We start from the raw sequence: 49,202 nt of genomic DNA on the forward strand, positions 1-49,202 counted from the left end.
CAACCTGAACAGTCAGGAAGCTTATAGCACTTGATCTAGGCTAAACATAAACCGCTGAGTTTGACTCACAGATTTCTTTTTGTTTTTAGAAGCGGTAGTAGGCAGTAGGTGGTGGGGAAGAAGGGAGGGGGAGAGGGAAAGGGAAAATTCCCCTTTCCCCTTAACTTTTCCCATTACCCATTCCCATTCCCATTAGCTTTCACAAGGTCAACTTCTGACCATTTTGCTTCATGAGCTTCTGGTAGTGCATCTTCCTCTTCGGTAGTCCAGCCAAGAGTTGCAGCTTTGATCGCTTCAATAGAAAACTTTGGCGTGCGATCGGCATACAATAGACCGTTAGCTTCCTGGTAGGTATCCGTTAGCTGGGTGTAGCAAAAGCCGCTGAACATTTCTACCTTGTTGACTGCATTTAGCAAGGCGGTATAGTTCTTTTGCAACTCGGAGACATTGGAAAATTGCGCGTATCCCCAGATTTTGTCAGCATTGGGGGTTTCCCTTGCGGCATAGGCTATACCGCCAAACTCGGTGAGCATTACTGGCTGTCCGCTATGAGAATAGCCATCCAGCGTCAGGACGCGACCTCCCGGACGGCGGCGATCGAAGAGTTCCGTTATGTTAACCTGTGGCCCGTAGCGCTTTGCTAAGCTCTTGGCCTTGTTGCGATCGTGAACTCCGTAATCGTGGATACCGATGATATCAGTTGCCGTACTCTCCCAGCCGTCGTTGCCAATCACCGGACGAGTCGGGTCTAGGGTTTTGGTCAAGTGGTAGAGTGCTTGGACGTAGTTACGGTGAGCCGCCGTCGCCGTCAAGTCGGGAACTCCCCACGATTCGTTGAAGGGCACCCACACCACGATGCACGGGTGGCTGGAATCTCGCTCGATTACCTCAGTCCATTCTTTGGTGATGCGTTCTACGGCTTTGGGGGTGAAACGATAGGCGCTGGGCATTTCTTCCCAGACCATCAGACCGAGTACATCCGCCCAGTACAAGAAGCGAGGATCTTCTATTTTTTGGTGCTTGCGGACACCGTTGAAGCCCATTGCTTTGACTAGCTCGACATCCTGCCGCAGCGCTTCATCTGAGGGTGCGGTAGTCAGCGTGTCCGGCCAGTAGCCTTGGTCTAGAACTAGGCGCAGATAGTAGGGATGCCCGTTGAGCATGAAGCGATCGCGCTGTATACTTACCGTCCGCATTGCTGTATAAGACTTTACTTCATCAAGTAGAGTGTCATTATGCCACAGTTGCACCTTTACATCTATTAAAGTTGGTTTTTCGGGACTCCACAACAACTCGTTACGGTAGTCGTCGATACCAGGGTCAGAAAGTGCGATGCGTCGGTGGATCTCGCCGTTGATCACTTCGTAGGTATCGTTCACCAGCAGTTGGCAGCCAACTGTCAGTTTGACTTTTATTTGGATACCATCGTCCAGTGCGCCCGCAACAAAAGCTTCAAAGCCAATTTCCCAGCGATCGAAATGCGGCGTCCAGCGGATACGATCGATATAAGTGCTGGGAACAACCTCAGCCCAAACCGTCTGCCAGATGCCGCTGGTACGCGGATACCAAATACTGTGCGGTTCCAGCTGCCAATCTTGCTTTCCACGCGGCTTAGCTAAATCGTGCGGGTCGTCCTGCGCCCAGACTGTTACTCTCTGAAGCCCATTTTCATTCAATACAGGTGTAATATCGATGCTGAAAGGGGTGTATCCGCCTTCATGTTCCGCCATGAATTGACCGTTGACCCACACGCGCGCGTGATAGTCTACAGCCCCGAAGTGGAGCAGCACCCGACCGTCACCCTTATCTACCTCAAATTCGCGCTCGTACCAGCAGTTCGGGTGAAAACCCGTGTCGCCTATACCGCTTTTGGCAGATTCCGGAGCAAACGGAACTTCAATAGTATGAGTCCATTTAGTAATATCGCTAGGTCTAGTAAATCTTCCTCGATCGTCAAAAGTGAAGCTCCAAGGGCCGTTGAGGCAAATCCAGTTAGCCCGCTGTAACTGCGGACGCGGATAAGCTGTTTCAGGCTGGGAAACAACAGCGCCGTTGTTGCGATCGGTGGGATTTTTCACATAACAATCTTCAAGCCACTTACCAAAAGTGTTCATAACACATCTACCATAGGTTATATCTCTAGCTTACCCACTGATCCCCGACCTGTAACTATTTTTTTTAAATTAGTTGAAAAAAATTTTTAAGCCTTACAGAATGGTAATTCTTACTGATGAGTACGCTAGTAAGCCGGTTTTTTTCCGCTCGCAGTTTCGTTGCGATCGAATATATAGCGGGAAAGCGATGGGATCGGATACAGCGCTTTTTCTCCCACTCTAGCAATCCCCCACTCCCCCACTCGTTAAAATGCTGTACCTCACTCAAAGACAAAACCCGCTGTAGTTTTCCCAGCCGGGAGATACCGTAGCAATACCAATGCAGTCTCAGGTAACTGAGGAAAATCTGTAGATTGTTAAACTACTGATTTTCTAACCATTTTTTGGTCAATTGCTGAACCAGCCTTCTAAAGGGTGAGAGCATGGCCGTTCTCGATATGTTGCTCCAAAGTACTACGTGCTATTAGGTTAGAGTACATTGTGAGAGCCTGAGCCACAACCTGATCCATATTGTAATACTTGTACGTCGCCAAGCGTCCTACGAAATGCACATGAGGAGTTGCCTCAGCCAACGCCTTGTATTTCTTGTAGATTTCGGCATTTTCTGGGCGCGGTACAGGGTAGTAAGGGTCTCCCTCAGCACGCGGCAACTCGTAGACAATGCTAGTTTTCCCGTGTGACTGTCCCGTCAGATACTTGAACTCCGTAACGCGGGTATATAGATGTTCGTTGGGATAGTTCACCACTGGCGCTGGTTGATATATCGGTGTATTGTGCGTTTCGTGTTTAAATTCCAGCGATCGATAAGGTAACTTCCCGAAGCGATAATCGAAGAAGGCATCAACAGGCCCTGTATAGACCATTTCCCGATACGGAATCACATCCTGAATCTCCCGGTAATCGGTGTTGAGCATCACCTTAATGTTCGGATGAGACAAAATCTTCTCGAACATTCGGGTATAGCCGTGTAGCGGCATCGCTTGATACGAGTCCGTGAAATATCGATCGTCCCGGTTCGTCCGGGTTGGCACGCGGGCTATTACAGACTTGTCCAGTTCAGACGGGTCCATACCCCATTGCTTGCGGGTGTAGTTGCGGAAAAACTTCTCGTAGAGTTCCCGACCCACTTTGCTGACAACTACATCTTCTGAGGTGCGGATATATTCTTTTGGTTCAGCTACCGACTCGAAAAACTTGGTCAACTCGAATGAGTTAAGATTCAGTCCGTAAAGCTTATTGACAGTATCGAGGTTAATTGGAATTGGCAGCAGCTGACCATCCACGCTGGCAAGTACGCGATGCTCGTATTGTCGCCACTCAGTGAATTTCGAGAGATACTCAAATACTTCGCGGGAGTTGGTGTGAAAGATGTGCGGCCCGTATTTATGCACGAGAATACCGGCATCATCATAACAATCGTAGGCATTCCCGCCAATATGATTGCGAGTATCAACAATGAGAATTTTTTTGCCAAGTTGAGTGGCAAGTCTTTCTGCAAGGACGCTTCCAGAGAATCCCGCTCCGACAATTAGGTAATCGAACATAGTTAGTTATTAGTTGTTAGTTGATGGTTAATAGCTTTTTGTCATTAGTCACCAGTCATTAGTCATTTGTTAATTGTCAAAAGTTATTTGTTGAATATTTTGCAACCAATGACCAATGACTAATGACTAATGACTACTAACGATTGACGGCTGACTGCATCAGTTCCGTCATGCTTGCCCAAGTCCGATCCCAAGAGTTTTGTGCTAGGAAGGCATCAACGCTCAAGAGCCATTCCGATCGATCGCGATTTTCATCCATCGCCGCCTCAACTGCTGCAACAAAGTCTGCAACTGTATCTGCAATTCGCACCAAACCGTTCTCTCCGTAGGGACGAACAACATCTCGGATTGAGGTAGACACAACTGGCTTACCTGCGGCGAGGTATTCTGGAGTTTTGGTAGGGCTAATAAAGCGTGTTGAGGAGTTGCGTGCAAACGGCAGCATCGCCACATCCCACCCGGCAAGATATGCAGGCAGCTCTTTATATGATTTGCCCCCAAGATAATGAATATTTTGGGGGCGAGGCAGGATTGCTGGGTCTATTTTGACTACAGGGCCGATGATAACTAGATGCCAGTCGGGTCTCGCTGCGGCAATGCCTCCAAGCAGTTCGATATCCATCCGTTCGTCTATCACGCCAAAGAATCCCAAGCGGGGATGGGGAATATCTGTTTGGTCTGCTGGATCGGCTGTGAAGTTTCTCGCCTGTGCAAAGTGCGCCTTTTCGATGCTACTGGGAAATGCGTAGATGTTCGGGTGGCGATCGCGTTTTGCTTCGTAAAGGCTTTGTCCGCCTGTAAACACTATGTCGGCACGCTTGAGGAGTTCAGCTTCGGATTCCCTCATCGCAGGCGGCGCTCCGTTGAATGCTGACAGCTCGTCCATGCAATCGTAGACGATCGCTAGCGGCTTTAAGTGGTGCGTGAATGCCATAGCCATCGGTGTGTAGTACCAGAATATGTACTGGCTAATTTGGCGTTCTGCAAATAAGCTAGACAGCAGTATTTGTAGATCTGCATTTACTTCTTCTTGACTCAATCCTTCTTTCAAGTGCGGCACCACAACCCAAACCCCACTCTCGCGCCTGCCGATCTCCAGTCCCCCTGAAGAGTCGCTGCTAAAAATTGGCTCTTCGATAAAGAATACACGCCGCTCTTTTGCACAGCGGCTCAGAAGATGTTGGGGTCTTTGGTACACAAAATCCCAACGCAAATGTGACAAACAGACTAAATCGGGCGGCTCGGTTGGGGAAGGTGCGACGGGCTTAAAATGCTTGTAGGACGAGTCAATCGAAGATTTCAAAGTAGGTATTGATGGCGATTCAGCTTGCATAATATATAGCTGAACTTCGTCCTGCTGCGCTAACGCTTCACGCTTCTCCCCTGACACAACATTGCTAATATCGTTTTTTATTTGAGCTTTGTGTGGGGACATAGTTAGCCTCAGATATCGGTTAAGTAGATTTTTTGAGATGTTTTAGCAAATGGATATGAGAACTTCGCTTGGAGGTTTCCAAGCACAAGTTATACAAGGATGAGCATCGTGAAAATATCGCTCCAGTGGCCTTTGCTAGCGTAGAATCGCTGTTTTACTTACAGCTTTCATAAATCGCGAGGCAGTTGTTTATTCTTGAATTTGCTACTGATAATAATGCTATAAGCTTTTATTTAACTGGTCTTCTCCCTCAAGGATGAAAATATTACTACTGCCGCTAAAAATATTTACTCAGTTTCTACCTAAACTGCCCTGAAGGAAAAGCTGCTTCTACCTAAAGTATAAACTTTACGTTCAATAAAATTGTTATTTATAATACAAAAAACTTTTATATTTAGTGCTAAGTAATTTCCCAGTGTTTCTCTGTCTCTTGAATGGTATAGATTACTTCTTTAGGCGTAGGAGCCTTGACAATGGAGACTACAGTGCTGCAAAAATCGAGATGGAATTTGGGGACTCCCAGCAAAATGAAGATGGACGTAAGAAGCATGAACTTGCTGCAACTGCCATCCTTCTTGTGTTGGTACACTTTGGGAATTATACCCTCGTACTTCAAACAAAGGTGTTGCCGGTGCTTTAGATAAACTAGAGCGGTGAAACTCATGACCCCAAACTGTTGCCCCAGCTGGTAGGAGGGGAGTATCTTGCAGTGCAGTTGCCTGTCGATAACCTAATGTTAGACGCTCACCCATTACAGCTGTTGTAGGCAATACTCCTACCATCGGCCAAGATTGCCCATTAAAATCAACTATTTGTTCGCACAAATACATTAAACCGCCACACTCTGCATAAGTGGGCATTCCAGATCGAATCGCCGACCGAACGGCATTGAGTGCTGACCAATTTGACGATAATTCTTGTGCAAATATTTCTGGGAAACCACCCCCAAAATATAGTCCTTGGACTCCCGCAGGTATTCCAGGATCGGTGAGTGGACTCCAAGACACCAGTTGGGCACCTAACTCTTCTAGGAGATCTAGGTTATCTGCGTAGTAGAAACTGAAAGCGCGATCGCGTGCGATCGCGATTTTGGATTTTGGATTTTGGATTTTGCGCGAAGTGGGCGTCTTGGCGGTTCCCGTCACGATGCCCACCTTCGCAAGAGAGGATTTTGGATTTTGGATTTGTAATTTTTCTTTACATCTCAGTAGGGGCAACAGCTGTTCCCAATCAAAACAGGTGTCTCCTAAATGTGCAAGTCGATCTATTATAATATCTAACTGGGGAAGTTCTGCTGTGGGCACTAAACCGAGATGTCGGTCACCAATTGTAATATCATCCTGACGCCGCAATACTCCCACAATGGGTAAATTTAAAGGTTCGAGGGCATCTTTGAGCAGTTCCAGATGGCGATCGCTCCCTACCCGATTTAACACTACCCCAGCTAATTTTATCCTGGGATCGAAAGAACGATAGCCATGCGCGATTGCCGCCACCGATCCCGATAACCGACTGCAATCAATTACAAGTGCTACGGGCAAATTTAGCAGATCTGCAATGTGAGCCGTACTCGCTTCATGGATCGTCCTCGGCTTAGATTCTTCTCCGTACCCCTTCACCCCATCAAATAAACCCATCACCCCTTCCACCAAGGCATATTCGACGCCTTGGGTATGACGGGCAAAACATTGCTGCGGGTAAGACTGATTTGTCAAAACCGGATCTAAATTGCGACAAGGTAACCCGGTAACATACTGATGAAACATCGGGTCGATGTAATCAGGGCCAACCTTAAAAGATTGAACATTGAGATTCCGACGCTTCAAAGACGCTAGCAGGGCGAGTGTGACTGTTGTCTTGCCCACCCCGCTGCGTTCGCCTGCAATAATTAAAGCCATTTTTTAGGGGCTAGGGGCTAGGGGCTAGGGAAGAAAGAATTTTAGATTAAAGAATTGAAAATTGAAAGAGAAAATTTTAGATTTCAGATTTCTTTCTTGAAATCTAAAATCTAAAATCTAAAATTTCCTAGCCTCCTGCCAATTTGAGAATAGCAGCCGTGACAGCCATACTTTCCTCGTAAAGACGATCGCGCCCCCAGCGTTGCAACTGCTGACCGAGCAAGTTTTCCGCCTTTTGGTCAAACAGCGGCGTTACTTGTTGAATGCGACAGGATTGGGCTCCGCCGCCCGCTTCCATCCGCATACAACCGCCCGTTTCGGAACACAGAACAGTACAGCAGTCAGCGTTCATGTTCGTAGAGGTCAAACGCAGGGCAATGAGGTCACCCGGTATGTCGCCTGAATCAGCCGTGGGAATTGCGGCCAGTTCTGCTTCTATTTGTCGCCCATCGGCAGCCATGAACTGAATGCGCTTGATGTCGTAGTCGCCGCCTTCTTGTTGATGAGAGACGGGTTGCCATTGTAGCCGACTTGCTAGCCAACCCAGATACATGAGTGGCTGAGTGGGATTGCCTTTTTCGTAGTCTAGAGTGACGCGATCGATCTCCTTAATCGAAGCACGACGTTCGGGGGGGTCAAACGCCTCTGCGCTCAACTCTTGCCATGCAGCTAGACGACGCCAGTTGAGGTCGGAAATGGGAATGCCAGACTCTAGCAAGCTTTGCACTTGCAGCAACTCTGCCGCTGGATCGTTGAAGTGACTGGAGTCAATAATAATTGAATTGCAAGACTCTGACAGTCGCTTGAACAGGCTGTTTTCCAGGTCGGGTGTTGCCTTCCACCAGAGGAATTTGGGCAGATCGCCGATCAGTAGTGCAGGAAGCATTCCCGCAATACGTTCTATTGCTGCTTCTGTACCTCTGAGGGTGATGTATTCGCAGCAGATCAGGCTATTGCCAGTTTGCTTTTGCACGGGACAGTAGGCGGATACCTGAGCTGTTACGCCTTCATCTTCTCCTGCCATTGGGCAAAGGGCGAGGATGCGGCAAGGGTTGGCTGCGGCTATAGCATCTGCTACACCAGCACCGCCAGCATCTTGAGCATACTGGGGAATCACTGGACTGTTTATATCTAGTGTGACGGCCTGCCCCCGTTTTTTAGCAACTTCTTCTCGCAATCGAGCTACTGTTTCCGGGTTCGACTTCCCAGTCACCGGCAGTTTGAAGGTTTTCTGAGCAGCTTCCAGAGCCCAGGAGGTGCGCGGCCCATCAATTCCATCGATCGGGCCGGTGTAAAATCCCAAAACTGCTAAAAGTTGTTGAGTTTCTTCTGGTTCGTAAACCACCAAGCTAAATGTCGCGGCTCTAGTTGCAGCAGGATAAGCACCGTCACCGTCACTGCTGTAACTTTGCCAAATTTGACTGAGTTCTGACTCAATCTCGTCGATGGAGATATCCTTTGGCGGCTGCAAGGAAACGATCGGAGCGGATTTTGTAGCCATAATCTTATTTGGGATGAAAAGATTTTAGATAATCGAATTGAAGACTTAGAACGATTTTAGATAGGCGGATTTTGGATTATCGATCGACTCGTCAAGCTGTCAAAAATTTTCAGACCCAGGAGTTAACCCCAATCCAAAATCCAAAATCTAAAATCTAAAATTCTTAAAGTCTGCGCCACCGACGACCATCACGGTTAATCAGGTGTTCGGCTTGGGCTGGTTCCCAAGTTCCCGCTTCATACTGAGGAATCTTAGCTGGATCGGTGGGTGCTTCCCAGACTGTGAGCGCTGGTGTCACCACCCGCCAAGCTTCTTCCACTTCATCGGCACGAGTAAAGAGAGTTTGGTCGCCGATCATGCAGTCAAGCAACAAGCGATCGTATGCGTCGCCACTCGTCTGTCCAAAAGCCGCACCATATCGGAAGTCCATCTCCACGGTACGACTTCGCACTTCCAGTCCCGGCATTTTTACTTCAAAACGCAAAGCTATTCCCTCATTCGGTTGAATCCGCATAATCAGCACGTTGGCATTAACTTGTTGCGCTGCTGATTGAAACAACAAATAAGGCACTTCGCGAAACTGGATGGCAATCTCGGATACTTTTTTCGGTAGCCGCTTGCCGGTTCTCAGGTAAAACGGCACTCCTTGCCAGCGCCAGTTATCAATCAAAAATTTCATCGCCACATACGTTGGTGTAGTGGAATTCGGATTCACCCCGGGCTCTTGTCGATATCCCGCCACAGGTTGACCCTTCATCCAACCACTAGCATACTGGGCTCGGATGGCTGAGTATTCCAGGTTACGCACATCTGCCAGGTGGGTAGCTTGAATTACTTTAACTTTTTCACCGCGAACGCTATCGGCATCTAGGGAGTTGGGCGGCTCCATTGCTGTGAGACAAAATAGTTGCATTAGGTGGTTCTGCACCATGTCGCGCAACGCGCCGGAGGTTTCGTAGTAGCCGGCGCGGTCTTCTACTCCGACTGTTTCTGCTACGGTGATCTGGACGTGATCGACGAACTGGCGATTCCATAATGGTTCAAAAATCGCGTTGGCAAAGCGAAACACGAGTAAGTTTTGAACGGTTTCTTTGCCCAGATAGTGGTCGATGCGGTAAACCTGCTCTTCTTTACAGGTTTGACGCACTACTCGGTTGAGACTGCGGGCTGAACTCAAGTCGCGACCAAAGGGCTTTTCAATCACCAGTCGGGTTTTAATGGGATCTTCGAGCATCTGTGCTGTCCCTAACTGGCGAATTGCTTCTGGAAAGAAGTTAGGAGAAACGGCTAGGTAGAAAACCCGATTTCCCCGCGTGCCCCGTTGACCATCCAGTTCGCTGAGAAATTGTTTCAGTTTCTGATAGCTTTCCGGGTTGTCGATATCGCCGGGGCAATAGAACAAGCCTTGGGCAAAGTCTTGCCAAACTTCCTCAGAACCAATGCCATCCGAGAACTGCTCAATTCCTTCCCGCATTTGTTCGCGAAAGTAATCGTGGCTCCAATTCCTACGGGCAACACCTACGATCGTGATTTCTGGGGGCAGTCGGCGATCGCGTTTGAGATGATAAATCGCTGGCACCAGTTTGCGTTGGGTGAGGTCGCCGGATGCCCCAAAGATGACGATGATCAGGGGTTCTGGTGTGCGTTCTTGTTGTAAGCCTACGCGGAGGGGATTTTCTAGGAGTGTTACCATCTTCTATTTTTTTCCTTCTATAGCTTCGAGTCTTGCTAGTACCGCTTCATATTTTGCTGTCATTTCGGAAAGTTGCTGAGTCAGAGAGTTGACTTGGGTGGTTAGGGCGTTAATTTGGCTTTCATAAATTCAGCTTTGATCTCCGCCCTAATTTGACCCCTGAGTTCCTCTGTTATTTCAAATCGGAGTTCTTCTCTTATTTGAGCCCTAAGTTCCTCTCTTATTTGAGCCGCGATCTCTTCTCTGAGTTCAGATCTTACTTCTTCCCTAATTTTTTCCCTTTCGTAAGCCAGACGGACTTCCCAATCGATGTCTCGTTGCCTGAGTTCGGCTTTAAGCTGCCTGTTTTCCTCACGCAACTGCTCTATTTCGGCAGCAACCGCAGCAGTACGGCGTTCCCTGTCCAGATCTCTTTGTCTGATTTGCTCCTTGAGGCGCTGATTTTCCAGGCGCAACTGCCCCAATTCTTCTGAAGTATCCCCAGCAGTTCGCCTTGTTGTTCGGGAAGACACTCGCTCGTCAACCAAGCGCTGAACAGCTGCACCAGTGGGGATGCCGTTGGGTGCTGAGGCTACTGCTTCTTGCCAGAGTTCCAGTTGTAGTTCTGGTGAGAGTCCTGTTAATGGACGGACTTGACGTTCACTTTTAGGAATTTGTGTACCATTGGTACACAAATTTTGGAGAACGTGAGCGGCATCAATAAATTGATAGGCTCTTCGTCTCGCTATGCCCCACTTCTCCTTGCAATAATCCTCAAAGGTTTTGTGGGTTTCCCGATATAGTTTCTTTTCCCGAATCTCATCAAGAGCTTTACCAACCTCATAAAACGTCTGAAGTCCTTGTTCGACGATCGCTTCTAGTTCTTCAAGCCGACGCTGTTCGGTGGGGTCGAGTTGGGCGTTGGCACAGTCGCTTTGTAAGATATCGTTTGCAGTTGGCATAACGGTAAATTCCCCCGATCGCAATTATTCTCATTTAGGCGGTCGCTGGCTGTTCTCACGATCGCTTTGATTAAAGCAATTCCCTCTACTGGGAGCCAAAGTTGGGGGAATGGAAGAGTAAAAAGTAAAGGAATCAAATTTAATTCTTGCCCTTTCCCTCTTCACCCTTCTCCCTTCCCCCTTGGGCTTCAACCTAAACAGGCGCTAGGTGTTTGACCTTAGTTTCCAGCGAGTCCATCAGGGATTGGAACGGCTTTACGAACTTATCAATCCCTTCCACCAGCAGTTCATCCATGACTTGATTGATATCGATGTCAATGTCTGGATCTTTGAGACTTTCGATCAGGTGGTAGGCTTCTTCCACCCCAGTCTCAATGCGACTGGCAACATCGCAGTGGTCGGCGCAGGCTTCAATGGTGTTGGGTGGCAGGGTATTTACGGTGTCCGGGCCAACTAGCTCATCGACGTACATGACATCGCTGTAGTGAGGGTCTTTGGTGCTAGTGGAAGCCCAAAGGAGCCGCTGAACTTTGGCACCTTTCTCTGCTAATGCTTTCCAGCGATCGGTCTGAATAATTTCTTTGTACTTCTGGTAAGCGATTTTGGCGTTGGCGATCGCTACTTTGCCTTTAACTGCTTTGAGTGCTGCTTCCTTTTCGATCCGGTCAACACCTGAAGAGAGCTTGTCGTCAATGCGCTTATCAATATTAATGTCGATCCGACTGAGGAAGAAACTCGCTACTGAGGCAATGTTGCTGATGTCCTTACCTTCCGATGCCCGTTTTTCCAAGCCCCGAATGTAAGCCCATGCCGTATTTACATAGCTTTCCACGGAGAACAGCAGAGTGACGTTGACATTGATCCCGTCCGCGATTACTTCCTCAACCGCAGGCAAACCCGCCGCAGTACCGGGAATCTTGATCATCACATTTTCGCGACCAAGTTCTTGGTAATAGCGGCGGGCTTCTGCGATCGTAGCTTCCGTATCGTCAGCGATCGTGGGCGGCACTTCAATGCTGATGTAACCATCCAGTGCATTCGACTCTTCATAGACAGGGCGGAAGATATCGCAAGCATGGCGGATATCGTCAAAAACCAGAGATTCGTAAATTTTGTAAGTTGGTAGTCCGGCGCTGATGCCTTTTTCGATATCGGCGTCGTAGATTTTGTTTCCGGCGATCGCTTTCTCAAAAATGGCTGGATTGGAAGTGATCCCACGAATTCCGCGATCGTCAATCATTCGTTTGAGTTCGCCGGACTCGATCAAATCGCGAGTCAAATTATCCATCCAGATACTTTGGCCGTATTCTTTGATTTCCAATATATGATTGGTTGTCATTGTGTTCCTTTTTTTACTCGTAACTACTTGTGGTCAGAAGAGGTTAGGGGCTAGGGGCTAGGGGCTAGGGGCTAGGGGAAGAGGGGAAGAGGGAGAATTTTCTTTCTTTTGACTTTTGACTTTTGACTTTTGACTTTTGACTTTTCTAGCCTCTAGCCCCTTCTTTAATGCGTTCCGTGATGAAAGATTCCAGCAGGGCTACATCGTCTTTACTGCCAATAAACAGGGGTGTGCGGGCATGGATTTTATCCGGCACGGCATCCAAAATTTCCTGAGTTCCCGTACTGGCACGACCACCCGCTTGCTCTACTAAAAAGGCTAAAGGAGCCGCTTCATAGAGGAGGCGTAACTTCCCTTGAGGTTGTTTGAGCGTACCGGGATATAAAAACACCCCTCCCTGAAACAGAATGCGGTGGAAATCACCTACCAGCGCCCCGCCATAGCGGGCAGTATAACCTTCATGGCGATGAACGTAGCGGATGTAATCGCGAATCGATTCCTCCCACTGCCAAAAGTTACCTTCATTGACGCTATAAATTGGGCCATGTTGTGGAATTTGGATGTTTTCGGAAGAGAGGATAAATTCACCCAAGCTGGGATCGAGGGTGAAGGAGTGAACACCCTTGCCGATCGAATAAACCAGCATAGTGCTTGGGCCATAAAGTATATAGCCTGCTGCTATTTGCTTGCGACCGTTTTGCAGCAAGTCTTGTGCAGACCCATCCTCATCAACCCCTTCTTGCTGGCGAATCGAGAAGATGGAGCCTACATTCAGATTGCTATCAATGTTAGACGATCCGTCGATCGGATCGTAGAGCAGAGTATAACGTCCGATCGGGCAGTTTTCTGGAATGTAGTAGGGTTTTTCCATTTCCTCGGACGCCAAGCGACAAACAAGGCCGCTCTGCTTGAATACCGAGATAAAAACATCATTGGCGTACATATCCATCTTTTTGACGGACTCTCCCTGCACGTTGACTTCCCCTGTGAATCCCAGCACGTTTGCCATTATCCCTGCTCTGCTGAGATGTCGAGAAATCAGTTTCCCTGCGAGTGCAATGCGATTCATCAGGGAGCTGAGGTCTTGTGCGTCTACCGAAAAGCTATGGAGTTGCTGCAAGACGTGACGGGATAAAGTTGTACAATCCCGATCTAGGCCGCGTTCCTGAGCTAAAGGCCGATTCTCATCTGCCATTGTGTTTGTCCTTCTCGAATGGCGCTTTTGTTTTGGAGGGAAGTTTTCTGGGCACTGACCCTACAGTTTCAACACCTAGCAGCCCTCCATTTCTATCTTAAGAAGGCTTTTTCTTCAGAGCCCTCTAACTTTAGATGAACTACAGAAATGGTTTTGGGTTGGGGGGAAGGGTCAGAGGGGCTAGGGGCTAGGGGCTAGGGAAGAGGGGAAGAGGGGAAGAGGGAAGGAGTGGGGGAGCAAGAGTTTGTTTCATCTAGAACGGGTTGCGTTGGTGTAGACTGCATAAGGCATTCGCCGCCCGTGAACCGCTCTAAAGTCCCACAAATATCATCCAAGTCTATAAAAACAAGTTGCTGGGCTTTTCGCAGTCTTGTTTTATACAAATTTGCGATCGGGAAGCAAAAACAAAGGGTCTGCCTTAAATTTAAGGCAGACCCTTTTTTCAACCTAAATCACATTCAATCGATCGAAATAGACTGCGGGCCAGTGCTTTTGCCATTGTTGTCTTGACTAGCAGGGGAAGTGGAGGTAGTAACGCCTGTCTGTTCGTCGAGCCAGCTTTTGATGGGATCTTCAGTCAGGTTGAGTCGAAATATACCAGAGAAAAACCCGCCCAGAAAGGAGACTGGGTGCTGGGTCAGTTCGTTGAAGATGGGGGTCAGTTCATCGAGGAACATTGGGAGTCTCCTTACAGTGCTACTTTGAGCGATCGATTCCACTGGGATTCTAGCGTGCGATCGCATCTGAATACGTGCCTATACAGGTTTTTGTTCCGGCATCATACATTTATCCGAATCGCAACCGGCTGGCCCTGCTTCTGTTAAATAGCCAGAATCGTAACGCATCAAGGCGGCAAGGAAATCATCGGTCTTGCGGCGGATTTCCACTTCTTTTAAGAGTCGATCGTACTCCTGTTTTGCGATCGGCTCAAATGGCAAGCGAGGGAAGTTTTGAAGCGAGTCGAATCGAGCTAGAAGTGCAGCAGAAATGTAGCCTTCATCATCTCGGATCGCTTCATAAATCCGAGTACCTAAAGCTTCTACTTCGTTTTCCCGCAATTCAATCGTGGCGCTTGTGTTGTGCCGCACATAGAATTTTTGAACCTGCATATAAAAGTCGGTTTGTGCCAAGGCTGAAAATTTGCCGATCTCAATTTCATCAGATCCCGGCAAGTCAGCCCAATCTACAGAAACGGGTATTTCGACAAGCCATTCCGAACATCGGGGATCGAAGGGGTCATTTAGCAAATTCCCATTTTCATCTTTGTCTGATTGAGATGGAATGACGTTATAACCGTAGTCAATGCAGGCTAAAGCTACCGGATCGTTTTTGCGGAATGTAATACGACGGATAAAACGTTGGGCTTTTGGTGGGTGCCATCCGGGAGACGCACCTGTGAGTAATGATTTTGTCCCCGATGGTTGAACTGTGGTGCAGCGATTGGGGCGTTTTAAGTTGTGGCGATCGCAATAATCCCATACTACCCGATGCACAGTTTCTCGCCAGCGGTTTAGATACTCCTCCTCACGCCGTTTAAATAGCACTCCTTGAGCAGTTTCCGGGCGTCCTTCTGCCCACCAGCGCAACCAATCAACACCAAAAGCATTGACAAAGAAGTCGAATAAACCTGTGAAGGATACGCCTACAATTGGGTCTAATTCGCGGCTATATTGATAGCGTGGTTCACCAAATTTGTGATTGAGTAAAACCGCTACAGATAAAGCCCCTGCGGTGAAAGCCTCCTCTTGTTCTTGGTAATTTTTAGGATCTATTTGGTTGAGATGTATCTCTGAAAGATTGCAATTGCCGGTTAATGTATTGCCAAAAACTCCCTTATTGTACTCTGATTCATTGAAGCAGTAAGTATTATGTAACCCCGGTAACTCCTCAACACTTTTGACGACTTGCCATTTACCTTCGTACTTAGCATCAGTTCCTTTGCTGACATCCAAACGTTGACAAGGAATCTCCTCGCATTCAGTAATTTGTAAGTAGTACAAATCCTGACTTCTGATACCATATTTAGTTATCGATCCCTGATGAGCTAAAAGATTCAGTGATGAGCGGATACCGCATTTTGTCAATAGCAACTGTACTCTGTAGGCTCGTTGGTAATCAGAGATATAAATCCCGATCCCGTTGCTTGATGTATTTGAGCCATCTGTATCAGCTAAACCTGCAATAAAATGCAGAATTGCTTGACGATTCCAACTAGCAATGACATTTAGCGCTTCTGGATTAGTCTTTAAGGCTTTGAGAAATAGTCCAGAAAACCCTAATTCAGTTACATCTGTAAAAGCAGGCGAATAGTCATAGTTTCGTTCATGTGACTTATTTCCTGATAAGGATAAAGCTGTCTTTTTGCCGTAAAGCCTGACTTTAGCATTATCCTTTTGGTCAGTAGTCTCATCTCCTACAGCTACTCCCAAGGTGTAAGCGTAACCAGGATCGATACTTAAACCATCCTGATACTGAATCTTAAAAGGTTCTGTGTGAATTGCATATCGGCTGGTATCCATCAAATCTTTTGTTTGAACTTCTTTGTACACTTTAGCAAAGCGATCTTTCACAAAAAATCGATGATACTCTGTTGCATCTAGGTAAGAACCATCACTAAACTGAACTCGATATAGTTTCCGGTTACTACCTGTTTTGAATGGTGTTACTTGGCTCCATTTTTGACCATTCCATATTTCAATTTCAGAGCCGACAACATCCTTTATTTCGTGCATTCCATCTTTAGTGATGAGTAGAGTTTCGCCACTCACACAGTGAAAGTTAGAACCGATGATTTCCAGTTTTGTTACCCTAGAAGCTTTTTATCCTCTAGCTCTACAGATTCCTATTTCTCTGTAGCTCGGCGTACATTTTCACCTGCAAATATGATTAATATTTTTTACAGATGCCTCGCACTCTTGCCAGGATTATATTCTTCAAAATAGAAGGTTCACCTGGTACGCTCTACGGTGCCAAAAGCTTTTTAATTCTTCTGATTACCACGGGATTAGCATTTCAGCATCCCCCGTATTTGCGGGGTTTTTAACGTGAGGCAAAATTACTTACCACACGGATTAAGTCCGACACGAGCTAAACGATGCTCTAGCTCATCGGGAGCAATATTAGGATAGTTTTCGTGCAACCATTGTTGAGCTTTACCTTCGCTGTAAGCTTTCAAAAAATTAGTTTTTAGCTCAGGGGTGTGTAGCAGATCGCAGTTAGATCTAGCAACTGATTCACCAGCCCATTGTATGGCACCCTCGCCAGAATAATATTGTTTGCGAACGGCTTCTATGCACTCTTCAAGAGTTGGTTTGTGGTGAAATACACGAGTATGGTTTGCCATTCTCAGGGAATCTCGTTCTGGATCGATGCGCCAGTTGCCATTGGCATCCTGCTGCCATAGATTAGATTTAGCATTAGCGAATAGTTCATCATCGCTAAAGCCTTGCCTCATGCCAGCTGACCTTCTAATATTTCCGGCCACTATCGTGACAGCAGCTTCATCAATTAATAGACAGCATTCGACTGAATTTAATTGTCTTCCTACAGCTTTATTCAGAATAGATGCAGCACGATCGTAAAGTTCTGCCAATTTAACAGGATTGGCAACTCCGCCAAAGCCTTTAAGAGGTTCTCCGGCTGCACGAACATCGCTTAAATCTATTGATACTTGAACTTCTCCTGAGAATTGTTCGTCGGTAGATAATTCTAGGAGAGTTTGATAAGATTTGACCCAGCCTTGACGACTGTCACCAACGTAGATGGTGACACGGTTTTCCTCTATTTTGACTTCTGTCTCTTCTCGACGCCGATCGGCTGGAGTAAAACCAATTTTATCTTGGACGCTGACATGGAGGCGATTGCGAATGGGGGGAAGTTGATTTATATACTTGGGTTCGAGGACTGCGCCTGTTCCACAGCCCATCATGGCTAAATCCATGAGCAAGCCAAAGGCTCTCCAGTCGTAGATGTTGGTGCTGCTGCAATTGTATGCACCGGAAAAGTTTTCTGGTTTCTCTACCCACTCGCTACCGCCTACCCACAGCCAGCGCCCGGAGGAGAGGGCTTTTAGCTGCTTCTGCATTCGGTGGATGAGGGCGGCTTCTGCGGGGGTGAGTTGGCCCAGTTTGGTCAAGCCTTTGACGGTGCGATCGCATACTTCTTCCCAAGTTTCTCGCCCTGTGTCGGTACGGCGGCTGTATGTTCTGAAAAACACGGGATTGGCTGCTGGGGCTGTTTCTGGAAACTGAGTACTCTGGTTGATTGACTCAAGTTCTCGAACCATATAGGTGAATTTGGGTTGAAAGTTGGATAGATTAATTACTATAAGCGATCGCACATCTAGGGTCAAAGGTTGAAATTTTCTGAATTATGCACTATGTATAGAGAAAAGTTTTGAGTTTTGGGTTTTAAGTTTTGAGTTAAAAAATTGATCTCTAGTCACCTGTTGGACTGATGACTAATTGCCGAGGCTGTCAATTCTCTGGTGCGTCAGAAGGATGTTCGGCGTTTGGGAGTGACTCTAGAAGTAGCAGGGCGTCCAGCTACGTCGGGATTCTGCACTGCGATCGCCTGCTGAATAATTCGGTCTGCGGCTGGTAAGACAGGTATATTTTACACGGCCTGAGACACCAACTGGGCTAGCACCACTTTGATAATCAAGGCTAGTCACAATATGCTCTGCTTGAATACCTGAGTCCCTAATCTAAAATTGGATGGATTTTTTTTACAACAGATGAACACAGATAAGAGCAGATTTATCTGTGTTCATCTGTTGTATGATTTCTGATTTAGATTCCCGCACCATCTAGGAATTCTTGAATTGCCTTATCTCTGATCCGACAACTGGGAAGATGACGATCGACTGAATCTGAATTTAGCAAGGCCCGCTCGCAACTATCGATCGCGGCGGCTATGCTAACTGGTATGCGAGATGGGATGGAAGAAACTTGATCTTGGAGGTCTTGCAGTTGTTGTTCCAGGGATTGTAAGCGATCGACCAAAGTGCGAATTACTTCAGCTTCAGAGTCCGGCAGACTGCCGTGTTCCAGAGGATTAACCCGCACTCCAGAGCGATAGATAATTCTACCGGGAATGCCGACGACGGTGCAATTAGAAGGAACATCGCGCAGCACTACCGATCCAGCACCAATGCGAACATTGTTGCCAATTTGGATATTGCCTAGCACTTTGGCACCGGCTCCCACTACCACATTTTCCCCTAACGTTGGGTGGCGCTTGCCGCTTTCTTTGCCCGTACCGCCAAGGGTGACGCCTTGATAGATCAAAGCATAGTCGCCCACGATCGCAGTTTCTCCAATTACGACACCCATCCCGTGGTCAATAAAAACCCCTTGGCCGATCGCTGCACCTGGGTGTATTTCAATACCCGTCAAAAAACGAGCTAGGTGGGATATGAAGCGGGGTATAAAGGGAATACCCAATACGTTTAGCCAGTGAGCAAAGCGATGAAACATCAGCGCTTGCAAACCGGGGTAGCAAAATAAGACTTCTAGCCAGTTGCGAGCAGCGGGGTCGCGCTCGAAGATGATGCGAAAATCAGCTAGCAGGGCGTTTAGCACGAGTGGTCACCAAATTTGGCAAAGCAGGCCAATTTCGATCTTAACGCCCTGAATGCCTTTTTTGTCTCGAACAACACTACAATCCGTTTTGGCTATTGCCGCACGGAGAGGGTGTAGTCGGTTCTGACTCCTTCGTTTTTGGCACCAACCCAGATGCTGTAGTTACCAGCTTTCCAGTCTGTGTCTTCCAGGGTTGCACTGCCGCAGCGAATGGTGCCGTTTGGGCCTTTGATTACCAAAGTGGTTGCGGTATCGCGGCTATCTACTCGTAGATTTAGTTTGGCAAAGTCTTGCTGCAAAGTCATGATGTGATCGGGAGTCTGATTGCCGCTATATCCCAAACAGAAGTTATTATGGCGATCGCGATTGGCTAGAGAAGGTAGCGAGAAAGATCCTCCTGTAGAACCTGTGGCGATCGCAGTTCCTGGCTCAAAGCCCGGTGCCAGACTAATTGTACCGAAATTCGCGGTTTGCGCGAAAACAGATGTAGCACTCAGAATAGCTATCCAAGCCAGGAATTTACTGTGTTTGAACTGCCGCATACCATTAAAGAACATTGCAACAGCCCTCCTCAAATTTTAGGTGTTGGCATCTTCTATTCCAAGGTATCTAAAAGAGTCTCCGGGCTTTCTTGGTGTCATGACAGTTTTTCAGGCGCACACCCAGCGGAATTTTAGATTTTGGATGAGAAGTAAATCAGAAAGTTTTGAGTGGAAGAGTTTTGAGTTGAAAAACTTCTCACTCCTCCACTCTTCCCTAGCCCCTACCCTAAGAGTGCAACGCGGCAAAAATAACCTACCAGGAAAGAAGTAGTTAAATGCCTAACACTCAAAGGATTTTTGACTTTTCAATGAGTGACTTTTGACTTCCGCGTAGCGGCGATTCTGGCAATTTATACTGCCCTACTATTCGCTTAGCATATTCTGGCACATGGGATTCTAATTTTTCTGGGTGATGCCGTTTCACATATAAATAGTTGCGAGTGAAATGAGAATCAATGGAAAAACGGGCATATTCCAATCCTTTTGGGCCGATTTTTTCAATAACAACGCCCATTAATTTAGCTGCCCACATAGGAAGAGTTACTCCTTTATCGTAGGCGGGAATACTTTGCTGGACAGCGTTGCGTCTATCTCCTTGAGACATTACGGGTTGAGTTTCTAACTGGTCTTTCACTAAGTCCAGCATTTCTTGTCCGGTATTATTTCTAACTAGAATCCACTGCCAGCCAAACGGTGCGCCCATGTAGCCGACGACTAAATCTGCCAAGCTATTGACGTAATCAAAACAACTCATGCAGGAAGGGGCAAATACATCTTTTAGTTCTTTGGTATTAAGTCCAAAAAATGGGACTTTTTCAAGCGAACCATCTTCGTGTTTGAAATGAACTTGAAAATCTTGCATGAATTCGTAGTAAACTACTGTTTCAGGCGATCGACTGGTAGTGTCTAAGAATTTTTGCAATCCGGCGCGTGTGACGTTATCGACACAGGGAGTACCCAAAACATAGAGCTTTTCTAAACCTAGTTTTTTTTCTACTGCGCGTAATGCTTGAATCTGACAACCGACGCCAATTACTAATAGTCTTTTCATGCCAGATTCTTCGATTTGTTCTAGCACGGAAAGATTAGGCGAAAGGGTTGGTTTATTCACCCTTGCGGCGAGAATTTCTTCTGGAGTACGGGCAATGATTGGCATTGGTTGAAAGCGGTCTTCTTTGGTATTCTGGACGCAGACGACACCTTCGACGATACCGCGATTGAGCATTTCAATGGCAATGCTGCTGACAATCCCCGTCCACTGTGCGCCTGGGATTGGCTGGGTTTTGCGTGCCGCCATCATAGTTTGGTTGACGCCAAAATACCAATCATCGGGGTTATCGAGATTGCGACTGCGCCCGTGGATTTCTTCTTCCAGTTCGGCTATCTGCTGATTGATAAACGCGCAGGCTTCCTTGACATAATGGACATAATATGTATCGCAAAGTCCACATTCGCTGCATAGTTCTTTGGCGGGGCGGCGGCTTCCCGGTTTGAGGGCTTTGGCTTTTTTGTGCTTGGGGGAGTCAACTGAGATAGTCATAAATTGCTTTTGTTATCCACAGATAGCTTTTACTACGATACCGTTAGAGGTTATAGCGCAGAAACTGGGTTTCCTTGGTCATTGGTGATTAGTCATTGCCCTAGTCCCTAGCCCCTAACCCCTCTTTCCATTGTTGGTAATCGTCTCTCCTTGCTCAATTTATACCTTGACACGATCCAATTCGATGCTTTTCTCATCAAAGAAACACTAGATCTATCTAGTATTCCTAACACTTTACTTGAAAATATTTTTGAGTATCATCCTTGGTTAATTATCCAGCACTTTAGATGGACACGCATCAAATATTTTTTCTGTTTTTATTAGTAACGATGGCAAAACTATCGCCTGTGGCAGCAACAATAAAGTCACTCTTTGGAATTTAGCCACAGGCGAAATATTACAAACGCTTTCTGGGCGTTATCCTGTTGCCTTTAGTCCTGATGGACAAACTCTAGTAACTGGTGGAAAGGACGGTACAATTCGCGTTTTGCATCTATCTTTTGGTATAAATGAATCAATACCTGATACTCTGCTGTCTGGGGAATGGTGGCAAGTTCTAGGTGTGGATCGAAACGCTCATACTGATGAGGTTAAGCGTGCTTACCGACGCTTGTCAATGCAATATCATCCCGATATTAATCGCTGTGGCAGCGCTAAAGCAAATATGCAGGCAATAAAGAAGTTTTGGCCTAAATAAGCAGGATATGTTAATGGCAAAGACGATCGCCTCTTTCTCTACATTAGATGCTGTTCAAATTATTAAATATCCATCCTTTGACAGATGGCAAAAGCATAATTGCAATAAATAAACTACCCTAAGCTCTGACCCGCAGGCTACGGCAATGCGATCGCAGATTATATCCTTCAGATCGAGACATGAGACTCGATCTGAAGGATATAATTAGCATTTTAAGAACGATTTCCGTACAGTGTTTATTTGATCGCAGCATGAGTTAGAGGTGTGGAATGAGAATTGTGGAGCAAACAAAAACCAGGCTGATACTCCAACGAGATCCCGATACAGGTGCTGCACTGATAATTGGATGCGTATGTGTAGGGATAGGATCTTTTTTACTATGCTTTGGAATAGTTGCAGCAGTTTATGGACGTGGTGTTGTTTTATCAGTTGTTCTCTTAAGTCCTATTCTTGGGTTTCTCTCGATCGCATTTGGATTTTTAGCGGCAGCGGAGAAGATTGGTTCCGTGAATTGTTATTTTAATAAACCTCTAGATCGCCTGCTCTTAAAAGTACAAGGTTTGGAAAGTAACGTCATCGAATGTTCGGTTCGTGAAATTGCAATGGTTATAGTGATCAAACACAAAAGAAAGTTATACTTACCCGGCAAAGCTAAGTCCTCCAAATCTTACAGCATTAGCCTTTTGATGGTGTCTGGTGAAAACATAACCCTGACTGTCGATAAATTGCTGGATGCGAATACCAGCTCTCGTTTGGCTAAATGCGTTGCCGAATTTCTCCAAATTCCTCTTAGTAAGTTATGATTGTGCTTCGCGTCTTTCGGAATGGTGATCATTAGTTGCCAGCATGAATCTGCCAAACCCCCGTCAAATAGCATTTCTAGCTCTCCGTGACGTTCGCCGAGGGGCATTTGCGGATGTGGGACTCGATCGCAACACGCGATCGTCTAACCTCAACGATGCCGATCGACGATTGGTGACAGAATTACTATATGGTAGTGTGAGAAGGCAAAGAACACTCGACGCTATCATCGACCAATTAGGAAAAAAGAAAGCTTCTCAACAACCACCCGATTTACGCACAATTTTACATTTAGGTTTATATCAACTTCGTTATCTCAACCATATTCCCGATTCAGCTGCTGTTAATACCACTGTTCAACTAGCTAAAGAAAACGGATTTTCAGCACTCAGCGGTGTGGTTAATGGTTTATTGCGACAATATATCCGTTTGACTGTGGGGCAGGCGTCTCGCCTGCCATTATTAGAGTGGGGCGGGCAGGATGCCCACCCCACAAGACAAGATTTTCACAAAGTTGAAACATCTCCCCTACAGTTACCGGAAAATCCAGTTGAAAAATTGGGTATTTTGCACAGTTATCCAGACTGGATTGTGCAATTGTGGTTGGAACAACTGGGAGAAGCAGAAACAGAACAGCTATGTGAATGGATGAACCAACCACCGACAATTGACTTGCGGATAAATCCTCTGCGAACATCGATCGAAGAAGTTGAAACTGGGTTAAAATCGGCTGGTATTCTAGTTAACCGTGTTCCTCATTTGCCGCAAGCATTAAGATTGATTGGCAATACTGGTGCAATTCAAAATCTGCCCGGTTTCAACGAGGGTTGGTGGATTGTACAAGACAGTAGCGCCCAAATGGTAGCACATCTACTCGACCCCCAACCGGGCGAAGTGATAATTGATGCTTGTGCGGCACCAGGGGGAAAGACAACGCATATTGCAGAATTGATGAAAGATGATGGAAAAGTGTGGGGATGCGATCGCACTTCCTCCCGCCTCAAAAAACTCCAGCAAAACGCCCAACGACTCAACCTCAAATCCATCCAAATCTGCACTGGCGATAGCCGCAACCTCCCTAAATTTACCAACACAGCTGACAGAGTTTTACTCGATGTGCCATGCTCAGGATTAGGTACTCTGCACCGCCACGCTGATGCCCGTTGGCGACAAACGCCAGAGACGGTGCTAGAACTTTCCACTCTTCAAAGTGAATTGCTAGCACATAGTGCAACTTTTGTCAAGTACGGTGGCATCCTCGTTTATTCAACCTGCACCCTGCATCCACAGGAGAATGAAAATGTCATTCAAACATTTTTGGACTCTCACCCAAATTGGCAAATTGACCCGCCAAATCCCAGTTCACCGGCAGCAGCCTTTACAATGCCTGATGGGTGGATAAAAGTATGGCCGCACCGACATATAATGGACGGGTTTTTTATGGTGAGGCTAAGGAAAGTGCAGGATGCTAAGTCAGATTGATAATCTGTTTAACCAAATCAGGGAAAAGCCAATGGTAGCTAACTCCAACGTCAAAAATCTGATCAAAATTCTCATCGGAGCTGCCTGGATTGATGGCAAAATTCAGCCAGAGGAACGGGAATATCTGCACCGGGTGGCTAAGGAAAAGGGAGTTGCAGACGATCCAGAAATTAAACCTTTGCTGTATGAATTTCGGTCTGTGGAACCGAACGAGTGCTATCGGTGGATGGAAGAGTATTTAGGCTCGCACCCCACCTCTGAAGAATGCCAAAACCTCATGGAAGCCATCAGCGCCTTAATTTACAGTGATGGGGATGTCGCCAACGAAGAAGCCAAACTTCTGACAAGGTTACAGCAACTCGACCCAGCCAACGATTCAGCCCAGCCAGTTCAGAGTCGCGTACTAGGAGGTCTTCAAAAACTTTACCGCCGCTGGGTGGAGAATTCCAAATAGGTAATGGGTAATTTCAGATTTTAGATTGCAGATTTAAATAAAATCTAAAATCTAAAATCTAAAATCTCCCCATTAGCCTTGGGGGGTGCCCACACCGGGTGTTTCATCCTTTTTAACTTCAGGCACAATACTGGGACGGGCTTTGTCTTCCCAACCGACAGGGCGCTTGGAGTTGTACCAGGCAATTGAACCAATGCTCACGGCAGCAATAAAACCAACAACGTAGACGACGGTAACGGAAACGGGAAAATTAGTGGTATTGGCAGCGTTGGCAGCAGCTTCCATCAATATGCTCATCATTATTTGGCAACTCCTGAATAAATGACTATTTACATGGTACATGGTAGAAAAAATCAGTAAAATTATTCATCCCCCCCAGGTTTGAAACCAATCTCAGTCGCAGGGGGAGGATTTTGGATTTTAGATTTTGAATTTTAGATTTTAAATCCAAAATCTAAAATCTAAAATCTAAAATTCCCCTAGCCCCTAGCCTTTGAGTGCAGCGAGGCAGAAATAGCCCACCAGGAAAGAAGTAGTTAAAAGCCTGACACTCAAAGGATTTTTGACTTTTGAATGAGTGACTTCCGCGTAGCGGCCTTAGTTACTGGTGACTGTTGAGTTCGATGCTAGGGGGAGCTGAAGCTGGTAAGGGACTGGCAAGAGCGGGGGCCCGTCGTTGGGCCGATCGCGAGGTTGTCGAGGAGGCACGCCTTGTCTGGCGTCGCGCCGACCGAGGCTGTGCGGGGGTTGAAGAAGCGGTCGAGGAACGCCGCTGACGGCGGGGCTGCTCTGCGGGAGCGCTATTTTGCTGGATTGTGCGACGGCGAGGCGCGTCTGATTGAGCCCTATACTGCTGTACCTTACGACGACGGGGCTGCTCTGCGGGAGCGCTGTATTGCTGTGTGCGACGACGGGGCTGCTCTGCGGGAGCGCTGTATTGCGTTGTGCGACGACGGGGCTGCTCTGCGGGAGCGCTGTATTGCGCTGTGCGACGACGGGGCTGCTCTGCGGGAGCGCTGTATTGCGCTGTGCGACGACGGGGCTGCTCTGCGGGAGCGCTGTATTGCGCTGTGCGACGACGGTTAGAAGCCCGATACTGTGTTGAAGGCGCAGAATTGGTATCGGGTGGATAGCGCCGCCTTAACCGCCTGACTGGCTGTACGGGTGCAGAATTGGTATCTGGCGTATAGCGCCGCCGGGGTCTTTCCGATCGAATTCGGCGCGGTGATGGGGTATCGTTGGCAGAGCTTGTTGTTTGTGCAGTTTGGTAAGAGCGACGTCTGCGGGGTTGTGGTTGAGGAGTATCTGAGTCTTGTTGGCTGCGGACGCGACGGGTAACTGGTTTGTCATCGCTATCTTGGCTGCGTAAGCGACTTGTTCTTTTAGCAGGTCGATCGTCATTATTTGCTGTTCTAGCAATTTTAGCGGAATAAATTCGTCCCGGCTTGATAGGCTGAACTGCGATCGCAGCTTTACGACCTTCCAGTTTCTGCGGTCGCTGGGCAAATTGCTCAACAGGCATACCCTCTAACGCTTTGACCATAAATTTGTTCCAGGTGAGGGCTGCTGTGCCGCTGCTGCCCGAAGTAGGGGTATTATCGTCATTACCGAGCCAAACTCCGGTTACCGTTTGGGGAATGTAGCCAATGAACCAGAGGTCGCGAGCTTGGTCAGAGGTGCCTGTCTTACCCGCAACCTGTCGCCCGTTTAAGTACGCCGCACGACCAGTACCGCCGTTGACCACTTCCCGCAGCATCCACGTCATGATGGAGGCTGTATCTGAGTCTATGGCTTGCTGGGGCTTAAAGTTAGCTTGGTAGAGAACGTTACCTCTCTGGTCGAGAACCCGGCGAATACCGTGGGATTCTGCATAAAGACCCCCGGTAGCCAGGGTACCGTAGGCGTTGGTCAGTTCTAGGAGATTAAGTTCGGAAGCTCCTAAAGCTAGAGAATAGGTGGGTTTGAGTTCTGATTTGATGCCCATTTTGTGAGCAACGTCGATGACGGGTTGAAATCCGACATCAAGTAAAACTTTGACGGCGACTACGTTGATAGACTTAGCTAGTGCATCTCTCATGGAGATCCAACCTGCGTTGTCGCCACCGTAGTTTTTGGGTGTATAGTCGTCAACTGTTAGGGGGGCGTCCAGGTAGCCTCGATAGGGGGAGAAGCCAGCTGCTACAGCAGTCGCATACACAAACCCCTTAAACGTAGATCCTGGCTGACGCTGGGCTTGGGTGACGCGATTGAATTGAGTTTTCTCAAAATCTGTTCCCCCCACCATCGCTTTGACTTCGCCGTTGCGGGGGTCGATGGATACTAAAGCTGCTTGCCCAAACCGCTGACCGGGGCCATAGGTTTTCAGTATATCTTGGACTGTTTGTTCTGCTGTCTTCTGCCACTTCTGCTCAAGGGTTGTCTCAACGGTTAAACCTCCGGCTTTTATGGCATCTGGGGAGACGTACTTGGCTAATTCCTGCTGGATGTAGGAGGTAAAGTATTCTGCTTCGGTAGAAAGCCGTTTGGGAGGGGCTGGTTTGAGCGACAATGGCGCTGAAGAGGCTGTCTGGGCTTGCTCTTTGGTAATAAAACCAGCTTCTTGCATTCGCTGCAATACGATATTGCGACGCTGCTCGGCTGTTTGAGGATTGATTAGGGGCGAGTAGACGCTGGGAGCTGGGGTCACTCCGACGATGGTGGCAATTTCAGGCAGTGTCAGTTCTTGGAGAGGTTTGCTGTAGTATACCCAGGCGGCATCTGCGACTCCATAAGCACCTTCGCCAAGATAGACCAAATTCATATATCGATCGAGAATTTGGTCTTTGGTCATCTTCTGCTCGATTTTCTGAGCCAGAAAGACTTCTTGAAGTTTGCGATAGAAGCTGCGTTCTTGGGTGAGGAAGACTGTCCGCGCCAGCTGTTGGGTGATGGTGCTACCTCCTTCCACCACGTCGCGAGCAATCAGATTTGAGAACATTGCTCTGCCAATGCCCTGGTAATCGACGCCTTTATGCTGGTAAAAGCGACGGTCTTCTGATGCAATGAAGGCTTGCACCAATTGGGGCGGCATTTCTTCGAGTTTGAGCTTTTCGCGAGTTGCTGGCCCGATTTGTTGCAAAATTGTGTTATCTGCGGCTTTGATTGTCAGGGTTCCGTCGCGCACGAAGGTGAGAACATAGGCCGGGTCGGGCAGGCTGCTGTCTATTTTCCACCATGTCACGCCTAGTGCTAGAGCGCTACCGCTAACCCCGATACCAAGACCCGCCCCAATCAAAAATTTACGGCTGCGATAAAAGGGATTTTTTGGATCTAGCCACCGCGAATCCTTTACTTTACGGGTGAAGTTTTCTAGGTCTGGTTTCTTTATTTTGGTGGCAATTTGAGTGGAAACCTGCTGGAATCCTAGCGTTAGCTTCGTCGCTGCGGCAGAGAGATCTAAACCCGGAGGTTTCTGGGGGGGAGAAGAATGCTGCACAGGAGGAGTTTCTGACTCAGTGAAGATCGGAGGGGAAGATTCTCCTCTTATCTCTTGCTCTTGGGTTCTTGTCGCCACCTGTTCTCTGGTTTTGATCTCAAAGGGAGGTTCCCGTTCAATTGTCTTGGAATCCCTGCTAGAGGTGGGTTCTACGTCAGTTTCAAACCCACTGCTCTTGGTGGAAATTTCTTCGAGATTTGGAATAAACTTTGTCACGTTAAACCCTCACACAACAGAGGCCAAGCTAATAATGGCTTTGTTTTTTGCTTATTTTATCGATCGAGATGCCAAAGCTACGAAAGGCAGCTGGTGTACACCCCGAATTTCTGCGCCATCACCAACCCGCTTCCGGTTTGGTGGTGGGTTGTTGACTAGACGGATTTTGGTTAACTTTGTGCTGATTTAGGTAGTCGGTACGAATTTTCCACTCAGAAAGTTACCGACGAGGTAACTGCGGATGAAACAGGAAGCCACATTTTACTGTGTAGCATAGTCAGTGCCCAGTAACGAGTGCTGAGTGCTGAGTAAAGAAAACTCAGTACTCAGCACTCAGCACTTACTTTGGTACTTCCCGTTATGGTATCCTCCGATCGCACTTTTGTGCATTTTGGGCCTCTGTCGTGTCGCAAGTTAATTCTTTTTATGTTATACGCCGATCGCCGTTAGATCCCCGACTTCTTCAAGAAGTCGGGGATCTGAGTATTATGTTTTTTCGGTGGACTTACTTAGCATAGTAAATACGGAAGAGCCGTTTAGATGGTCATAAAATCGTTAATTCCGATTAAATTAGCCGGAATGCCAGTTAGACTGGCTAAAAGTTCGCCGCTGCTAGCCACACTAATTAAAGTAGCGTTACTACCTTGGGTAATAGATAGGGCGTTGAAGGTAAGACCACCGTCTAACGCCAACAAATCTAAGCCATCTTGAAAGTCGAGGATGGTGTCGCTGCCAAAAGTGGGAAAGAGAACAAAGCGATCGCTTCCATCACCACCAATCAAAGTATCATTGCCTAAGTCCCCTAACAAGGTATCGTTGCCCAAATCCCCAAGCAGCTGGTCATTACCTTGACCGCCTCGCAGTAAATCGTTATCTTGACCGCCTCGCAAGATATCGTCGCCTTCATTACCGTTGATGACATCATCGCCAGTATTGCCATTAATTATGTCAATATTGTCACCTCCAAAGATTTCGTCATTACCAACGTCACCAAACAAGGTGTCGTTGCCTAAATCTCCAAATAGCTGGTCATTGTCTTGACCCCCACGCAAGAGATCGTTATCCTGACCGCCTCGCAGGATATCGTCACCAGTGTTGCCATTAATGACATCATTGCCTTGGGAACCATTAATTATGTCAAGGCCGTCACCTCCAAAAATTGTGTCATTGCCTGCATTGCCGTAAAGTGTGTCATTTCCTTCTAAAAGGAAGACTGTATCATCACCTGCTAAGGCATCTCCAGAGTCATTTCCACCAGTCAGCGTCACCAAATCGGCGTTGGGAGTAAAGATAGAAGGCGGTACGGTAGTTGCCAACTCAAAGGAACCGATATCTACCAGTCCGTCCGAACGCGACACGCCGCGCTGATCCGTCGTCAAACCGGCGACTGTTCCGCCAGCATTTATGGCCGGACTTCCTGGTAATAAAGCATGGGTAAGGATGCCACCGCCGTTATCTTGCAATGGGCCAAGTAGAGGATCGGCGATCGCAACATTTGCCGTTACATTTACATCTTGAGGATTATTTACTTTTACAGGCCATTGGATGTTGTTTCCACCATCAATTAATTCGCGATTGGTATGCTGTCCAATATCGCCAGGGATTCCCGCCGCGTTATCGGCAAAAATTGTATTTTTGAGGGTGATAGCCTGCCGATCGCCACTAAATATAGCGCCCCCTTTATCGCTAGCGTAATTGTTGGCAATAGTTGTGTTGGTGATGTTAGTAGTAGAGGCAACAGCATTGGCAAAGAATATAGCTCCGCCCAAACCATTTCCTGTCCCAAAATCAGCTTTATTACCGGAGAATGTGCTGTTAGTTATAATAGTTGGGTTTCTACCGTCGTCCCACAAACCACCGCCTTGATCTTCTGCTAAATTGTTAGCAAAGGTAGTGTTGGTAATTGTAATATCCCCGTTATCGATTCTGAGACCGCCTCCTCGTCCAAATCCCGCAGGGGTTTTAATGGCAGAATTATTGATAAACGAACTATTTTCAACAATTACGCGATCGTCTGCAAAAGAAGAACTAAATTCCACCCCTCCACCAAAAAGTGCCCGATTGCCTTCAAAGCGACTATTGCGAATTAAAAAAGTGCCAGAGGTCGGGTCGTTAGTGTCAGTAGCACCATCGACTAAAATTGCACCACCATTACCGAAGATATTCGTATTTGAATTTGTTGCTGTGGCGTCGTTGTTGATGAAGGTCGAATTTTCTACGGCGACCTTGGCGTGTACGGCATTAATTGCTCCACCGTTGATTCCTTTGTTGTTAGTAAATACGCTATTTTTCACGCTAAGAGTGCTGTCGCTTTTAACTGCGATCGCACCGCCGCCACGTTCTTCATTACCCCCTGTACCATCGTTGCCATCAAACTTACTGTTGATCGCAGTAGTGGTACTGTCAAAAGCACCAAAAATACCTGCACCTCCATAGCTGGAGACATTATTATTCAATTGACAATTTTCTACTGTTAAGGTACTGCGTGCTGCACCCAAAATTCCCGCTCCAGCAGCAGCTTCGCCTGTACCAGTGGTTTTTCCATTGGCGATGATTAAATTACGAAAAGTAACATTTGTAGGCAGAAAACTGGCATCTCTCTGCAACTCAAAAACACGACTGGCGTTATTTCCACTTATAGTTAAATTAGAGGCATTAGCACCATCAACAATCAGATTTTTATTGATGGTTAATTGACCGCTTGTAAGGGTAATTGTCTGATTGGCAAGGCTAGAAGCAAATAGGATTGTATCCCCTGCTGCTGCATCAGCGATCGCTTGCCTTAAAGAGCCCACTCCACTGTCAGCATTATTCGCGACTGTGCGAATAGCTAACACCCCGCCGTAAGACGCAATAGTCTCTAATTCAAATGGAATTGACGATGCTTGTATTTGACCTACGGTAAATTTTAAATCCCAATTGCCGCCTTTAGCAGGACTACCTGTCAAGTCAACCGATGCAGCAATATTTACTTGAATTAATTGGCTTAAGTCTCGCAGAAAAGCAGATCCTTTTCCGGCAGCAACATGGCAACCATAAAAGAAAAACCCAGCTTGTTTTTTTCAGGGATTTATGCCACTGCTGCAAGTCATTTTTGTATCGTTCTAAAGTATCAAAGCTAAGAAAAGTATTTCCTAGTTCTACGGTGCCGGGACTACCGTGCGATACAATATGAACTGCATCAATTAAACTGCCTCCATCAGTAAATTTCTGTATTTTGGCGGAAATCTGCTCAACGCCATCGCGATCGCGATCGAGAATGCTTACCAGCACACCTTCTTTGACTCCGCTTGCTAAAAATTGGTAGTCATCCACCCGGTCGTCGATGAATACAAGCGTCTTAATTTTGGGATTGTTTGCAGCAAAAGTAGCGTTCATGCTGAATACTCCAGAGATCCGTTTACTGATAAATACAACCACAGAGTAAAATGGTCAGGAAAACGCATATAATTAGGTAGATTTTGGGATCTGTGCCCTCGCTGTCTGTAAATAATAAATCGAGCGCATTTTCGGTATAATATAAACCATCAAAAGGATGAGTTTGATACTAATAATCAAAGTCACAGAAGTGCAAAACTTAGATGAAAAGCTTAAAATATAAAAGTAGATAGCTATCGAAATTTGGCCTACTAATTTGCCTGTGACTCAAGATCTATTTTCTGACGAACGCCTCCTGTTTACGCCAGCGACGCCCAACAGCGACGCCATACCCACCATCTTTGCTTTCCCGAACGAGTACAGCGTTGGTATCACCAGTCTCGGCTATCAAATCGTATGGGGAACTTTGGCAATGCGTCCAGATATTGACGTAAGCCGTTTATTCACCGATACCCACGAATCGCTACCGAGAAAGCCTGAATTAGTGGGATTTTCCATGTCTTGGGAACTGGATTACGTAAATATCCTTAACCTGCTGGAATTTCTAGAAATTCCCTTGCGTTCGGCTACTCGTGACAACGACGATCCGCTCATATTTGGTGGTGGCCCAGTGCTAACTGCCAACCCAGAACCTTTCGCCGACTTTTTCGACATTATTTTGCTAGGCGATGGCGAAAACTTACTGGGCAATTTTATTGAGGTATACAAAGAAGTCCGAAATGCAGATAGGCAAATTCAACTGAGAAAGTTGGCACAAGTTCCAGGCGTTTATGTGCCCAGTTTGTATGAAGTGACTTATCAGGATATCACTGGCGATATCAAATCAATTCAACCAATAGATGTAGAAATTCCCCACACTGTAGAAAAGCAGACTTATCGCGGCAATGTTCTATCTGCTTCAACTGTTGTAACAGAGAAATCGGCGTGGGAAAATATCTATATGGTGGAAGTGGTACGCAGTTGTCCAGAGATGTGCCGGTTCTGTTTGGCAAGTTATCTAACGTTGCCTTTTCGCACTGCAAGTTTGACAGATTCTTTGATTCCTGCGATTGAAAAAGGTTTGGCAATCACAGACAGATTGGGATTGCTGGGTGCTTCTGTGACTCAACATCCAGAATTTGAAGATTTGCTGGATTATATAAGTCAAGAGAAATATGATAGTGTTCGTCTGAGTATCGCTTCTGTACGGACAAATACCGTAACTCAAAAGTTGGCAGAAACTCTGGCCAAACGCGATACTCGTTCGATCACAATTGCTGTAGAAAGCGGTTCGGAACGGTTGCGACAAATTGTTAATAAAAAGCTGCAAAATGATGAAATTATCCAAGCTGTGGTGAATGCGAAAGCTGGTGGATTAAAGGGGATAAAACTTTACGGTATGGTTGGGATTCCCGGTGAGGAAGCGGGGGATTTAGATGCAACTGTGGCGATGATGCTGGATATCAAAAAAGCTGCATCTGGTTTGCGTTTGACTCTGGGATGCAGTACATTTGTGCCGAAAGCGCACACGCCTTTTCAATGGTTTGGGGTGAATCTCGAAGCAGAAAAGCGGTTGAAATTTTTGGAGAAGCAATTGAGGTCGCAGGGTATGGAGTTTCGACCGGAAAGTTATAAGGATTCGGTAATTCAAGCGTTGCTATCGAGGGGCGATCGCCGCCTATCCCATCTGTTAGAATTAACTAGGCAGTATGGCGATTCTCTAGGTAGTTACCGCCGTGCTTTTAAGGAATTGCGGGGAAAACTACCAGAGTTAGGTTACTACGTTCATGCTGACTGGTCAACAGACCAAGTATTACCTTGGAGTCACTTGCAAGGGCCACTTCCCCAGGCAACGCTGGCAAAGCATTTAGCCACGGCTACTGCTCATTTTAACTGAAGATTTTTTGTGAAAATACCTTAAATGGGTGAACCGAGCTTAAGTAAGAGGTATTATATTCAATAAAGCTACATACCAATATTCAGGAGTGAATTAACCCGTGAAATCGAGCAAGGCTAAACTAGATTATCAACAAGGATTAAAGCTGTTTGCGATCGCAGTCGCTACGTCTTTGTGCTTAGCACCTTTAGCAAAAGCTGTTACTGTTAATCCTTTCCAGGATAACACACCAGCAACGGCAACTTTATCAACTTCTAACACCATCCTAGCTCAAGCAGATGCTTGTCCAGAAAACAGCGGTGGTAGTTTGTACGTCACTGCTGAAACAAAAAACTTTCTGGTGTATATTTGTGGAGGAGATCTCCCGAATACTTACGTCGGTCTTGCTAAGAATGGAACCACGGGTAGTATTAATCTCCCCCTGCAAAGCTATACTAGAGATCGATTTGTAGCGGTTAATGGAGATACTCGTTACACCCTTACCCGTAATGAGTTAACCGTGACTCGGAATCGCCGAGTAATCCTTAGAGAAAGGGCGACATGGAGAAGATAATGCAGTTGTTTTCCCTTTCAGAGGGCGATCGCTGGTTAAGTAGGTAGAGATACATAATAAAGGAAAAGCGACACTATTGTCAACCCGTTTTCTCAGAGAAAACGGGTTTTTTAATATTTAGTTTGTTGCGGGGATTATATCGTGTCGGTTTGCATCCTTAGCATTTATTGTGATGTTGTCAAATTGTCTGTTTTGATCGTTGGTTAAATTTTCACCACAGATGAAGAGAGATGAACACAGATGAACACAGATAAGAATAAGAACAGGAATTTTTTAGATAAACGATGCTATTAGACCTGAAATTATCACACACATTTTTCAAGATGATTTCACCCAAAATATGGAAATAATAGCGAGCGCAACTTTAAAAATAGGTATTTTATCATCCGGGATTTTACGGAAAAGCCCTTCTTTTAATTGAATAAGTAAATAGCAGGCAATTGAATATATTCTTGCCCATAAACTGGTTGTGCGACACTAATATGCACAAACAATAATTTCATCTGAAAAGGAAAGTAAAATTATGGTATTCCCAAAACAGGTGTTGAAAATAATGCTGGTGGGTGTAGGGGCTCTTTTATTTTTGACCCCATCAGCGAAAGCTGGACAAATTACCGCTAGTGACTCAGGTGTGTATGGCGAGTCCATCCTGCTGGCAGCTGCGCCTAACGATTGCTTAAACGACATAGCGGAAGGTTTCTCTGTGGAAACTCGCAATTATTATGCGGGGATTTGTTACACGGGAAACGGCACATACTACGTTGGTCGTTCCAAGAATGGGAATGGTAGTATCCTTCTGCGTGTATCTTCTCCCAGAAGAAATGTATACGTTGCCAGGAACGGTCGTTACACTTACACTCTTGATATGAACAGGAATCAGCTGACGATCGCACTTCCAAATGGCAGGCGCATCGTTGAAAGGGTAATCCGCGTAATTGATTCGTGATTTTTGCTATCCAGATGCAAAATGTGGAGATAATACTGCCCAAATTATGATAATGTAGCCTTTGTAGCTTTAAGCTGCAAAGGCTATTTTCTATCATGGTAAATTTCAAACATTCCTCTCTAATTGATGCACCCGTGGAAGTCGTCTGGAACTTTCACGAAAGACATGATATTCTCCAAATCCTGACGCCACCTTGGCAACCTGTGCAAGTGATTCGCCGCCAAGGTGGACTTGAGGTGGGTGCTATTTCCGAGTTTCGCATTTTCCTGGGGCCATTGCCGGTGCGGTGGGTGGCGCGTCATACTGAGTGCGAGAGATATAGACTATTTAGCGATCGACAAATTGCTGGGCCAATGGAATCTTGGGTGCATCGACATGAGTTCGTCCAAGAGAATGGTAAAACTAGGTTGACAGATGCGATCGCTTATAAGTTACCTGGAGGGCCGATCGCCGAACTTCTTTTGAGTTGGTGGGTAAATGCTAGATTAAAGGATATGTTTAGCTATCGCCATGAGGTGACAAAACGGGAATGCGAACAACAAATTTAAAATTAGTAGCCAAACATTCAACTAAATGGAAACAACATCTGAGTATAGTTGTGCCTACTGTGGCGAACCGAATTTCATCTTTGTTGACCTGAGTGCGGGTGGACAGCAATCTTATATTGAAGATTGTCAAGTTTGCTGTCGTCCTAATGTTCTGTATATACGGGTGGATGAAGAAACTCTCGATGTTGAGATTGACAGTGAATATGAAGGATAGCATCCAATTCATCAAATTTTGACTTTAACCCGGAAGCTTGTTTTCAGGTAGTGTATCTAGGATCGACCGAATTATATTAGGAGACTTTTAATGCCACAGAAATCGAATTACAAACAGGTATTCCAGCTAGCATTAGTTGGTGTTAGTGCGTCTTTATTCTTGACACCCAACTTAAATGCTATAGCCACAAACGAGACACCCACTGTCAGGAATAGGGCAACAGCTAACCCACAATTCTTAATCGCTCAACAGAGTCGCACGCGGCGCATTCAGTTTGCGCGAGGAACAAACTCAGCTACTGTACGAGATGCTGTAGTAAGAGGCACCAGAGATACTTATCTGGTTAACGCTCGCGCACGCCAGACAATGACAGTCCGCATCACGTCCCTCGAACAAAATGCTGTTTTTGACATCATCGCGCCAAATGGACGAACTCTCAAGCAAGAAGCCACCAGCTTTACTGGCAGATTGCCTGCGAGGGGAGACTATCGGATTGTCGTCGGTGGTACGCGAGGAAACGCAACTTACAATTTGCGAGTTACGATTAGATGAGGCTCAACGATCTAACTTAAGTTGCTAGTTAGATCGTTAAGGCTGGTATCAACAAGTACGTTGTTGTGCTTTAGCGCTCTTTAAGCGCTAAAGCGTAACAACGTACTTGTTGGCAACCGCTGTAAACCTTTACGGTAAATACTACTTCTCTGTGCTTGTAATAATCGGTTCTGCTCGGCTAGTATGCGATCGATCGCCAAGACTGCCTCTTTTTGGACAGGGCGAGTTTCTACCGATTTCAAGCAATGAAGAGATCCCCCCAAACCCGCCTTAAAAAGAGGGGCTTTGAGAGAAGAAGGTATAGGGGCGGTGGTAAATATTTTTGAAATTGGTATTAAGACATATTTATAGTCTCGGAGGTACCCGCTTATGACCAAGACTACAGTAAATCCCTCGAACAATCCGGGCGGGGGTTTGTATGTCCAATCTCCCGAAGGACAACAACTTGTATTTCCCCTAAAACATACGGAAGTTCAGGCAAAAATTGCTGGTAATCTGTCGCGGGTGGAAGTGACACAAACTTTTGAAAATCCGTTTACAGAACCTTTGGAAGCTGTCTATATTTTTCCATTGCCGGATGAGGCGGCGGTGGATGATATGGAGATTAAGATAGGCTCGCGCATCATCAAAGGTAACATCAAAAAACGCGAAGAAGCGAAACAAATCTACGAAGAAGCCAAACGCCAAGGACGCACCGCTGGATTATTAGAACAAGAACGGGATAATATCTTTACCCAATCTCTTGCTAACATCAAGCCTGGTGAAGAAATTGATGTCACCATTCGTTACACCGATAGCTTAAAATTTGAGGGCGGTGACTACGAATTTGTCTTTCCAATGGTAGTTGGGCCGCGATTTATTCCCGGTACGCCGATCGCTATTAACACCTCTGGCGGTGGTACAGCTACAGCACCGATGACATTAAACAGCGATACCGACGAGGTTCCAGATGCTTCGCGGCTCAATGCGCCAGTGCTACCGCCGGGAACTCGTTCTGGGCATGATATTGGCGTTACGGTCGAAATTGACGCGGGTATTCCCATCCAAAATGTGCGATCGACTTCTCACCAAATTCGCATCGAACACATCAACAAAAATTCTGACCTTCCTTCCCCCCGTGGCGGGGGGACTGAGGGGGGTCAAATCGTGCGAGTGAAACTGGGTGGCGAAGACACAATTCCCAACAAAGATTTGATTCTCCGCTATCAAGTTGCTGGCGACAACACCCAAGCAACTGTGCTAACTCAATCCGATGAACGAGGCGGACATTTCGCTATTTATCTCATCCCAGCATTAGAATATCGCACAAATGAAATAGTGCCAAAAGATGTGGTATTCCTGATGGATACCTCCGGTTCCCAAGATGGCGATCCGCTGCGGAAATCTCAGGAATTAATGCGGCGATTTATCAATGGGTTAAATCCTGACGACACATTCACAATTATCGATTTTTCCGATATTACAACTCAGCTATCAGCAGCACCTTTGCCAAATACACCGCAAAATCGTGCCAAAGCGATCGACTATATCAATCAGTTGCAAGCTAATGGGGGCACTTATTTACTTAATGGCATTCGTGCGGTGCTGAATTACCCAGCAGCACCGGCAGGAAGATTGCGGAGTATTGTGCTGTTAACTGATGGCTACATCGGTAATGACAATGAAATTCTGGCGGAAGTGCAGCGGGAATTGAAACCGGGAAATCGCCTTTATAGTTTTGGTGTTGGTAGTTCTGTAAATCGGTTTTTGCTCGATCGCATTGCAGAGATTGGACGAGGAACTTCTCAAGTTATTCGTCAGGATGAACCTAGTCAGGAAGTCGCCGAAAAGTTTTTCCGACAAATCAATAATCCGGTACTGACGAATATTGAAATAAGCTGGCAAGGTGGTATGAAATCACAAGAAATATACCCATCTACAGCGCCAGATTTGTTTGCGGAACAGCCGCTAGTTTTGTTTGGACGGAAACGCGATCGCACCGCTGGAAAACTGCACATCACAGGTGTTGCTGCTGGTGGCAAACGTTATGAAAAGACCTTTGAACTCAATTTTGAGTCAAGTGGGAATCCGGCTATTGCCCAACTTTGGGGACGTGCCAAAATTAAAGATTTGATGAATCAAATGTTTGGTGTGGAAACCACCAGCGGGGTAGAGGCGGTTACAGAGACAGCTTTGACTTATCAGCTTTTGTCGCAATACACGGCTTTTGTTGCTGTTAGCGATGACGTGCGGGTCGATCCAGAAGGGAAATCAGTATCCGTGCAAGTGCCAGTTGAGATGCCAGAAGGCGTTAGCTATCGGGGTATTTTCGGACAAGTTGTTGCTTCCGCCCCGCGTCAAGTTACGCGATCGCAAGCAAAAGCAAGATTAGGATGGTTCAGTAGTTCTCCAGAAGAAGAAGAGAATGATGAATTTTTACAATTGGAAAGGATGAGCTTTTCCCCTAGCTACTCAACTGAGGTAATGAAAGACATCTTGCTGCTAGACGTAACTCCTCTGTCTTTGGGTGTGGAAACTTTGGGCGGCGCGATGACCAAAATTATCCCGCGCAATACCACTATTCCCACTAAAAAGTCACGAGTTTTTTCAACTACTGCGGATAATCAGACAGGAGTGGAAATTCACGTACTGCTAGGTGAACGTGAAATGGCTAATGATAATAAGTTATTGGGGAAATTGCGCCTAGATGGAATTCCACGTGCGCCTCGTGGAGTTCCTCAAATTGAAGTGACTTTCGATATTGATGTCAACGGTATTCTCACGGTGACAGCACAGGACTTGGCGACTGGTAAAAACCAATTTATCAGCATCAGTGGTGCTACAACTTTGCCGCAAAATGAAGTTGAAAAGATGGTGAAGTCAGCTGAAATTAATGCGGTAGCCGATCAAGAGTGGCGTGATAATATCGATCGCCAGAATCTGACAGATTTTCAGGCTTACCAAGCTGCTTCTCAGCTTGGCGAACTCGGTTCTCAAGTCCCAGATACGGATATAGTGCAGGTAGAAGGGTTGATCGAATACCAATTCGATCGAAAACTGTCGGCCCGATCGCCAGAAGTTCTAGATGAATATTTGCCTGTAGATACCAACTTTGCTGAAGTCCAAGATGGCGACTTAGATTTTGATGATGATATTATCATCGCCGATTACGAAGTAATTGACTCCCAGTTGCAAGTTATCAGTGTGACGGGATTGGATGAAGCAGCTATTAATGCGATCGCGAAACATCTGGAACTGGTGAATTTGCCTTCTGGTTTCAGTGGCGAAATTGTGTTTGAGTTTACCGTAGGCAAAGGTCGCGTGGGGCGAATTATGTTGGATGAGGAAGCTTCAAGTTTGAAGGAGGCGCAGATAATCGAGATGATTAAGCGATCGATCGTCACTTGGCTACCTCCCCAATCTGCTACAGGCACAGTTCGCGTAACATTGCGAATCAATTCATAGTTTTCAGCGGTAGGGTGGGCATTGCCCACCCTACTCCCTCATAATTCTGCGCTGGTTAGAGACAGCATTTGTAGCTTCTCGACTGTTTCTAGAGTGATGGCTGGAATAGGCGGACGTAGGCAAAGATACACCAGCGGCCCAAACAAAGGAACTAACGCCAGTACCCAAAACATTTGCGAATCTTTAATACCCCGACGCGCCATGTCATCGTCAAATAATGATGTCAATGGAAATACCAGACACATCAAGCAAAAATCAATACTTATAAGCTGAACAAAGGGCGTGGTTTGGAACTGTTGAAAGTAATCTGCCCAATCTCCAGCAATTAACCCGTAGGCAAATAAGGCGATCGTACTTAAAAGGAGAGCAATGCCTGTCGATCGCTTATCTAGAATTCTAAGCAAGTAATCCTTTTGCCCGGTGAATTCTTGATTGCGATCGCGCAGGAATAAATAAGGTAAAAGACAAATTACTCCGGTTCCGTTTGACCCGATAAAATAAGGCCATGCCATAAACTTTTGCATTTTGCCATCAAAGAACATCAGGCAAGCATAAATCATCGGCCAAACGCCCATCAAGATGAATAGGACGGGGATAATGGGGTTAAGGTTGCCCCACTGGAGCGTTAATAGCTTTTGAACCAAAGGCAATGTGTCTGGTCGATCGAGAGGAGCCAGCCACACAGTATAGCTTACAAATAGCACCCATATCAAAAACAATGTTACTTTTCTGTTCATAATCTAACCAATGACTTGACACTATTTTACCCACTAACATTAAAATTACAAACGCAGTAAATTACGTCTATCTTTGGTAAAGTTATCGTCCGGTGGCGGTAACAGCTTATTAAGCCAGCTTTACACTGGATTCTGGCAGCTGAGGACGCAAGCAAAGATATAACACTGGGCCAAACAGAGGAATTAGGGACACAGCCCAGAAAATTTGCCTATTTTTGACGCCTCGACGCGCCATATCGTCTCCCAGGAGTGCGGGGAACAATAGACAAAGCGTACAAAAATCCAGGCTCATAACATGAATAAAGTTACTGGTTTGCCACTGTTGAATAAAGTCTCCCCAATCTCCAGCTACTAAGCCGTAGGCGACTAAACCGACAGTAGCCAAACCAATTAAAAGACCTGTAAAGCGGGAATCTAATATCTTTAGAAAGATATTTTTTTGCCCGGTAAATTCTTGATTTGGTTCGCGCAAAGCTAGATAGGGCAATAAGGCAAATGCGCCTATTGCAAAAGACCCTGCCGCAAAAGGCCATGCTGGTATCTTCTGTTCTTTGCCGTCGATGAACAGCAGGCAACTGTATATGACCGGCCAAACACCCATGATATAGAATAGGGACACAATTATGGGATTAATTCCTTCTAATTTGCCTAGAGAGAGATTTTTAATCAAAGTCCATGTGTCTGGTTGGGTAGGGGGAGCGAGTAGAGAGGCGTAGCTGGCCAAACCAATCCACAGCAACCAAAATGCAATTTTTCTGCTCATAGTTGTAACTTCTAGGCCCAGGCGAATCGGGAATTGTTAACTCAAGGCTTCGGAGAGATAATCGGCGGCGGCTTCAACGAGGGCGATCGCATTTTCATACACCATCCGCGTTGGCCCCAAAACGCCTACACTTCCCACCGGCACTGTACCCTGCCGATAAGTTGCAGAAATCAGCGTACAGGCGCGTATAGGTTCCAAAGTATTTTCCGAACCAATTCGCACTGTCGCCCGTTTACCTTGTGGCAGAGGTATCCCGCCTATTACTTGCACTTCTGGTGATTTAAAAATTAACGGCCACAGCAGATCCTGTTCTTCTTCTAGCAGGTGAATCAGGGTCTTAATTTGCTGCAACTCGGTAAATTCTGGCTGACGCAACATCTCGGCGACGCCGCGAATCAGTATTTGTGTGGAAGCCTGCGGTTGACTGCGACGGGTCATAAGAGCAAGTAAATTTTTCAGGAATTCAGCATATTGTTGAAATTCCTGACCCAGCTGACTCCAGTTTAGTGCTGCCAATTCCAAGAGCGATCGGCCCCGCAGCTCGCTATTCAAAAAGTTAGATAAAATTTGCAACTCTCGCTCTATAATTTCTGCATCCGGTTCGGAGGCGTCAATTGGTGGGGGTAAATCCATCAAAACCGACTGCGTTTCATACCCATCTGTCACCACAATTAACATCACCTGTCCCGGATCGATTTGCACCAATTGCAGATGTCGCAGTTGGGTGTTACGAGTTTGGGGCATCGTGATCAGGGTAATGTACCCGCTCACAGTAGCGAGAATTTGCGCCGCACCCTGTAGGAGTGCCTCAAAGCTCCAATCCTCCTTTTTCAGCCTGTCTTCAAGTAGTTGTTCTACCTGACGTGCCAGGGTTTCGTCTGGCGCGATCAGTTGGTCAACATAAATTCGGTAGCCAGAGTCTGAGGGAACCCGTCCGGCGGAAGTATGAGGTTGATACAGCAATCCAGCTTTTTCTAAGACGCCCATTGCATTGCGAATCGTGGCTGGGCTGACGCTGAGCCTGTACTCTTCTACCAAGGCTTTCGAGCCCACTGGTTCTGCCGTGGCAATATAGTGACGAACCGTTGCCCAAAGGATATGCTGCTGGCGATCGGTAAGATGGATTTGCATAGACGTTTTGAGCGAAAGACGAATTGAATCGAATCGAGTTTAAAAAAAATTGCCGGGATTCAGATAGAGAATCCACCTATACCAGATCTTTCTGACGATAGTTGTAACAAAAACAACCAGTGCTTTGGGGCTAAGTGCGGCTCCTGAGTCAGTTGTATGTACAGGATAGCAAAGAACGCGGCCACTTCACCCACTGGTAATAGGGGAATTTTAAATTTTTGATTTTAGATTTAAAAACTTTACTTTTGAATTGAGAGATAAGGGAATTTTAAATTTTTGATTTTAGATTTGAGAACTTTACTTTTGAATTGAAGATTTTCAATTCTTTAATCTAAAATTCCGTTTATTAATAGCGGGGAATTGTAGGGTCAACTACGATCGAGTAGGCATCAATGCCACCTGTAACATTTTTGACATTGGTGAACCCTTGTGCTATCAACCACTGACACATTTGGGCGGAACGAATACCGTGGTGGCACATCACGATCGTTTCTGCGTGGGGATCGAACCTGGTTTGGATCTCGCCAGACCGCTCGGCAAATTCACTCAAGGGTAGATTCTCGAAACCCGACAAGCTGGCTAGCGCAAGTTCTTGCGGTTCGCGAACATCCACCAGCTGTAGATCTTCCTTACCAACCGCTAGACGATTGGCCAAATCATCCACACTAATTTCGGGGATGGGTTGTTTGAATGCCTGAAAGTTGGTCACAAATGCCCCTCGCAATGCCGAGGTGTATTATACCACTTTTAAATGAAAGGATGCTCCTCGTTTTGTGGGCGATCGGTTTGTTTTTGGTCGATAAAGTTTTTCATTGCAATGCGACGATTAGCCATAAACTGATTCCAGAAACCGGGATACAGGTCGTCCATCGTTTTAGCGATCGACCAGACTTCCATCCCCATCATTTTATAGAGAGAGCGATCGGCCCGTTGCAAGTCTTCTAGCCGTTGCTCAACATTTTCGCCGGGAGATTTGAGAAGAGTTTGCTTTTGAGATTGAGTTGGTTCGCTATATGTTAGCTCAAGCATTGCGATCGCCTCTGAGGTATGAAAATGTATAAAGCTATGGTGACAAGGACTTGCAGTGCAGTTAGATCGCAACCGTTGCCCAAGCACCCTCAGAACTAGGCCGTGCTTTCAGTCAAAAATTTAGCACCCCAAGGCTGAAAGCTTGTATAAAAAGGACAGTCTGTTAACTGGGATCGGGGATGCTGTTCGGGAAACCTGTGCAGATAACCGCCAGCTAGGCTTTTTGCCGCCTCCGTGCTTACCAGTACTAAACTCTGTTTTAGCATTAAGAGAAGAGATAACACCCTGAAAAGCGAAGATTTTACGCTAGCTTGATGAAAGCTTTAAAGGTTTTTAGCGATTTCGGTCCAACCATAGGCGGTGGCGCGATCGCTTTTGCAGGGTATCCAAAATCAGAATTTACGCACTATCACCCTCCAAACCCGGTTTCTCGTTCTCACCCTCAAGCTGAAATGAGGCAATTACCTTAAAAAACCGGGTTTTTGCGTAAATGCTACAAAATATTAAAGGCGATCGGTTTAGCAGCATTGCGCCGCCCATCTGTGTTATTGCAGCACGAGACACAAGGGGGAAAAGAAAGCCTGCGTTTCCTGAGTACTATAGCAAAGTGCTTCGGCTAGCGATCGTACCCAAATATCAAGGGCGAAAGTGCTTCCCCCCTACAGATACTACCGAGTCACAAGAGAACGAAATCTCCACAGGGGCAAATTCAATGAAAGGCAAAGCTTTGTTGGCACAGCAACTGACAAGTAATATATTTATATTCTTTTATGCCTTATTAAGCAGCCTCTGGATTTTATGTTCTGACCAGATGCTCAAGCTTTTGACAAATGACGAAACCTTGTTAACTCATTTACAGACTATCAAAGGTTGGTTTTTTGTACTCATTACCAGCTGGCTGCTGCATAAACTGAACAAACGCAATCAACGCCAAATCCACCAAGCCAAACAGCAATATAGCAGCATTTTTGATAACGCTGTCGAAGGCATTTATCAGGTACAACAGGATGGACATTATATTAATGCAAATCCTGCATTAGCAAGCATTTATGGCTACTCCACAGTAGATGAACTGATCGCCAATCTCAGCTGGCAAAAGCTGGATGTTGACCCCAGAAAGCGTACCCATATTGCGGAAACACTGCCAAAAATTGACACTTTGTCGGGAGTGGAGTTTGAGGTTTACCGCAAAGATGGCAGTATCATCTGGACAGTGGAAAACATCCGCGCTGTTCGAGATAATTTGGGCGCACTTCTTTATTATCAAGGCACGGTGCAAGACATCACCAAAGTCTCTAGCGAAACTGAAGAAAATTTCCCAGAGTCAAGCGATAGCATATTACACGCCGTTATCGAAGGAATGACAGATGCGGTTTTTGTCAAGAATCTTCAAGGGCAGTATTTGATGGTTAATGCAGCGGGTGCTAACTTCCTGGGTAAGTCTGCCGCTCAAATAATCGGTAAGCATGACTGGGAATTATTTTCATCTGAAATAGCACGAAAAATTAGGGAGAGCGATCGCAGAGTTATAGCTACATTTGAAACTGAAACTTACGAGCAAGTTGCTACAATAAACGACATTAAACGAATATTTATAATTAGCAAAAGCGTCTATCGCGACTCCCAAGGCAACTCTCTAGGTTTGATTAGTATCGCTAGAGATATCACCGATTACAAGCAGGCAGAGGCAGAACGTTTTTATTTGCTCGAACAACTCAAACGAGATACTCAAGATTTGGCTGCCCTTACGGAAATCACCGCTAATGCGCCCAGTTCTTTGAATTTAGATCAACTTTTGAATATGCTGCTCAAACAAATTGTACAAGTATTGGCAGCAGATATAGCGATAATTTTACTTGAAGACAATAGTGTTTTAAGCTACTGTGCTGGGATCGGAATCAGCGAAGAAGTTATCTCAAGCTATGTAATGCCTATCGGTCAAGGTTTTGCTGGCTCGATCGCAGCAACCGTGCAGCCGCTCTACATTGAAGATCCCCTGAATAAACCCAGTGCAGAAACATTGCATCCAACTACTTTACAATTCATCCTTCAGGTGGATATTCGCACGATGCTGGGCGTACCGCTGAAGCGCAATGACAATTGTATTGGCGTTATTCAGATCGGTTGGTTCAACACCCATCCTTATAGCGAGCGCGAGATTCACCTCTTACAAATTACTGCGGAACGCTGTGCAATGGCAATTGTTAATTCCCAACTATACGAACAAACCGAAAAATTACAAAAACTCCGAAAATTGCAAATTGAGCGGATGCCTATAGGATTCATTCTCACCGATAAAGAATTTAACTTTTTAGATTGGAATCCTGCTGCTGAAACAATATTTGGCTTCACGAAGTCAGAAGTACTGGGTAAAAAACTATCAATAATTATTCCCGAATCAGCTAAATCTGATATGGATGCGATCTTGCAGCGTCTTAAGCAGGGAGATATGACCGCCCATAGCGTCAACGAAAACATCACAAAAAAGGGAAATACAATCCTTTGCGAATGGCGCAATACTCCGCTCAAGGAAGTTGATGGTACAGTCTTCGGGCATCTTTTAATGGTGCAAGATATCACCGAACGCAGACGATCGCAGGAAGAACGGATCAGATATGCGTTTTACGATGCGCTGACGGGATTGCCAAACCGGGCTTGGTTTTTGGAACATTTGGGACAAGTTCTAGCGCGATCGCAACAGGAAGCAGGGGAACAGGGAAGAATTCCCCAATGTCCAATGCCCAATGCCCAATCCCCCATACGCAACTTTGCCGTACTTTTGCTAAATTTAGACCGCTTCGAGATAGTTAAATCTAGCCTGGGGCATCTAATTGCCGATCAACTGCTGATTGCTACGGCTCGGCAGATCGAGCAGTGTCTGCGTTCAAAAGATCGGGTTGCTTATCTTGGCAGAGACGAGTTCGCAATTCTGCTGGATAATATCTCCGATGTCAGCGTTGCGAAGGATATCGCCGATCGCATTTATGAACAGCTAACATTGCCTTTCGATCTTGACGGACACGAAATATTCTCCACTAGCAGCATCGGTATTGCCATCGGCGCAAACCTATTTGGTTCCCCTGATTACGAACGCCCAGAAGACTTTTTGCGTGCAGCCGATACCGCAATGTCCCAAGCTAAAGGACGTGGAGGCCCAGTAATATTTGAGCCAGAATGGCACGCACACGCCCTATATCGCTTGCAGTTGGACACAGATTTGCGCCGAGCGATCGAGCGTCAGGAGTTCGAGCTGCAATACCAGCCAATTGTGTCCCTGCAAACTTGCGAAATTATTGGTTTTGAGGCGTTGTTGCGCTGGTTTCACCCCACGCGGGGTTTAGTTTCCCCACTTGAGTTTGTCCCAGTTGCAGAAGAAACCAGATTGATTGTACCGATCGGTCAGTGGGTATTGCGGACAGCCTGTCAGCAGTTGCGGATCTGGCAACGGCAATTTGGGCGTAATTTGACTATCAGCGTGAATCTGTCGCCTATTCAGCTAGGAGAAGCCAACTTAATTTTCCAAATTGACGCAATTCTGCAAGAAGTTTGGATTGCACCAAATACTTTGAAGCTGGAGATTACGGAAAGCACAATTATGAGCAATACCGAATCTGCGATCGGTCTGCTTGAGCAACTTAAGCAAAGGAAGATTCAGCTTTGTATTGATGATTTTGGCACTGGGTATTCATCTCTGAGCTATCTGCACCGTTTTCCGATCGATACGTTAAAGATCGATCGATCGTTTGTCAGCCGCATGAGCGTGGATACGGAAAATTTAGAAATTGTTCGCGTTATTATAACCCTCGCTCATAATTTAGGCATGGATGTCATAGCAGAAGGTGTAGAAAATATTGAGCAATTGGCACTACTTCAAGCGCTTGGATGCGAATGCGGACAAGGCTACTTGTTTTCCAAACCGTTAGACAGCGAAGCCGCAGCCGCATTCTTAGAAAAAGAAAATGGGGCACTCGATGGTAAGGATTAATAGCTAATAATAGATCTTGTAATTGTGATGAATACTAAGCCTCCTCAGACTTGGAAATGCGAACACACTCTCAAAGGACACACAGCATCGGTGAATGCCGTTGCGATCGATCCTCAAGGCAATATCCTTGCCTGCGGTAGCGATGACAGAACAGTCAGTCTGTGGGATCTCAAAACCGGAAAACGCATTTTCACCTTTTTTGGGCTATTAAACGCTGTTTTTTCAGTCGCCTTCAGTCCGCGAACACCTCTTCTGGTTAGTGGCGACTTCGACAAGACAATTACTTGCTGGAATCTGGATACAAAAGCAGTGCGTAGCTTTTCGAGTCAGTCTGGAACTAACCACGCACATTCCGGCTACATTTTCTCCGTCGCCTTTACCCCTGATGGCGAAACTCTTGCCAGTGGAAGTGCCGACAAAAATATCAAAATTTGGAATATACCCAGATGGGTGTCAACCCGCACATTGCGCGGACATACAGACACAGTTTGGTCTATTGCCATCAGTCCCGACGGTCAAATTCTAGCTAGCGCTAGTGCAGATAAAACTATCAGACTTTGGCGTTTAAACAGTTGGGAAGAACCCCGCATTCTTACCGGACATTCAGGTTGGGTAACATCGGTTGCGATCGGTCACCAAGGTAAAATTCTGGCTAGTGGAAGTCAAGATTCGACAATTAAATTATGGAATCTCAATACGGTCAAATTACTCTACACTTTGAGCGGACATTCAGCTGCGGTTTGGTCTGTTGCTTTTAGCCAAGATAAACAGATTTTAGCCAGCGCAGGGAAGGACGGCGTTAAGCTTTGGAACTTAAGTAAGGGAGAACTGCTGCATAATCTTTCTGGGCGTCATCCTATTGCTTTTAGTCCTGATGGAAAGACGCTAGTTACTGGCGGTGACGGTACGAATCTTAAGATTTGGCGTCAATATGTTCCGGTGACTGAATCTGCACCTAACCCGGCGTTATCTGGAGAATGGTACTCAATTTTGGGTGTGGATAAGTTAGCTTCTCCCCAAGAAGTTAAACTAGCTTATCGTCGATTAATTAAGCAATATCATCCCGATCTCAATCGATCTGCCAATGCTAAAGATATTATGCAGGCAATCAATGAAGCTTATGCAAAGTTTGAAGAAGAGGCTAGGGGGTAATTTTAGATTTTAGATTTAGTTTAAATGGGTCTAGACGAATTATTATTATGCTAATGTTCACTCCTGTTCATTTTGTAGGGCACGGCATCATTAATATGTCGGTCCTACCAAAATTTTAATTAGCTGTGCTACTACTACAGATCCTGTTCATTTTGTAGTAGCACAGCTAATCAATATGTCGGTCATACCAAGATTTTAATTAGCTGTGCTACTACTACAGATCCTGTTCATTTTGTAGGGCACGGCATCATAAATATGTCGGTCATACAAAAGATTTATAGCAACCGCCAGGGCGATTAAGCCAACTCCAACTGTTACCTTTAGTCCATAATCCCTTACTTCGTCAAGCTTTTCCCTCTTCCCTAGCCCCTAGCCCCTAGCCCCTAGTCCCTAGCTATAAATATGCCGTGTCCAAAGCAGCATATTTGACACGAAAGAACCCCCC

Annotated in this window: 40 protein-coding genes and 1 pseudogene; 15 read left to right on the forward strand and 26 right to left on the reverse strand. The window is 46.2% G+C overall.

What is annotated here, in order from left to right:
* Positions 1–173 precede the first annotated feature (173 nt).
* The 16 genes from LAY57_RS19110 to LAY57_RS19185 form a co-directional block, all read right to left on the reverse strand.
* The gene (locus tag LAY57_RS19110; protein ID WP_249068408.1) at positions 174–2,114 is read right to left on the reverse strand and encodes a glycoside hydrolase family 2 protein; all 1,941 of its coding nucleotides are present in this window, start codon (positions 2,112–2,114) and stop codon (positions 174–176) included.
* Between the two features lie 407 nt (positions 2,115–2,521).
* Positions 2,522–3,658, reverse strand: coding sequence for a UDP-galactopyranose mutase (gene glf / locus LAY57_RS19115; protein ID WP_249068409.1), 1,137 nt, complete (start codon positions 3,656–3,658; stop codon positions 2,522–2,524).
* Between the two features lie 136 nt (positions 3,659–3,794).
* Positions 3,795–5,093: a glycosyltransferase family 1 protein gene (locus LAY57_RS19120; RefSeq protein WP_249068410.1), complete on the reverse strand. Its 1,299-nt coding sequence runs from the start codon at positions 5,091–5,093 to the stop codon at positions 3,795–3,797.
* A 452-nt stretch (positions 5,094–5,545) separates the two neighbouring features.
* Positions 5,546–6,991, reverse strand: a complete 1,446-nt coding sequence (locus LAY57_RS19125) for a cobyrinic acid a,c-diamide synthase CobB (RefSeq protein ID WP_249068411.1) — start codon at positions 6,989–6,991, stop codon at positions 5,546–5,548.
* A 127-nt stretch (positions 6,992–7,118) separates the two neighbouring features.
* Positions 7,119–8,492: a glucose-6-phosphate dehydrogenase assembly protein OpcA gene (gene opcA, locus LAY57_RS19130; protein ID WP_249068412.1), complete on the reverse strand. Its 1,374-nt coding sequence runs from the start codon at positions 8,490–8,492 to the stop codon at positions 7,119–7,121.
* Positions 8,493–8,655: 163 nt separating this feature from the next.
* Complete coding sequence (zwf, locus tag LAY57_RS19135) at positions 8,656–10,185, reverse strand: glucose-6-phosphate dehydrogenase (RefSeq protein WP_249068413.1); 1,530 nt, start codon at positions 10,183–10,185, stop codon at positions 8,656–8,658.
* Positions 10,186–10,286: 101 nt separating this feature from the next.
* Positions 10,287–11,126, reverse strand: a complete 840-nt coding sequence (locus LAY57_RS19140) for an MICOS complex subunit MIC60 (protein ID WP_249068414.1) — start codon at positions 11,124–11,126, stop codon at positions 10,287–10,289.
* Positions 11,127–11,319: 193 nt separating this feature from the next.
* A complete protein-coding gene (tal, locus tag LAY57_RS19145) occupies positions 11,320–12,465 on the reverse strand; it encodes a transaldolase (RefSeq protein WP_249068415.1) in 1,146 nt (381 codons plus the stop codon).
* 145 nt (positions 12,466–12,610) lie between these two features.
* Positions 12,611–13,660 carry a class 1 fructose-bisphosphatase gene (fbp, locus tag LAY57_RS19150; RefSeq protein WP_249068416.1) on the reverse strand — a complete coding sequence of 350 codons (1,050 nt, stop codon included), beginning with the start codon at positions 13,658–13,660 and terminating at the stop codon, positions 12,611–12,613.
* Positions 13,661–14,118: 458 nt separating this feature from the next.
* On the reverse strand, positions 14,119–14,337 hold the full coding sequence (locus tag LAY57_RS19155) for a ssl0294 family protein (RefSeq protein WP_249068417.1): 219 nt from the start codon (positions 14,335–14,337) through the stop codon (positions 14,119–14,121).
* 78 nt (positions 14,338–14,415) lie between these two features.
* Positions 14,416–16,428 carry a ribonucleoside-triphosphate reductase, adenosylcobalamin-dependent gene (gene nrdJ / locus LAY57_RS19160; protein ID WP_338022443.1) on the reverse strand — a complete coding sequence of 671 codons (2,013 nt, stop codon included), beginning with the start codon at positions 16,426–16,428 and terminating at the stop codon, positions 14,416–14,418.
* Between the two features lie 287 nt (positions 16,429–16,715).
* On the reverse strand, positions 16,716–17,945 hold the full coding sequence (gene nrdJ / locus LAY57_RS19165) for a ribonucleoside-triphosphate reductase, adenosylcobalamin-dependent (protein WP_249068419.1): 1,230 nt from the start codon (positions 17,943–17,945) through the stop codon (positions 16,716–16,718).
* 237 nt (positions 17,946–18,182) lie between these two features.
* Complete coding sequence (locus LAY57_RS19170) at positions 18,183–18,332, reverse strand: hypothetical protein (RefSeq protein WP_249068420.1); 150 nt, start codon at positions 18,330–18,332, stop codon at positions 18,183–18,185.
* Between the two features lie 118 nt (positions 18,333–18,450).
* On the reverse strand, positions 18,451–19,242 hold the full coding sequence (gene cysE / locus LAY57_RS19175; protein ID WP_249068421.1) for a serine O-acetyltransferase: 792 nt from the start codon (positions 19,240–19,242) through the stop codon (positions 18,451–18,453).
* 92 nt (positions 19,243–19,334) lie between these two features.
* On the reverse strand, positions 19,335–19,784 hold the full coding sequence (locus tag LAY57_RS19180; protein WP_249068422.1) for a hypothetical protein: 450 nt from the start codon (positions 19,782–19,784) through the stop codon (positions 19,335–19,337).
* A gap of 286 nt (positions 19,785–20,070) precedes the next feature.
* Positions 20,071–21,324 carry a Coenzyme F420 hydrogenase/dehydrogenase, beta subunit C-terminal domain gene (locus LAY57_RS19185; RefSeq protein WP_249068423.1) on the reverse strand — a complete coding sequence of 418 codons (1,254 nt, stop codon included), beginning with the start codon at positions 21,322–21,324 and terminating at the stop codon, positions 20,071–20,073.
* Between the two features lie 289 nt (positions 21,325–21,613).
* Here LAY57_RS19185 and LAY57_RS36560 point away from each other — a divergent pair.
* From LAY57_RS36560 to LAY57_RS19205, 5 genes and pseudogenes are all read left to right on the forward strand, one after another.
* Positions 21,614–21,799: pseudogene (locus tag LAY57_RS36560) on the forward strand (WD40 repeat domain-containing protein); the annotation flags it as partial.
* A 12-nt stretch (positions 21,800–21,811) separates the two neighbouring features.
* Positions 21,812–22,021 (forward strand): J domain-containing protein, encoded by a 210-nt coding sequence (locus tag LAY57_RS35895; RefSeq protein ID WP_275994187.1) that lies wholly within the window; start codon positions 21,812–21,814, stop codon positions 22,019–22,021.
* A 269-nt stretch (positions 22,022–22,290) separates the two neighbouring features.
* Positions 22,291–22,824 (forward strand): hypothetical protein, encoded by a 534-nt coding sequence (locus LAY57_RS19195; RefSeq protein ID WP_249068425.1) that lies wholly within the window; start codon positions 22,291–22,293, stop codon positions 22,822–22,824.
* A gap of 43 nt (positions 22,825–22,867) precedes the next feature.
* Entirely contained in the window at positions 22,868–24,304 is a 1,437-nt protein-coding gene (locus tag LAY57_RS19200; RefSeq protein ID WP_249068426.1) for a 16S rRNA (cytosine(967)-C(5))-methyltransferase, read from the forward strand.
* On the forward strand, positions 24,288–24,758 hold the full coding sequence (locus LAY57_RS19205) for a tellurite resistance TerB family protein (RefSeq protein WP_249068427.1): 471 nt from the start codon (positions 24,288–24,290) through the stop codon (positions 24,756–24,758). Before LAY57_RS19200 ends, LAY57_RS19205 begins: the two co-directional genes overlap by 17 nt.
* 72 nt (positions 24,759–24,830) lie before the next feature.
* Here the strand turns inward: LAY57_RS19205 and psb35 are convergent, their stop codons facing one another.
* Together psb35 and LAY57_RS19215 are read right to left on the reverse strand one after the other, a co-directional pair.
* Positions 24,831–25,055, reverse strand: a complete 225-nt coding sequence (gene psb35 / locus LAY57_RS19210) for a photosystem II assembly protein Psb35 (RefSeq protein WP_249068449.1) — start codon at positions 25,053–25,055, stop codon at positions 24,831–24,833.
* A gap of 304 nt (positions 25,056–25,359) precedes the next feature.
* Positions 25,360–28,449 (reverse strand): PBP1A family penicillin-binding protein, encoded by a 3,090-nt coding sequence (locus LAY57_RS19215; RefSeq protein WP_249068428.1) that lies wholly within the window; start codon positions 28,447–28,449, stop codon positions 25,360–25,362.
* Positions 28,450–28,483: 34 nt separating this feature from the next.
* On the opposite strand from LAY57_RS19215, the gene LAY57_RS19220 reads away from it, so the two are divergent.
* Positions 28,484–28,639 (forward strand): hypothetical protein, encoded by a 156-nt coding sequence (locus LAY57_RS19220; protein WP_249068429.1) that lies wholly within the window; start codon positions 28,484–28,486, stop codon positions 28,637–28,639.
* 346 nt (positions 28,640–28,985) lie between these two features.
* Here the strand turns inward: LAY57_RS19220 and LAY57_RS19225 are convergent, their stop codons facing one another.
* Both LAY57_RS19225 and LAY57_RS36270 read right to left on the reverse strand, forming a co-directional pair.
* Positions 28,986–31,448: a choice-of-anchor Q domain-containing protein gene (locus tag LAY57_RS19225; protein WP_338022446.1), complete on the reverse strand. Its 2,463-nt coding sequence runs from the start codon at positions 31,446–31,448 to the stop codon at positions 28,986–28,988.
* On the reverse strand, positions 31,399–31,827 hold the full coding sequence (locus LAY57_RS36270; RefSeq protein ID WP_338022444.1) for a DUF4347 domain-containing protein: 429 nt from the start codon (positions 31,825–31,827) through the stop codon (positions 31,399–31,401). The genes LAY57_RS19225 and LAY57_RS36270 overlap by 50 nt, the downstream gene beginning before the upstream one ends.
* Before the next feature lie 262 nt (positions 31,828–32,089).
* Here LAY57_RS36270 and LAY57_RS19230 point away from each other — a divergent pair, with 262 nt between their 5' ends.
* The 6 genes from LAY57_RS19230 to LAY57_RS19255 all read left to right on the forward strand — a co-directional run bounded on the left by LAY57_RS19230 (position 32,090) and on the right by LAY57_RS19255 (position 36,516).
* Entirely contained in the window at positions 32,090–33,703 is a 1,614-nt protein-coding gene (locus tag LAY57_RS19230) for a B12-binding domain-containing radical SAM protein (protein ID WP_249068430.1), read from the forward strand.
* Positions 33,704–33,803: 100 nt separating this feature from the next.
* Positions 33,804–34,256, forward strand: coding sequence for a hypothetical protein (locus LAY57_RS19235; RefSeq protein ID WP_249068431.1), 453 nt, complete (start codon positions 33,804–33,806; stop codon positions 34,254–34,256).
* A gap of 523 nt (positions 34,257–34,779) precedes the next feature.
* Entirely contained in the window at positions 34,780–35,202 is a 423-nt protein-coding gene (locus tag LAY57_RS19240) for a hypothetical protein (protein WP_249068432.1), read from the forward strand.
* A 95-nt stretch (positions 35,203–35,297) separates the two neighbouring features.
* Entirely contained in the window at positions 35,298–35,750 is a 453-nt protein-coding gene (locus LAY57_RS19245; protein ID WP_249068433.1) for an SRPBCC family protein, read from the forward strand.
* A 25-nt stretch (positions 35,751–35,775) separates the two neighbouring features.
* Entirely contained in the window at positions 35,776–35,964 is a 189-nt protein-coding gene (locus LAY57_RS19250) for a CPXCG motif-containing cysteine-rich protein (RefSeq protein WP_249068434.1), read from the forward strand.
* A 90-nt stretch (positions 35,965–36,054) separates the two neighbouring features.
* On the forward strand, positions 36,055–36,516 hold the full coding sequence (locus LAY57_RS19255; RefSeq protein WP_249068435.1) for a hypothetical protein: 462 nt from the start codon (positions 36,055–36,057) through the stop codon (positions 36,514–36,516).
* 80 nt (positions 36,517–36,596) lie between these two features.
* On the opposite strand, the gene LAY57_RS19260 is transcribed toward LAY57_RS19255, so the two are convergent.
* Positions 36,597–36,758, reverse strand: a complete 162-nt coding sequence (locus tag LAY57_RS19260; protein ID WP_249068436.1) for a hypothetical protein — start codon at positions 36,756–36,758, stop codon at positions 36,597–36,599.
* Between the two features lie 127 nt (positions 36,759–36,885).
* Between LAY57_RS19260 and LAY57_RS19265 the strand changes: the two genes are divergently transcribed.
* A complete protein-coding gene (locus LAY57_RS19265; RefSeq protein WP_249068437.1) occupies positions 36,886–39,960 on the forward strand; it encodes an Hsp70 family protein in 3,075 nt (1,024 codons plus the stop codon).
* A gap of 38 nt (positions 39,961–39,998) precedes the next feature.
* Here LAY57_RS19265 and LAY57_RS19270 read toward each other — a convergent pair whose 3' ends face one another.
* From LAY57_RS19270 to LAY57_RS19290, 5 genes are all read right to left on the reverse strand, one after another.
* Positions 39,999–40,697 carry a DUF2834 domain-containing protein gene (locus tag LAY57_RS19270; RefSeq protein WP_249068438.1) on the reverse strand — a complete coding sequence of 233 codons (699 nt, stop codon included), beginning with the start codon at positions 40,695–40,697 and terminating at the stop codon, positions 39,999–40,001.
* 109 nt (positions 40,698–40,806) lie between these two features.
* A complete protein-coding gene (locus LAY57_RS19275; RefSeq protein ID WP_249068439.1) occupies positions 40,807–41,460 on the reverse strand; it encodes a DUF2834 domain-containing protein in 654 nt (217 codons plus the stop codon).
* 36 nt (positions 41,461–41,496) lie between these two features.
* Positions 41,497–42,591: a heat-inducible transcriptional repressor HrcA gene (gene hrcA / locus LAY57_RS19280; RefSeq protein WP_249068440.1), complete on the reverse strand. Its 1,095-nt coding sequence runs from the start codon at positions 42,589–42,591 to the stop codon at positions 41,497–41,499.
* Between the two features lie 346 nt (positions 42,592–42,937).
* Positions 42,938–43,300, reverse strand: a complete 363-nt coding sequence (locus LAY57_RS19285; protein ID WP_249068441.1) for a rhodanese-like domain-containing protein — start codon at positions 43,298–43,300, stop codon at positions 42,938–42,940.
* 38 nt (positions 43,301–43,338) lie between these two features.
* Complete coding sequence (locus tag LAY57_RS19290; RefSeq protein WP_249068442.1) at positions 43,339–43,620, reverse strand: hypothetical protein; 282 nt, start codon at positions 43,618–43,620, stop codon at positions 43,339–43,341.
* A gap of 490 nt (positions 43,621–44,110) precedes the next feature.
* Between LAY57_RS19290 and LAY57_RS19295 the strand changes: the two genes are divergently transcribed.
* On the forward strand, positions 44,111–47,605 hold the full coding sequence (locus LAY57_RS19295) for an EAL domain-containing protein (protein WP_249068443.1): 3,495 nt from the start codon (positions 44,111–44,113) through the stop codon (positions 47,603–47,605).
* Positions 47,606–47,632: 27 nt separating this feature from the next.
* A complete protein-coding gene (locus LAY57_RS19300; RefSeq protein WP_249068444.1) occupies positions 47,633–48,757 on the forward strand; it encodes a WD40 domain-containing protein in 1,125 nt (374 codons plus the stop codon).
* The last annotated feature ends 445 nt before the right edge of the window (positions 48,758–49,202 follow it).

Source organism: Argonema antarcticum A004/B2 (assembly GCF_023333585.1).
GTDB classification, from domain to species: domain Bacteria; phylum Cyanobacteriota; class Cyanobacteriia; order Cyanobacteriales; family Aerosakkonemataceae; genus Argonema; species Argonema antarcticum.

Bases quoted from the DNA above. Each gene is read 5' to 3' on its own strand.
- LAY57_RS19195 (WP_249068425.1), top strand. From the start codon at position 22,291: ATGAGAATTGTGGAGCAAACAAAAACCAGGCTGATACTCCAACGAGAT.
- LAY57_RS19155 (WP_249068417.1), bottom strand. From the start codon at position 14,337: ATGTTCCTCGATGAACTGACCCCCATCTTCAACGAACTGACCCAGCAC.
- LAY57_RS19140 (WP_249068414.1), bottom strand. From the start codon at position 11,126: ATGCCAACTGCAAACGATATCTTACAAAGCGACTGTGCCAACGCCCAA.
- LAY57_RS19120 (WP_249068410.1), bottom strand. From the start codon at position 5,093: ATGTCCCCACACAAAGCTCAAATAAAAAACGATATTAGCAATGTTGTG.
- LAY57_RS36270 (WP_338022444.1), bottom strand. From the start codon at position 31,827: ATGAACGCTACTTTTGCTGCAAACAATCCCAAAATTAAGACGCTTGTA.
- glf (WP_249068409.1), bottom strand. From the start codon at position 3,658: ATGTTCGATTACCTAATTGTCGGAGCGGGATTCTCTGGAAGCGTCCTT.
- LAY57_RS19245 (WP_249068433.1), top strand. From the start codon at position 35,298: ATGGTAAATTTCAAACATTCCTCTCTAATTGATGCACCCGTGGAAGTC.
- LAY57_RS19275 (WP_249068439.1), bottom strand. From the start codon at position 41,460: ATGAGCAGAAAAATTGCATTTTGGTTGCTGTGGATTGGTTTGGCCAGC.
- psb35 (WP_249068449.1), bottom strand. From the start codon at position 25,055: ATGAGCATATTGATGGAAGCTGCTGCCAACGCTGCCAATACCACTAAT.
- opcA (WP_249068412.1), bottom strand. From the start codon at position 8,492: ATGGCTACAAAATCCGCTCCGATCGTTTCCTTGCAGCCGCCAAAGGAT.
- LAY57_RS19255 (WP_249068435.1), top strand. From the start codon at position 36,055: ATGCCACAGAAATCGAATTACAAACAGGTATTCCAGCTAGCATTAGTT.
- LAY57_RS19295 (WP_249068443.1), top strand. From the start codon at position 44,111: ATGCTACAAAATATTAAAGGCGATCGGTTTAGCAGCATTGCGCCGCCC.
- LAY57_RS19200 (WP_249068426.1), top strand. From the start codon at position 22,868: ATGAATCTGCCAAACCCCCGTCAAATAGCATTTCTAGCTCTCCGTGAC.
- nrdJ (WP_249068419.1), bottom strand. From the start codon at position 17,945: ATGGTTCGAGAACTTGAGTCAATCAACCAGAGTACTCAGTTTCCAGAA.
- LAY57_RS19250 (WP_249068434.1), top strand. From the start codon at position 35,776: ATGGAAACAACATCTGAGTATAGTTGTGCCTACTGTGGCGAACCGAAT.
- zwf (WP_249068413.1), bottom strand. From the start codon at position 10,185: ATGGTAACACTCCTAGAAAATCCCCTCCGCGTAGGCTTACAACAAGAA.
- LAY57_RS19205 (WP_249068427.1), top strand. From the start codon at position 24,288: ATGCTAAGTCAGATTGATAATCTGTTTAACCAAATCAGGGAAAAGCCA.
- LAY57_RS19180 (WP_249068422.1), bottom strand. From the start codon at position 19,784: ATGCGGCAGTTCAAACACAGTAAATTCCTGGCTTGGATAGCTATTCTG.
- hrcA (WP_249068440.1), bottom strand. From the start codon at position 42,591: ATGCAAATCCATCTTACCGATCGCCAGCAGCATATCCTTTGGGCAACG.
- fbp (WP_249068416.1), bottom strand. From the start codon at position 13,660: ATGGCAGATGAGAATCGGCCTTTAGCTCAGGAACGCGGCCTAGATCGG.
- LAY57_RS19185 (WP_249068423.1), bottom strand. From the start codon at position 21,324: ATGACTATCTCAGTTGACTCCCCCAAGCACAAAAAAGCCAAAGCCCTC.
- LAY57_RS19240 (WP_249068432.1), top strand. From the start codon at position 34,780: ATGGTATTCCCAAAACAGGTGTTGAAAATAATGCTGGTGGGTGTAGGG.
- LAY57_RS19220 (WP_249068429.1), top strand. From the start codon at position 28,484: ATGGCTTTGTTTTTTGCTTATTTTATCGATCGAGATGCCAAAGCTACG.
- LAY57_RS19290 (WP_249068442.1), bottom strand. From the start codon at position 43,620: ATGCTTGAGCTAACATATAGCGAACCAACTCAATCTCAAAAGCAAACT.
- LAY57_RS19110 (WP_249068408.1), bottom strand. From the start codon at position 2,114: ATGAACACTTTTGGTAAGTGGCTTGAAGATTGTTATGTGAAAAATCCC.
- LAY57_RS19270 (WP_249068438.1), bottom strand. From the start codon at position 40,697: ATGAACAGAAAAGTAACATTGTTTTTGATATGGGTGCTATTTGTAAGC.
- LAY57_RS19300 (WP_249068444.1), top strand. From the start codon at position 47,633: ATGAATACTAAGCCTCCTCAGACTTGGAAATGCGAACACACTCTCAAA.
- LAY57_RS19265 (WP_249068437.1), top strand. From the start codon at position 36,886: ATGACCAAGACTACAGTAAATCCCTCGAACAATCCGGGCGGGGGTTTG.
- tal (WP_249068415.1), bottom strand. From the start codon at position 12,465: ATGACAACCAATCATATATTGGAAATCAAAGAATACGGCCAAAGTATC.
- LAY57_RS19125 (WP_249068411.1), bottom strand. From the start codon at position 6,991: ATGGCTTTAATTATTGCAGGCGAACGCAGCGGGGTGGGCAAGACAACA.